The organism is uncultured Oscillibacter sp. (assembly GCF_900544955.1).
Classification (GTDB): domain Bacteria; phylum Bacillota; class Clostridia; order Oscillospirales; family Oscillospiraceae; genus Oscillibacter.
On record NZ_UQXD01000019.1, the window covers coordinates 1 to 42266 of the forward strand.

The 42266-nt window shown below is 65.8% G+C and carries 45 protein-coding genes, 1 tRNA gene, 1 pseudogene, 2 riboswitches and 1 other annotated feature; of the genes and pseudogenes, 36 read left to right on the top strand and 11 right to left on the bottom strand.

Translation table 11 applies throughout. The features are described 5' to 3' along the window. Positions 1-212: pseudogene (locus tag QZS21_RS06095) on the top strand (ECF transporter S component); the annotation flags it as partial. A gap of 52 nt (positions 213-264) precedes the next feature. Here the strand turns inward: QZS21_RS06095 and QZS21_RS06100 are convergent. Next, the gene (locus QZS21_RS06100; RefSeq protein ID WP_295581358.1) at positions 265-1086 is read right to left on the bottom strand and encodes a DUF975 family protein; all 822 of its coding nucleotides are present in this window, start codon (positions 1084-1086) and stop codon (positions 265-267) included. Between the two features lie 332 nt (positions 1087-1418). On the opposite strand from QZS21_RS06100, the gene rsxC reads away from it, so the two are divergent. The 15 genes from rsxC to QZS21_RS06175 all read left to right on the top strand — a co-directional run bounded on the left by rsxC (position 1419) and on the right by QZS21_RS06175 (position 16066). Continuing rightward, positions 1419-2792 (top strand): electron transport complex subunit RsxC, encoded by a 1374-nt coding sequence (gene rsxC, locus QZS21_RS06105; RefSeq protein WP_295581360.1) that lies wholly within the window; start codon positions 1419-1421, stop codon positions 2790-2792. After that, a complete protein-coding gene (locus tag QZS21_RS06110; protein ID WP_295581362.1) occupies positions 2789-3805 on the top strand; it encodes an RnfABCDGE type electron transport complex subunit D in 1017 nt (338 codons plus the stop codon). The genes rsxC and QZS21_RS06110 overlap by 4 nt, the downstream gene beginning before the upstream one ends. Further along, complete coding sequence (locus QZS21_RS06115) at positions 3802-4422, top strand: FMN-binding protein (RefSeq protein ID WP_295581364.1); 621 nt, start codon at positions 3802-3804, stop codon at positions 4420-4422. The genes QZS21_RS06110 and QZS21_RS06115 overlap by 4 nt, the downstream gene beginning before the upstream one ends. 20 nt (positions 4423-4442) lie before the next feature. Then, entirely contained in the window at positions 4443-5081 is a 639-nt protein-coding gene (locus QZS21_RS06120; RefSeq protein ID WP_295581366.1) for an electron transport complex subunit RsxE, read from the top strand. Between the two features lie 8 nt (positions 5082-5089). Then, positions 5090-5671 (top strand): electron transport complex subunit RsxA, encoded by a 582-nt coding sequence (rsxA, locus tag QZS21_RS06125; protein ID WP_366557576.1) that lies wholly within the window; start codon positions 5090-5092, stop codon positions 5669-5671. 13 nt (positions 5672-5684) lie between these two features. Continuing rightward, positions 5685-6578, top strand: coding sequence for an RnfABCDGE type electron transport complex subunit B (locus tag QZS21_RS06130; protein ID WP_295581370.1), 894 nt, complete (start codon positions 5685-5687; stop codon positions 6576-6578). Positions 6579-6668: 90 nt separating this feature from the next. Next, positions 6669-6772, top strand: a riboswitch (THF riboswitch). Positions 6773-6852: 80 nt separating this feature from the next. Then, positions 6853-7389: an ECF transporter S component gene (locus QZS21_RS06135; protein ID WP_295581373.1), complete on the top strand. Its 537-nt coding sequence runs from the start codon at positions 6853-6855 to the stop codon at positions 7387-7389. A 4-nt stretch (positions 7390-7393) separates the two neighbouring features. Further along, positions 7394-8662, top strand: coding sequence for a folylpolyglutamate synthase/dihydrofolate synthase family protein (locus QZS21_RS06140; protein WP_295581375.1), 1269 nt, complete (start codon positions 7394-7396; stop codon positions 8660-8662). Positions 8663-8857: 195 nt separating this feature from the next. After that, positions 8858-9910: a heat-inducible transcriptional repressor HrcA gene (gene hrcA / locus QZS21_RS06145; protein WP_295581377.1), complete on the top strand. Its 1053-nt coding sequence runs from the start codon at positions 8858-8860 to the stop codon at positions 9908-9910. Continuing rightward, positions 9907-10512 carry a nucleotide exchange factor GrpE gene (gene grpE, locus QZS21_RS06150; protein ID WP_295581379.1) on the top strand — a complete coding sequence of 202 codons (606 nt, stop codon included), beginning with the start codon at positions 9907-9909 and terminating at the stop codon, positions 10510-10512. The genes hrcA and grpE overlap by 4 nt, the downstream gene beginning before the upstream one ends. A 98-nt stretch (positions 10513-10610) precedes the next feature. Then, positions 10611-12455: a molecular chaperone DnaK gene (gene dnaK, locus QZS21_RS06155; RefSeq protein ID WP_295581381.1), complete on the top strand. Its 1845-nt coding sequence runs from the start codon at positions 10611-10613 to the stop codon at positions 12453-12455. A gap of 135 nt (positions 12456-12590) precedes the next feature. Continuing rightward, positions 12591-13721 (top strand): molecular chaperone DnaJ, encoded by a 1131-nt coding sequence (dnaJ, locus tag QZS21_RS06160; RefSeq protein WP_295581383.1) that lies wholly within the window; start codon positions 12591-12593, stop codon positions 13719-13721. Positions 13722-13730: 9 nt separating this feature from the next. Continuing rightward, complete coding sequence (locus QZS21_RS06165) at positions 13731-14540, top strand: histidinol-phosphatase HisJ family protein (protein ID WP_295581385.1); 810 nt, start codon at positions 13731-13733, stop codon at positions 14538-14540. 25 nt (positions 14541-14565) lie between these two features. Next, complete coding sequence (rpiB, locus tag QZS21_RS06170) at positions 14566-15012, top strand: ribose 5-phosphate isomerase B (RefSeq protein ID WP_295581387.1); 447 nt, start codon at positions 14566-14568, stop codon at positions 15010-15012. Positions 15013-15043: 31 nt separating this feature from the next. Continuing rightward, positions 15044-16066, top strand: a complete 1023-nt coding sequence (locus QZS21_RS06175) for a putative glycoside hydrolase (RefSeq protein ID WP_295581389.1) — start codon at positions 15044-15046, stop codon at positions 16064-16066. A gap of 463 nt (positions 16067-16529) precedes the next feature. On the opposite strand, the gene QZS21_RS06180 is transcribed toward QZS21_RS06175, so the two are convergent. Genes QZS21_RS06180 through QZS21_RS06205 form a run of 6 tightly spaced genes read right to left on the bottom strand, consistent with a single transcriptional unit; the run spans position 16530 to position 18983 of the window. Beyond that, positions 16530-17240: an MBL fold metallo-hydrolase gene (locus QZS21_RS06180; protein ID WP_295581391.1), complete on the bottom strand. Its 711-nt coding sequence runs from the start codon at positions 17238-17240 to the stop codon at positions 16530-16532. Further along, the gene (locus QZS21_RS06185) at positions 17237-17548 is read right to left on the bottom strand and encodes a YbjQ family protein (RefSeq protein ID WP_295581394.1); all 312 of its coding nucleotides are present in this window, start codon (positions 17546-17548) and stop codon (positions 17237-17239) included. The genes QZS21_RS06180 and QZS21_RS06185 overlap by 4 nt, the downstream gene beginning before the upstream one ends. Then, on the bottom strand, positions 17529-17789 hold the full coding sequence (locus QZS21_RS06190; protein ID WP_295581396.1) for a hypothetical protein: 261 nt from the start codon (positions 17787-17789) through the stop codon (positions 17529-17531). Before QZS21_RS06190 ends, QZS21_RS06185 begins: the two co-directional genes overlap by 20 nt. Further along, entirely contained in the window at positions 17773-18039 is a 267-nt protein-coding gene (locus tag QZS21_RS06195) for a hypothetical protein (RefSeq protein ID WP_295581398.1), read from the bottom strand. Before QZS21_RS06195 ends, QZS21_RS06190 begins: the two co-directional genes overlap by 17 nt. A gap of 43 nt (positions 18040-18082) precedes the next feature. Further along, on the bottom strand, positions 18083-18349 hold the full coding sequence (locus QZS21_RS06200; protein WP_295581400.1) for a hypothetical protein: 267 nt from the start codon (positions 18347-18349) through the stop codon (positions 18083-18085). Continuing rightward, positions 18333-18983: a MerR family transcriptional regulator gene (locus tag QZS21_RS06205; protein ID WP_295581402.1), complete on the bottom strand. Its 651-nt coding sequence runs from the start codon at positions 18981-18983 to the stop codon at positions 18333-18335. Before QZS21_RS06205 ends, QZS21_RS06200 begins: the two co-directional genes overlap by 17 nt. Positions 18984-19118: 135 nt before the next feature. On the opposite strand from QZS21_RS06205, the gene mutY reads away from it, so the two are divergent. The 6 genes from mutY to QZS21_RS06235 are packed head-to-tail and all read left to right on the top strand — an operon-like array spanning position 19119 to position 22589. Continuing rightward, a complete protein-coding gene (gene mutY / locus QZS21_RS06210; RefSeq protein ID WP_295581404.1) occupies positions 19119-20183 on the top strand; it encodes an A/G-specific adenine glycosylase in 1065 nt (354 codons plus the stop codon). 33 nt (positions 20184-20216) lie between these two features. Continuing rightward, on the top strand, positions 20217-20459 hold the full coding sequence (locus QZS21_RS06215; RefSeq protein ID WP_295581406.1) for a hypothetical protein: 243 nt from the start codon (positions 20217-20219) through the stop codon (positions 20457-20459). Next, positions 20456-20641, top strand: a complete 186-nt coding sequence (locus QZS21_RS06220; protein WP_295581408.1) for a hypothetical protein — start codon at positions 20456-20458, stop codon at positions 20639-20641. Before QZS21_RS06215 ends, QZS21_RS06220 begins: the two co-directional genes overlap by 4 nt. Positions 20642-20643: 2 nt before the next feature. Next, positions 20644-21114 carry a PF20097 family protein gene (locus tag QZS21_RS06225; RefSeq protein WP_295581411.1) on the top strand — a complete coding sequence of 157 codons (471 nt, stop codon included), beginning with the start codon at positions 20644-20646 and terminating at the stop codon, positions 21112-21114. Between the two features lie 18 nt (positions 21115-21132). Further along, entirely contained in the window at positions 21133-21720 is a 588-nt protein-coding gene (locus tag QZS21_RS06230; RefSeq protein ID WP_295581413.1) for a thymidine kinase, read from the top strand. Next, a complete protein-coding gene (locus QZS21_RS06235) occupies positions 21717-22589 on the top strand; it encodes a radical SAM protein (RefSeq protein ID WP_295581415.1) in 873 nt (290 codons plus the stop codon). The genes QZS21_RS06230 and QZS21_RS06235 overlap by 4 nt, the downstream gene beginning before the upstream one ends. Before the next feature lie 51 nt (positions 22590-22640). Here the strand turns inward: QZS21_RS06235 and QZS21_RS06240 are convergent, their stop codons facing one another. Together QZS21_RS06240 and hemW are read right to left on the bottom strand one after the other, a co-directional pair. Further along, the gene (locus QZS21_RS06240) at positions 22641-23681 is read right to left on the bottom strand and encodes a putative ABC transporter permease (RefSeq protein WP_295581417.1); all 1041 of its coding nucleotides are present in this window, start codon (positions 23679-23681) and stop codon (positions 22641-22643) included. Positions 23682-23697: 16 nt separating this feature from the next. Next, entirely contained in the window at positions 23698-24909 is a 1212-nt protein-coding gene (hemW, locus tag QZS21_RS06245) for a radical SAM family heme chaperone HemW (RefSeq protein ID WP_295581419.1), read from the bottom strand. 122 nt (positions 24910-25031) lie between these two features. Here hemW and spoVAC point away from each other — a divergent pair, with 122 nt between their 5' ends. From spoVAC to QZS21_RS06260, 3 genes are all read left to right on the top strand, one after another. Next, positions 25032-25469, top strand: a complete 438-nt coding sequence (spoVAC, locus tag QZS21_RS06250; protein WP_295581421.1) for a stage V sporulation protein AC — start codon at positions 25032-25034, stop codon at positions 25467-25469. Between the two features lie 127 nt (positions 25470-25596). Beyond that, positions 25597-26118 (top strand): HNH endonuclease, encoded by a 522-nt coding sequence (locus QZS21_RS06255; RefSeq protein ID WP_295581424.1) that lies wholly within the window; start codon positions 25597-25599, stop codon positions 26116-26118. Positions 26119-26128: 10 nt separating this feature from the next. Beyond that, on the top strand, positions 26129-27250 hold the full coding sequence (locus tag QZS21_RS06260) for a DGQHR domain-containing protein (RefSeq protein WP_295581426.1): 1122 nt from the start codon (positions 26129-26131) through the stop codon (positions 27248-27250). 31 nt (positions 27251-27281) lie between these two features. Here QZS21_RS06260 and QZS21_RS06265 read toward each other — a convergent pair whose 3' ends face one another. Together QZS21_RS06265 and QZS21_RS06270 are read right to left on the bottom strand one after the other, a co-directional pair. Then, a complete protein-coding gene (locus QZS21_RS06265) occupies positions 27282-28481 on the bottom strand; it encodes a cation:proton antiporter (protein WP_295581428.1) in 1200 nt (399 codons plus the stop codon). A gap of 43 nt (positions 28482-28524) precedes the next feature. After that, positions 28525-28597: riboswitch (Fluoride riboswitch) on the bottom strand. A 25-nt stretch (positions 28598-28622) separates the two neighbouring features. Next, positions 28623-29345: a helix-turn-helix transcriptional regulator gene (locus QZS21_RS06270; protein WP_295581431.1), complete on the bottom strand. Its 723-nt coding sequence runs from the start codon at positions 29343-29345 to the stop codon at positions 28623-28625. A 366-nt stretch (positions 29346-29711) separates the two neighbouring features. Here QZS21_RS06270 and QZS21_RS06275 point away from each other — a divergent pair, with 366 nt between their 5' ends. The 11 genes from QZS21_RS06275 (at position 29712) to QZS21_RS06325 (ending at position 42220) form a co-directional block, all read left to right on the top strand. After that, positions 29712-31706, top strand: a complete 1995-nt coding sequence (locus QZS21_RS06275; protein ID WP_295581433.1) for a type IIA DNA topoisomerase subunit B — start codon at positions 29712-29714, stop codon at positions 31704-31706. A gap of 82 nt (positions 31707-31788) precedes the next feature. After that, positions 31789-33549, top strand: coding sequence for a DUF1266 domain-containing protein (locus QZS21_RS06280; RefSeq protein ID WP_295581435.1), 1761 nt, complete (start codon positions 31789-31791; stop codon positions 33547-33549). A 16-nt stretch (positions 33550-33565) separates the two neighbouring features. Next, positions 33566-33961, top strand: a complete 396-nt coding sequence (locus QZS21_RS06285) for a hypothetical protein (RefSeq protein WP_295581437.1) — start codon at positions 33566-33568, stop codon at positions 33959-33961. A gap of 13 nt (positions 33962-33974) precedes the next feature. Beyond that, on the top strand, positions 33975-36227 hold the full coding sequence (locus QZS21_RS06290) for a DNA topoisomerase (ATP-hydrolyzing) subunit A (protein WP_295581439.1): 2253 nt from the start codon (positions 33975-33977) through the stop codon (positions 36225-36227). Next, complete coding sequence (locus QZS21_RS06295; protein WP_295581441.1) at positions 36224-37081, top strand: YitT family protein; 858 nt, start codon at positions 36224-36226, stop codon at positions 37079-37081. The genes QZS21_RS06290 and QZS21_RS06295 overlap by 4 nt, the downstream gene beginning before the upstream one ends. 1 nt (position 37082) lies before the next feature. After that, entirely contained in the window at positions 37083-37673 is a 591-nt protein-coding gene (locus QZS21_RS06300; RefSeq protein WP_295581444.1) for a lactate utilization protein, read from the top strand. Positions 37674-37693: 20 nt separating this feature from the next. Further along, positions 37694-38461, top strand: coding sequence for a hypothetical protein (locus tag QZS21_RS06305; protein WP_295581446.1), 768 nt, complete (start codon positions 37694-37696; stop codon positions 38459-38461). A 68-nt stretch (positions 38462-38529) separates the two neighbouring features. Next, positions 38530-38605: transfer RNA gene (locus QZS21_RS06310), tRNA-Gly, on the top strand. 391 nt (positions 38606-38996) lie between these two features. Next, positions 38997-39242 (top strand) — a binding site (T-box leader). Between the two features lie 152 nt (positions 39243-39394). Further along, the gene (locus QZS21_RS06315) at positions 39395-40414 is read left to right on the top strand and encodes an ABC transporter substrate-binding protein (protein ID WP_295581448.1); all 1020 of its coding nucleotides are present in this window, start codon (positions 39395-39397) and stop codon (positions 40412-40414) included. Positions 40415-40524: 110 nt separating this feature from the next. Then, on the top strand, positions 40525-41463 hold the full coding sequence (locus QZS21_RS06320) for an ABC transporter permease (protein ID WP_295581450.1): 939 nt from the start codon (positions 40525-40527) through the stop codon (positions 41461-41463). Further along, entirely contained in the window at positions 41456-42220 is a 765-nt protein-coding gene (locus tag QZS21_RS06325) for an ABC transporter ATP-binding protein (RefSeq protein ID WP_295581452.1), read from the top strand. The genes QZS21_RS06320 and QZS21_RS06325 overlap by 8 nt, the downstream gene beginning before the upstream one ends. Positions 42221-42266 lie beyond the last annotated feature (46 nt).

Here is a 42266-nt window from a genome sequence, read left to right on the forward strand (position 1 = left end):
GGGCGCTGGCGCTGTGCGGCGCGGCGGCGGAGTGCGTCATGGTGGCGGGCTACTGCCTTTACGACGCCGCATTGGCGGGGAGCCTGGCCGGCGGGCTGGCGGGCATCCCCAGCAATCTGGTGCAGGCGGCCTTCGGCGTGGCGGCCTCCACGCTGCTGGCCCTGGCCCTGCGGCGCAGCGAGTACGTCCGCCGGGCCTTCCCCACTCTGTGAGATGCGAAAAAGACCGCTCCGTGACGGTTCGTCACGGAGCGGTCTTTTTCTTTTACAGCCCGCCCAGGCCGTCGGGGGCGGGGGGCGTCACCCCGGCGCCCACGCCGGAGGTGGCCTTGGCGGTCTCAAAGTAGCTCAGCTCCACGCAGCGGCGCTGGGCCAGGAAGAACACCGCTACCGCCAGCATCCACCCTCCCGTAATCAGGGTCCAGGCCCAGCCGGGGAGAATCAGGATGCCGGCCGTGTCCAGCACGGGCAGGGGGCGGGAGGGGTCCTGCATGTAAACGGAGAGGACCCGGGCCATCTCCCGGTAAAGCAGGAAGTTCTGGATCAGGGAGGGGACGGAGGCCAGCAGCGTCCAGCCCAGGTAGCTCAGGTCCAGCAAAAACAGCTGGCCCTTGTAGCCGGCGGTCTGCCGGCGGCTCATTTCCATGGCCCCCAGAATACCCACGTCCGGATTCTCATAGAGATTGAAGGGCGCGAAGCGGTAGCGGTAGGCGGCCACGATGCCGGGGACAATGAACAGCATGGACCACAGGCCGATGAAGAGGTCCATCAGCAGGCACAGCCCGATGAGGCGGCCCACGAAGGAGAACCCGTCGAACAGCGTCAGGTATTCCGCCCGCTCCCCCCGGCGCAGGGCCATGCAGTAGAGGATGAACCCGGCGCCCAGCACCGTGCCCATCAGCGAGGTGAGGATGGAGACGAAGGTGGAGAGGATGCCCCGCCCGCCGCTGAACACGCTCACCAGGTCCAGCACCAGCAGCACCAGGACGTACAGGGCCGTCATGCCCACGGGGGAGACCCGGGCGCCCGCCAGGAGCCCGCGGGCCTCCTGTTTCCGGGCTTTTCGGTCGATCAATTGTGGTGTCATAGGGGAAACCCTTTCTGAAAGAAGACTTTCGCCGGAAAAGCGATGAGACCAATATAGCATGTTTTGGCGGAAATGACAAGGGAGGCCGGCGGAAGGGGGGCGGATTTTTGCAAATCAGGTTAAAATGACCAAAAGCATAAAAAATGCGACAAAAAAAGGGGTTATTTCCATAAAAACTGCTGTTCACAGACTGGACATTTTTCAAAATAGGGTGTAGAATGATCCGCAGTATGTGGTAGTCTCGCCAGAGCAAACATGCCCCGTCCAGCCGGTGGATGGGGCACTTGTCGGCGCCTGGCCCAGCTATCAGGAGTAAAAATGAGGTGAAGACAATGGCACAAGCTTTCTTTGGCGGCGTTCATCCCAATGACATGAAAGCCGCGACCAATGAAAAGGCCATCGAGCAGCTGGCTCCGCCGGCAGAGGTGGTCATCCCCATGTCGATGCACTTTGGCGCACCCTGTACACCCCTGGTGAAGGCCGGGGACCTTGTCAAGGTGGGTCAGAAAATCGGCGAGTTCCACGGTCTGGGAGCTCCCATCCACGCCAGCGTTTCCGGTAAGGTGAAGGCAGTGGAGCCCCGGCCCTATTCCATGGGCGGCAACATGATGTCCGTGGTCATCGAGAACGACTTCCAGGATACCCTCAGCGAAGAGGTCCAGGCCCCCGCGGACCCGGACGCCCTGACGGTGGAGGAGATGGTGGAGGCCGTCAAGAACGCCGGCATCGTCGGCATGGGCGGCGCGACCTTCCCCACCCACGTGAAGATCTCCGGCGGTATCGGCAAGGTGGACACCGTCATCATCAACGGTGCCGAGTGCGAGCCCTACATCACCGGCGACCACCGCACCATGCTGGAGCGCCCCGAGGAGATCATCGGGGGCGCTACATATCTGGCCAAGATGTTTGGCGTGGACAAGGTTGTGATCGGCGTCGAGGACAACAAGCAAAACGGCATCGACGCGATGAACAAGGTCATCGCCGAGAAGAAGGCCCCCGTGGTGGTGGAGGCGCTGCACTGCCGCTACCCCCAGGGTGGTGAAAAACAGCTGTGCCAGGCCATCACCGGCAAGCAGGTGCCCCCCGGCGGCCTGCCGTCCAACATCGGCTGCGCCGTGTTCAACATCAACACCACCTGTGCCATTTTCCGTGCCATCACCTTGGGCATGCCCGTGGTGAGCAAGATCGTCACCGTGTCCGGCTCCGGCGTGGTGGAGCCCAAGAACCTGGAGTGCCCCATCGGCACCCCCGTCTCCTGCCTGTTCGATGCCTGCGGCGGCCTGAACGAGAAGACCTACAAGCTGATCTCCGGCGGCCCCATGATGGGCATGGCCCAGTACACCGCGGACGTTCCCGTGGGCAAGGGCACCGGCGCCATGCTGGCCTTCTGCGCCAACGAGGAGCAGACGGTGGAGGCCCCCCAGTGCATCCGCTGCGGCAAGTGCGTCTCCGCCTGCCCCATGCACCTGGAGCCCCTGTTCATGTACCAGTACGCCGCCAAGGGCATGGCCGATGAGCTGAACGACGCCCACATCATGGACTGCATGGAGTGCGGCGCCTGCGCGTACGCCTGCCCGGCCCGGATGCATCTGACCCATATGTTCAAGTATGGCAAGCAGATCGTTAAGGACAAGATGGCCGCCGACAAGGCTGCGGCCGAGGCCAAAAAGGCTGCAGAAGAGAAGAAGGAGGCCGTGAACAAATGACGGACTACAAGAATCTGAAACTGATTGCCACTTCTTCCCCCCATATCCGCGGCAATGAGACCACCCGGAGCATCATGCTGGACGTCATCATCGCCATGGTGCCCGCCCTGGTGTGGGCCGTGATCTGCTTCGGGCTGAAGGCCCTGACGCTGACCGCCGTCTCCGTGGTGGGCTGCATGTTCTGGGAGTGGCTGTACCGCACGCTGCTGAAAAAGCCCCAGTCCATCGGCGATTTCAGCGCCGTGGTCACGGGTATGCTGCTGGCCTTCGTCAGCCCCGTCACCACCCCCTACTGGATGATCCTCATCGGTGATTTCTTCGCCATCATTGTGGTCAAGCAGCTCTTCGGCGGCATCGGCAAGAACTTTGTCAACCCCGCCCTGGCCGGCCGCGCGTTCCTGCTGGGCAGCTACGCCGGCGTCATGACCACCTGGATCGCCCCCGGTGAGAGCGCCCCCCTGTTCGGCTCCACCGCCGACATCATCACCGCCGCCACCCCCATGGCCTATCTGAAGACCGGGGATATGGAGACGCTGAGAGGCACCTACACCGTGGTGGACATGTTCCTGGGCAAGACCGGCGGTTCCCTGGGCGAGATTTCCGCCCTGCTGCTGCTGGTGGGCGGCGCCTATCTGATCTTCCGCAAGGTCATCAACTGGCAGACCCCCGTGGCCTACATCGCCACCGTGGCGGTTCTCAGCTTCCTGTTCCCCAAGAGCGGCAGCGGCCTGGAGTGGATGCTGTACAGCATCTTCGGCGGCGGCTTGATGCTGGGCGCCTTCTTCATGGCCACCGACTACGCCACCTCTCCCGTAACCAAGAAGGGCCAGCTGATCTTCGGCATCGGCTGCGGCCTCTTCACGGTGCTGATCCGTTATTTTGGCTCCTATAACGAGGGCGTCTGCTACTCCATCATGGTGATGAACCTGTGCGTGGCACTGATCGACAAGTATACCAAGCCCACTCGTTTTGGCGTCGTGAAATCCGATAAGAAGGAGGCGGCTGCGAAATGAGTACCGAAGTGAAGACTCAGGAAAAAGCCAACATGGACCCCCAATACATCATTAAGCTGACCGTGACGTTGTTTGTGACCTGCGTGATCGTGGCGGGATTGCTGGGCCTGGTGAACATGGTGACCAAGGACCGGATCGCCGCCATCAACTGGGAGAACACCCAGACCGCCATGAGGGCCGTGGTGGCCGACCCCGACAACGCCGCCTTCTCCGAGGAGGCGCTGGAGAACACCGAGGCCATGAGCGCCGCGGCCTCCGCCGCCGGCGGCACCCTGGACTCCGTGTATGAGGTGCTGATGGGCGGCGAACACGCCGGCTACGCCATCAAGGTGGTGGCCAGCGGCTCCCAGGGCAGCATCGAGATGATGGTGGGCGTGGACGCTGAAAACGTGGTCACCGGCGTCGCCATCGTGGACAACGCCGAGACCGCGGGCATCGGCTCCAAGGTCATGGAAAACCAGAACGGCGTTCTGGACCAGTTCCAGGGCAAGAGTGCTGCCGACGGCACGCTGTCGGTGGGCTCCAACGTGGTGGCCATCTCCGGCGCCACCGTCTCCACCAAGGGCGTCACCACCGGCGTCAACGCCGCCATTGCCGTGGCCGGCGCCATCGGTTGAGAAGGGAGGAGCTGAATCGTATGAATCTGAAAAGACAGTTTATGGACGGTCTGGTGAGCCAGAACCCGGTTCTGGTGCAGATGCTGGGCCTGTGCTCCACGCTGGCCATCACCACGTCGTTTTTCAACGGACTGGGCATGGGCGTGGCCGTGCTCATCATCCTGACGTTGTCCAACATCATCATCTCCGCGATCCGCAAGATCGTCCCCGATAAAATCCGCATCGCCATGTTCATCGTGGTCATCGCGGGCTTCGTCACCATGGTGGACCTGCTGATCCAGGCGTTTTTGCCGGATCTGGCCAAGTCCCTGGGCGTGTTCATCCCCCTGATCGTGGTGAACTGCATCATCCTGGGCCGGGCCGAGTCCTTCTCCTATAAGAACGGCATCGGCGCGTCGCTGTTCGACGGCATCTTCCAGGGCGTGGGCTATACCCTGGTGCTGCTGGCCATGTGCGTCATCCGCGAGCTGCTGGGCGCCGGCACCTTCGGCGGCGGCATCCTGGGCCCCGACGGAAAGGGCATCCAGATCCTCCCCTCCCAGTTCCCCGCCGGTATGCTGACCCTGCCCGTGGGCGGCTTCCTGGTGCTGGGCTGCCTGATCGCCGCCATGCAGTGGGCGCTGGCACGGCCCAAGAAGAATAAGGAGGAGAGCAAATAATGGATCAGATCTTTGAACTCCTGGCGATTACGCTGGGCGCCATTCTGGCAAACAACTTTATCTTCTCCCAATTCCTGGGCATCTGCCCCTTCCTGGGCGTGTCCAAGAAGGTGGACACCGCCGTGGGCATGGGCTTCGCCGTGACCTTCGTCATGGGCCTGGCCTCCGCCATCACCTGGCTGGTCAACACCTTCATCCTGATCCCCTTCGACCTGATGTACATGCAGACCGTGGCCTTCATTCTGGTCATCGCGTCCCTGGTGCAGTTCATCGAGATGTTTTTGCAGAAGTCCATGCCCTCCCTGTATACCGCGCTGGGCGTGTACCTGCCGCTGATCACCACCAACTGCGCCGTGCTGGGCGTCGCCCTGCTGAACATCCAGAACAACTACAACTTCATCTCCTCTGTGGTGTACGGCATCACCGGCGGCCTGGGCTTCCTGCTGGCCATCGTGCTGTTTGCCAGCATCCGGGAGCGGCTGGTGTTCGCTGAGTATCCCAAGGCGTTTGAGGGCTTCCCCATCGCCCTGGTCACCGCTGGTCTGATGGCCCTGGCATTCATGGGCTTCTCCGGCCTGAAGATCTGGTAAGGAGGCACATACTATGAATATTGTTGCTGCAATCGCAGTGCTGGGCGTGCTGGGCGCCGTGTTCGGCCTGGTCCTGGCGGTCGCCTCCAAGGTCTTCGAGGTGAAGAAGGACCCCCGGGAGGAGGCCATCCTGAGCCATCTGGCCGGCGCCAACTGCGGCGGCTGCGGCTATCCCGGCTGCGCCGGCTGCGCCGCCGCCATGCTGAGTGGTGAGGCCCCCGTCAACGCCTGCGCCCCCGCCGGCGCCGAGAACGCCGCCGCCATCGCCGCCATTCTGGGCCAGGAGGCCCCCTCCGGGGAGCGCCAGGTAGCCTTCGTCCGCTGCAACGGCGGTACCAACGCCAAGAAGCGCTTCGCCTACGTGGGCGTGAAGGACTGCATGGCCGCCACCAAGGTGGCCGCCGGCCCTCTGGACTGCTCCTTCGGCTGCCTGGGCTTCGGCTCCTGCGTGTCCGCCTGCCAGTTCGACGCCATGTCCATCGGCCCCAACGGCACCGCCGTGGTGGACCCGGACAAGTGCACCGCCTGCATGGCCTGCGCCAAGGCCTGCCCCCGGAAGCTGATCGTCTCCGTCCCCGCCTCCAAGAAGGTCCACGTGGCCTGCGCCAACCAGGACAAGGGCAAGGCCGCCATGAGCGTGTGCGCCAGCTCCTGCATCGGCTGCGGCCTGTGCGAGAAGGAGTGCCGGAAGGACGCCATCCACGTGGTGAACGGCGTGGCCATGATCGATTACGACAAGTGCATCAACTGCAAGCTGTGCACCAAGGTCTGCCCGAGAGACGCCATCCTCCCCATCGCCACCGCGGAGGAGAAGGAGAAGTACAAGGCCGTCAAGAAGGCCCAGGCCGAAAAGGCCAAGGCCGCCGCGGAGGCCAAAGCCGCCGCTGCCGCCGGTACCCCTCAGTAAATCCGCTGGAAAAAAGTTCCCCAAATCGTCAGATTTGGGGAACTTTTCTATTGCGTTTTCGGCCCAAATGGCCTATCATGACAACCAACAGGCAGAGTAGGAACACATGTGTGAAATAGTGCCGGGAAAACGGGGAGTTGTTTTCCGGACGAAAGGGCGAATGCCTTGCAGTGTGTGTTCCGCATCCCGCTGCCGCATCAGGGAACTGCGACGGCCTTCCTCTGTGCGGCGCTCCGGTATCGGACTGCCGAATTGACAGAAGGAAGGTATTTTTATGTCCAAATTCAACGCGAAGACCATTTGCCGCATCGGCGTGCTGGCGGCGCTGTACGTGCTGCTGAACATGGTGTCCATCAAGGCGGGGAACCTGCGCATCACCTTCGCCTCGCTGCCGGTGGTGGCAACGGCCCTGCTGTTCGGGCCGCTGGAGTCGGTGCTGGTGGCCCTGTTCGGAGAGTTCTTGAACCAGCTGTTGGGGGGCTACGGCATCACCGCCACCACCGCCCTGTGGCTGCTGCCCCCCGCCATCCGGGGGCTGATTGTGGGCGCCGCCGCCTCGGTGCTGCGGCCCCTGGAGAGCCGCCCGGCGGCCTGCTACGGCGTGTGCGTGCTGGCGGCGCTGGCGACCACCGCGGCCAACACCGCCGTCATCGCCGTGGATGCCCTGCTCTACGGGTATTTCACCCCGGCACTGGTGGTGGGGGACCTGGCGTGGCGGCTGGTGTCCGGCATGGTGATTGCCGTGGTGATCGCCACGGTGGCCATGCCTCTGGCGGGCCTGCTGCGCCGTCAGGGCCTGGCCCGGAGCTGAGGCCATGACGGGAGAAGAGGCCATCGCCTATATCCACAGCTTCCAGTGGCAGGGGCACGCCCCGGGGCTGGAGCGCATCCGCCGCCTGCTCCGCGCCCTGGGGGACCCCCAGCGGGCGCTGCGCTTCGTCCACGTGGCGGGCACCAACGGCAAGGGGAGCACCTGCGCCTGCATCGCCGCCATTCTCCAGGCGGCGGGCTACCGGGTGGGGCTGAACACCTCCCCCTATCTGACGGTGTTCCACGAGCGCATCCGGGTGAACGGCGCCATGATCTCCGACGGGGACCTGGCAGCGCTGACGGAGCGGGTCCGCCCTGCCGCCGAGGCCATGGGGGAGCACCCCACGGAGTTCGAGCTCATCACCGCCATCGCCCTGCTGTACTTCCGGGAGCAGGGCTGCGACATCGTGGTGCTGGAGGTGGGGCTGGGGGGCGCCCTGGATGCCTCCAACGTCATCGACACCCCGGAGGCGGCGGTGCTCACCGCCATGGGTATGGACCACATGGCCCAGCTGGGCCCCACCCTGGCGGACATCGCCGCCGCCAAGGCGGGCATCATCAAGCCCGGCGGCGCCGTGGTCAGCTACGGCGGCTGCCCGGAGGCGGACGCTGTGTTCCGCAGCACCTGCCGGGAGCGGGGGGCGGCGCTGCGGGAGGTGGACTTCTCCCGCCTGGGGGACTGCCGCCTGGCCCTCTCCGGCGGCGCCTTTACGCTGGCCCCCTACGGGGAGTTGCGCATCCCCCTGGCCGGGGCCTACCAGGTCAAAAACGCCGTCACCGCCGTCACGGCGGCGGAGGTGCTGGCGGAGCGGGGGTGGGCCATCTCGCCGGAGGACATCCGCCGGGGGCTGGCCGCTGTCTGCTGGCCGGGGCGGTTCGAGGTGCTGCGCCGCCGCCCGGCGGTGCTGCTGGACGGCGCCCACAACGCCCACGGCATGGCCGCCGCAGCGGAGAGCCTGGGGATGCTGTTTCCCGGGCGGCGGGTGACGGTGGTGCTGGGGGTGCTGGCGGACAAGGACGTGGGGGAGATGCTGGATTGTCTGGCCCCCCTGGCGGAGCAGGTCTTCGCCGTCCGGCCCGACAGCCCCCGGGCCCTGGAGGCGGAGGCGCTGTGCCGCCTGCTGGCGGAGCGGGGCGTGGCGGCCCGGCCCTGCCGGACGGTGGGGGAGGCCGTGGCCGCCGCCATCCGCACCGCCGGGCCGGAGGGCGTGGTGTGCGCCCTGGGGTCGCTGTATTTCTCCGGCGCAGTGCGCCGGGCGGTGGAGGAGTCCTGAGCGAGAGGCTCGGGACTCCCTTTTTGGAAAAACCGCCCTGGAAAACATTGTTCAAACATCCGTCTCCCTTTGTTTACAATTTGTTTATATCCATCCATTGACAAGCGTTTGCGGTGGTGGTAAACTCGCTTTAGCACTCAAGAGAAGAGAGTGCTAAAGTTATGCAACCCTATTGCAAAGGAGCGTCACAGAGGTGTGAGCGTGGAACTGACGGAGCGAAAACGGCAGATATTGAAGGTTGTGGTGGAGGATTACATCCAGACCGCGGAGCCCGTGGGCTCCAAGGCCATCGCCGTCCAGATGGGCGGCAGCGTCAGCTCCGCCACCATCCGCAACGAGCTGGCGGATCTGGTGGACCTGGGCTATCTGGAACAGCCCCACACCTCCGCCGGGCGGGTTCCCTCTCCCAAGGGCTACCGGCTGTACGTCAACGAACTGATGCGCCGCCAGGAGCTCTCCCTGGCGGAGACGGAGAAGATCAACCGCTCCCTCCAGATCAAGATGGAGGAGCTGGACCACCTCCTCTCCCAGGCGGGAAGGGCGGTCAGCGCCTTTGTGAACTACCCCGCCTATGTGGCCGCCGCCGGGCGCAAAGAGGTGACCGCCCGCCGGTTCGACCTGCTGGCGGTGGATGAGCGCAGCTGCATCGTGGTGATGATGATGGGCGACAACCGGGTGAAAAGCCAGTTGCTGAAGCTGCAACTGAAGGTGGACCCGGAGCAGATGCCCACTCTGGTGAATCTGCTGAACGGCCACTTCACCGGCATCTCCACCGAGGAGATGAACCAGCGCCTCATGAGCGTGGCGGAGCAGGTGGCGCCCCAGATGTTCCTTCTGCTCTCCCAGACCATCGCCTACGCGGTGGACGTTTTGGAGGAGGCGGGCCAGCGGGAGATCGTCACCGCCGGCGCCAGCCAGATTTTGAAGCTGCCGGAGTTCCGGGATGCCGCCAAGGCCCACGAGCTGATGAGCTTCCTCACCGACGGGAAGGAGAACCTCCCCATGCCGGAGGAGGGGCCCATGAAAATCCTCATCGGGCCGGAGAACGTGGCGGGCGCGCTGCAGGACACCAGCGTGGTGGTGGCCAGCTACGACATCGGCGACGATATGCGGGGCCTCATCGGCGTGGTGGGCCCCACCCGCATGGACTATGCGACAGTGGCCGCGCGGCTCTCCGGCTTTGCCGACGGGCTGACCCGGCTGTTTGGAAAACAGGAATTACCCCCGAAGGAGGAACCAAAGAAATGAGCGAGGAACAAAAGCAGCCCCTCGAGGAGGAGATCCCGGAGACCCAGGCCGCCCAGGAGGAGGCGCCCCAGGCGGACGCCGCCGGGGAGGAGAAGGCGGAGAAGGCCGGAAAGGCCAGGAAGAAAAAGGAAAAGAGCTTTACCTTTACCCGGGAGCAGGTGGAGCAGATGGAGCTGGCGGCCAAGCAGCTGGAGGCTGTGAAGGAGCAGTTCGTCCGCCTCACCGCCGAGTACGACAACTACCGCAAGCGCACCGCCAAGGAGAAGGACGGCCTGTACCAAGACGCCAAGGCGGATACCATCAAGGCGTTTTTGGCGGTGTACGACAATCTGGAGCGGGCCGCCTCCAGCGAGGGCGGGGAGGACTCCCCTCACAAGAAGGGTCTGGAGATGATTTTCACCCAGTACAAGGAGATCTTGAAAAAGCTGGGGGTGGAGGAGATCGAGGCCCTGGGCCGTCCCTTTGACCCGGAGAAGCACAACGCCGTCATGCACATCGACGACGAGAGCCTGGGGGAGAGCGTGGTGGCCCAGGTGTTTCAGGCGGGCTTCTCCATGGGCGACAAGGTGATCCGCCACGCCATCGTGCAGGTGGCGAACTGAGCGGAGCCATCCGTCCCGGCCCGCCGCCGCGCAGACGGCGGTTCTGGAATCCTTTGGAAATCATATGAATTTTTCGATAGAATGTGGAGGCAACAGATATGTCTAAAGTCATTGGTATTGATTTGGGTACCACCAACTCCTGCGTGGCCGTCATGGAGGGCGGCGAGGCAGTCGTCATCCCCAACGCCGAGGGCAACCGCACCACCCCCTCCGTCGTGGCCTTCTCCAAGACCGGCGAGCGGATGGTGGGCCAGGTGGCCAAGCGCCAGGCCATCACCAACCCTGACCGGACCGTGATCTCCATCAAGCGGGAGATGGGCTCCGACTACAAGGTGAACGTGGACGGCAAGGCCTACACCCCCCAGGAGATCAGCGCCATGATTCTCCAGAAGCTGAAGGCGGACGCCGAGGCCTATCTGGGCGCCCCCGTCACCGAGGTGGTCATCACCGTGCCCGCCTACTTCACCGACTCCCAGCGCCAGGCCACCAAGGACGCCGGCAAAATCGCCGGCTTGGACGTCAAGCGCATCATCAACGAGCCCACCGCCGCGGCCCTGGCCTACGGCATGGATAAGGAGCAGACCCAGAAGATCATGGTCTACGACCTGGGCGGCGGCACCTTCGACGTCTCCGTGCTGGAGATCGACGACGGCGTGATCGAGGTGCTGGCCACCGCCGGCAACAACCGCCTGGGCGGCGACGACTTCGACGAGTGCGTGATGAAGTACCTGGTGGCCGAGTTCAAACGCAGCGACGGCGTGGACCTCTCCGGCGACAAGGTGGCCATGCAGCGGCTGAAGGAGGCCGCCGAGAAGGCCAAGATCGAGCTCTCCGGCGTCACCACCTCCAACATCAACCTGCCCTATATCACCGCCGACGCCACCGGCCCCAAGCACCTGGACGTCACCCTCACCCGGGCCAAGTTCAACGAGCTCACCGCCCATCTGGTGGACGCCACCATGGGCCCCGTGCGCCAGGCCATGTCCGACGCCGGGCTGAAGCCCAGCGATCTTTCCAAGGTGCTGCTGGTGGGCGGCTCCAGCCGGATTCCCGCCGTCCAGGAGGCGGTGAAGAACTTCACCGGCAGCGAGCCCTTCAAGGGCATCAACCCCGACGAGTGCGTGGCCATGGGCGCCGCCCTCCAGGCGGGCGTCCTCACCGGCGACGTGAAGGGCCTGCTGCTGCTGGACGTCACCCCGCTGTCCCTGGGCATTGAGACCATGGGCGGCGTGTGCACCAAGCTCATCGACCGCAACACCACCATCCCCGTGAAGAAGAGCCAGATCTTCTCCACCGCCGCCGACAACCAGACCAGCGTGGAGGTCAACGTCCTCCAGGGCGAGCGGGAGATGGCCGCCGCCAACAAGTCCCTGGGCCGCTTCCACCTGGACGGCATCGCCCCGGCCCGCCGCGGCGTGCCCCAGATCGAGGTGACCTTCGACATCGACGCCAACGGCATCGTCAACGTCTCCGCCAAGGACCTGGGCACTGGCAAGGAGCAGCATATCACCATCACCTCCTCCTCCAACATGGGCAAGGAGGACATCGAGAAGGCCGTGCGGGAGGCGGAGCAGTACGCCGCCCAGGACAAGAAGATGAAGGAAGAGGTGGAAGTCCGCAACCAGGCCGACCAGATGGTTTACCAGAGCGAGAAGACCCTCTCCGAGATGGGCGACAAGATCCCCGAGGGCGACAAGAGCAAGGTCCAAAGCGGCATCGACAAGCTGAAGGAGGTCCTGAAGGGCACGGACACCGCCGCCATCAAGGCCGCCACCGAGGAGCTGACCCAGTCCTTCTACGCCGTCAGCGAGAAGCTGTACCAGCAGGCCAATCCCCAGGGCGCCCAGGGTGCCCAGCCCGGCCCCGGCGCCGGCGCTCAGGACGGCCAGTATTACGACGCCGACTACAAGGTGGTCGACGAGGACGACCAGAACAAACAGTGAGACACACGGACCGATGGGACGGGGAGCATCTCCCCGCCCCATTCGGACCGTTTTGCGTGAATGGAGCGGGTGTCCGGCGGAGGAGTCTCCGGCCGCCCGGTCCGGACGCCTGATTCCTGACGAGGGAGAACGAACATGGCAGAACAGAAAAGAGACTATTACGAGGTCCTGGGCATCTCCAAGGGCGCCTCGGAGGACGAGATCAAAAAGGCCTATAAGAAGATGGCCCGGCAGTACCACCCGGACTTGAACCCCGACGATCACACGGCGGAGGAGCGGTTCAAGGAGGTCAACGAGGCCTACGAGGTGCTGTCCGACAGCGACAAGCGGGCCCGGTACGATCAGTACGGCCACGCCGGCGTGGACCCCAACTTCGGCGGCGGCGCCGGGTTTGACGGCGGCTTCGACTTCGGGGACCTGGGGGACATCTTCGGCAGCTTCTTCGGCGGGGGCTTCGGCGGCGGGCGGCGCACCAATCCCAACGCCCCCCAGCGGGGGGAGAGCATCCGCATGTCCCTGGCCATCAGCTTTGAGGAGGCGGCCTTTGGCTGCGAAAAGGCCGTCACCGTGGATAGAATGGAGCCCTGCGACACCTGCCACGGCAACGGCAGCGCCCCCGGCACCACGCCGGAGGTCTGCCCGGACTGCCACGGCACCGGCCAGGTCCAGGTCCGGCGGCAGACCCCCATGGGGGTGTTCGCCACCAGTGCCCCCTGCACCAGGTGCGGCGGCAAGGGGAAGATCATCCACCAGCCCTGCAAGGACTGCCACGGCGCCGGGGCAGTCCGCCGGCGCAAGACCATCCAGGCCAGCATCCCCGCGGGCATCGACAACGGCCAGACCATCTCCATCCGGGGCCAGGGCCACGCCGGAAAGAACGGCGGCCCGGCGGGGGACCTGCTCATCACCATCACCGTCCGGCCCCACGAGCTGTTCCGGCGGGAGGGCACCTCCGTTTTGTGCGAGGCGCCCATCACCTTCGCCCAGGCGGTGCTGGGGGCGGAGCTGGAGATCCCCACCATTGACGGCAAGGTGAAGTACGAGCTGCCGGAGGGCACCCAGAGCGGCACCACCTTCCGCCTCAAGGGCAAGGGCATTCCCTCCATCAACGGCCGGGGCCGGGGAGACCAGTATGTGACGGTCTACATCGAGACCCCCCGCAACCTGAACAAGGAGCAGAAAGAGGCCCTGAAAAAGTTTGCCGAGAGCGTGGGGGACAACAACTACGAGGAACGGAAGAAGTTCTTCAAGAAGTTCAAGAAGTGAGGCGCGGGCATGTATCTGGCTGACTTTCACACCCATTCCAGCCTCTCGCCGGACGCCCGCTGCTCCATGACGGAGATGGCCCTGGCGGCTGTCGCCGCGGGGCTTGATGAGCTGTGCTTCACGGACCACCTGGAGCCGGTGCGGTGGGACACCCAGGAGCTGTGTCCCCCCTACGACTGGGCCGCCCTGGCGGCGGCCTTCGCGGAGGCCCGGGCGGCGGTGGGGGACCGCCTCCGGCTGCGCCTTGGCATCGAACTGGGGGACGCCCCCCGGGACATTGCCCACACCGAGGCGCTGATGGCGCCGGCTCCGGCACTGGACTTCATCATCGGCTCGGAGCACATGCTCTCCAGCCGGTACGGCTGCCGCGACCTCTCCGCGTTCGACCCCGCCGACGAGGCGGAGGCCCGGGCGGGCATCGCGGACTATCTGGAGCAGGTGCGGCTGCTGGCGGAATGGGGCCGCTTCTCCGTCCTGGGCCATTTGACGCTGCCGCTGCGGTATCTGAACGAGAAGCGGGGTTTCTGCCTGACCTTCGACGGGTTTGAGGCGGAGGTGGAGGACATCCTCCGCACCCTGATTCAAAAGGGCTGCGGCATTGAGCTGAACACCAACCGGGGCGGGGAGCCCCTGCCCGCGGAGAAGTGGCTGCGGATGTACCGGCGCCTGGGGGGCGAGATCGTCACCCTGGGCAGCGACGCCCACGACACCCGGTATGTGGGCTGCGCCATCCGGGAGCGGCAGGCGCTGCTGCGCGCATGCGGCTTCACCCGGTTTTGCACCTTTGAACACCTACAGCCCGTCTGGCACGCGCTGTGAGGAGGAACGAACAGGAGGACACACCATGAACATCGCATTGGGCTGCGACCACGGCGGCTACGCCCTGAAGCAGGACATCATCCGGCTTCTGGAAAAGCTGGGCCATACCTATGAGGACTTCGGCTGCGACTCCACGGACAGCTGCGACTATCCCGACTTCGGCGCGGCGGCGGCCCGGGCCGTGGCCGACGGGCGCTGTGAGCGGGGCATCGTGCTCTGCACCACCGGCATCGGCATCTCCATCTCCGCCAACAAGATCCGGGGCATCCGCTGCGCCCACTGCGCGGACTGCCTGGAGGCGGAGATGACCCGCCGCCACAACGACGCCAACATGCTGGCCATCGGTGCCGGGTTCACCGGCAGAAGCATGGCGGAGCGCATGGTGGAGGTCTTTTTGTCCACGGAGTTTGAGGGAGGGCGCCACGCCCGCCGGGTGGAGAAGATGATGGCCCTGGAGAACGGGGCCGGCTGACCCCCGTTTTTCGGAGAGGAGTGGACGGAACATGGCAGGCTCCAGAGGATATCGCAACTACCGGGGACGGACCCCCAAATGGAAAACCGCCCTGGCGGCGGTGCTGGTGCTGGTCATTCTGGCCGCGGCGGGCTTCATCGTTTTGCAGGAGCATCTGGTCTATGACGAGGCGGGCATCCCCCACCTGCGCCTGCCCAAGAGCCCGGAGGCGGAGACGCCGCCGGAGGAGGGGGAGGACGTGGAGCTGACCATCCAGCCGCCGGAGGGGCCCGCCGCCGTCCTGGTGCGGGACCTGGGGGAGACGCCGCTGACCCAGGCGGGCCTTGCGGCGGCCCTGGCCGCCGGGGAGGCGGACGATGCCTGGGCCGTCACGCTGAAGGACGGTGACGGCGGGGTGTATTTCGACTCCTCCGCCGCCGTGTCCGGCTCCGCCTCCGTGGCGGAGGACACCGCCGCCGCCCTGAAGACCCTGAACGGCGGGGAGGGGCGGTACACCGTGGCCCGGATCGGCTGCTTCCACGACCCCCGGGCCGCCAACAGCGACGTGGAGGCCATGGGGCTGCAAAACACCGGCGGCTTCATTTTCTACGACGGCAGCAACAGCCAGTGGCTGGACCCCGCCAAGCCCGCCGCCCGGGCGTATCTCCGGGAGCTGGTCCGGGAGGCGGCGGAGCTGGGCTTCGACGAGATTCTCCTCACCGGCGTCTCCTACCCCACGGAGGGCAAGCTGGACAAGATCGCCTACGGCGAGGGGGACCGGTTCGCCCACCTGACGGCCTTCCTGAAGGAGGTCCGGGAGACGCTGGAGCCCTACGGCGCGGCGCTGTCCATTGAGCTGCCGGAGGCGGTGGTAAGCTCCGGCAGCGACGAGGCCGCCGGGCTGTCCCTGGCGGAGATCGCCCCCCTGGTGGACCGCGTCTATGTCCCGGCGGAGCCGGCGGGGCTGGAGGCCCTGGCTGACCGGATCACCGCCGCAGGCGGCGCCGACTTTGTACCGGAGCTGACGGCGGAGGCCGGGGACTGGACCGGCAGCCGGTTGCTTTTGGCGGCGTAAACCGAAAGAAAGACCGCCCGTGCCACGCGTGGCACGGGCGGTCTTTCTTTGTGCGGTCCAAATGCCTGCGGTACTTTTGGGAAAAGGTTGCTGTGGGGCGGGAGGGATATGCCGCGCACTTGCGGGCCGGGGGGCCGGTACCGCCGCGTATATGCCGCGGCAAAACCGAAGGATCTGCTTTCACCGCCCCGTGGCAAACTGGTATGACCGGTGAAAGAGACTGCCCGCGCCATATATGGCGCGGGCAGTCTCTCTGTGCGGTCAATATATCCGCGGCACTTTTGGGAAAAGACCGCTGAGGGGCGGGAGGATATGCCGCGCACTTGCGGGCCGGGCAGCCGGTTCTGCCGCGTACACGCCGCGGCAAAACCGAAGTTTACCAGCTTTCGTCGCCCCCGCGGTTAAACGGCTTGACCGGTGAAAGAGAATTGCCCGCGCCATGTGTGGCACGGACAATCTCTTTTTACCAGTCCAGGGGGAAGACCTGGCCGTTTTCCCGGACGGCCAGGGTCTTTTCCCCGGCGGCGGGACAGGCGGCCAGGAAGGCGCCGGTGAAGCCGAAGTCCTCCCACTGGTGCATGGGGAGGAGCAGGCGGATGTCCGCTGTCTCCAGGAAATACCGGGGGCCCCGGAATCCGTCCTCCCCCAGCCGGGGGTCCAGGGGCAGCATGGCCAGGTCCAGGCGGCGGTTGCGCAGGGGCTCCGCGTACCGCTTGAAGTCCGCCTCCATGTTCCGGTTCCAGGCGGGGTCTTCTCCCGCCCAGTGCCACCAGTTCAAGTCCCCCGCGTGGAAGAGGGTCTTCCCCTCCGCCGTCACCAGGAAGGCCACCCCCTCGTCGGTGGAGGGCAGGGTCTCCACGGTGACGCCGGGCAGCGCCTCCAGGGTCTCCCCGCCGCCGAGGGTGCGGCACTGGGCGGCGGTCTCCGGGGAGAGGCCCCATTTCTCCCGGTTCCGCTCCGTCAGGCGGATGCCCTTCCCCAGGAGGAAGCCGTCGGCGTCCAGGGAGAAGAGGGCGGGGTTGAAGTGGTCCGGGTGGCGGTGACTGGCGAAGACCAGCAGCGGCACCCCCTGCCGCCGGGGCGGCAGGGGGCCCTTCCACCAGTCGAACAGCAGCGTCACCGTGGGCAGCTCCACCCAAAAACCGCTGTGGGCCAGAAAAGTGACGGTGCTCACAGGTACTTGACCGCCGTTCCGTAGGCGATGACCTCCGCCGCCCCCTGCATGACGGCAGAGGAGCCGTAGCGGATGTTGATGATGGCGTCGGCCCCCAGGGCGATGGCCTCATCCACCATGCGCTTGGTGGCGATCTGGCGGGCTTCGTTCAGCATCTCCGTGTAGCCCACGATCTCACCGCCCACCAGGGTCTTCATCCCCGCCATGAAATCCTTGCCGAAGTTTTTGGACTGGACCACCGTGCCTTTTACAAGGCCCAGGGCCTCCAGGTCCTTTCCGGGAATATGGTCAATAGTCAGCAGCAGCATCTTCTTCTCCTCCTTGAATTTCTTTCATTCGTTGTTGGTATACGATCCAGATGGGGAATAAAGTCCCCAAATCCAGTAAGGCTATCCCCAGCAGCACCGGGGAGAGGGGGCTGCCCGGCGGCAGGCGGCCCCGGACCCACAGCAGCGCCGCCAGGGCGATCAGCCGGGTCAGCACGGCGGTGCAGGCGCCCCGGCGGGCGTCCCGCCGACGCCGGAGGGCGCGGTCAGTGTGATTCGGCATCGTCGTTCCCGCCTCTCTTGAGCTCCCGCAGCCGCCGGCGCAGCACCGCCAGGATGCCCGCCGTCACAAAACCGGCGCCTCCGCCGCAGACCAGCAGGAGAAGGCGGTCCCGCGGGCTGACGCCCTGCTGGAAAAACGCCAGGGCCGCCGCCACCGTCCCCGCCGCCAGCGGTGCCGCATAGAGCAGCAGCACGACCGCTGAGGCGATGGCGCCCAGGCGCTTTCCTCTGCGGGTGAAATGTTTCGGCATGGGTTCCCCTCCTTTCGCTCTCCTGCGTCCGCCGGAGGCGCGGTCAGTACTGGCTGGCGTCGTCCTCCTCGCCGCCCTGGATCTCCCGCAGCCGCTGGCGCAGCACCGCCAGGATGCCCACCGCCACAGCGCCGCCGATCACGCCGTAGATCAGCAGGAAGAGGAGGCCCACGGCCCCGTCACCCTGCCGGAAAAGCCCCAGGGCCGCCGCCACCGCGCCCACCGCCAGCGGCACGGCGTAGAGCAGCACCACCGCCGCCGAGGCGATGGCACCCAGGCGCTTTCCTCTGCGCTTAGAACTGTCTGGCATCGTCGATCTCCCTCCTTCCAATCTCCCGGATCCGCTGGACCAGGGCCAGCAGGACGCCCGCCGCCACCACCAGGGGCAGCGCCCCCAGAATCACCGCCAGGGCCAGCGGCGGCGCGCTGGCGGGGTCCGCGGCGTAGCCCCAGACCATCAATCCCGTGAGGCTGCCCATCAGCACCACCATCAAAAGCGCCACGGCCACCGGCGCCACATATCGGAAGCGGATGTCCAGCCGCTGTTTGTCCTGGAAGGTGGTGCCGCTGCGCTCCATCTGCTCCATCCGCTCCAGCAGGGCCTGGGCGTCCAGGGACTCCAGCTTCTCCGAACAGTCCCGCAGCCCTTCGCACAGCCGGGCGGCGGCCTCCAGATTCTCCCGCTCCCGCTCCAGCGTGACCAGGTGGCGGCGCATCCCGTCCCCCACGGTGTGGGCGCCGCTCTGCATCTGTCGGATTTCCTCCAGGGGCAGGCCCAGCTTCCGCAGCAGCTTCACCTGCCGCAGCACGGCGATGTCCGCCTCCCCGTAGTCCCGGTAGCCGTTTTCGCTGTTGCGCCGGGGAGTCAGCAGGCCCTCCGCCTCGTAAAAGCGGATATTCTTTTTGGTGATGCCCACCAGGGCTTCCACTTCGTTGATTTTCACGGGCTTCCCTCGCTTTCTGAGCCTATGGTACACCTTCCAGAGGGGGGAAGGTCAAGGGGGATTTAAAAAAAATCCGGTGGAGGGGTGGGAACGGGCGGCGGAATATGGTACAATCATACCATGTGCAGACAGGATATGACAACAAAACGCGTATTGGAACAGCTGCCGGAGCCGCTGTTGGCCTGGTTCCGGACCCACGCCAGGGACCTGCCCTGGCGGCGGACGGAGGACCCGTACCCCATCTGGGTGTCGGAGATCATGCTCCAGCAGACCCGGGTGGCGGCGGTTCTGGGCTATTATGCCCGGTTTTTGGAGGCCTTCCCCTCGGTGGAGGCCCTGGCCGCCGCGCCGGAGCAGCGGCTGATGAAGCTGTGGGAGGGCCTGGGATATTACAGCCGGGCCCGGAATCTCCAGCGGGCGGCCCGGCTGGTGGCGGAGCGGGGCGGCTTTCCGGACTCCTACCGGGGTCTGCTGGAGCTGCCGGGGGTGGGGGAGTACACCGCCGGGGCCATCGCCTCGGCGGCCTTCGGCCTCCGGGAGGCGGCGGTGGACGGCAACGTGCTCCGGGTGGTGGCCCGCCTCACCGACTGCAGCGGCGACATTCTGGACCCCAGGGTGAAGCGGGCGGTCCGGGAGCAGGTGCAGGCGGTGATGCCTTGGCGTCCGGCGGACATCCGCATCTTCAACCAGGCCACCATGGAGCTGGGGGCCACCGTGTGCGTGCCCAACGGCCCGCCCCGGTGCGGGGAGTGTCCCGCCCGGGCGCTGTGCCTGGGCCGCCTCCGGGGCACGGCGGAGGCGCTGCCGGTGAAGCGGGCGAAAAAGGCCCGGCGGCAGGAGGAGAAGACCGTGTTTCTCCTGCTGCGGGATGGGAGAGCGGCCCTGCGCCGCCGGCCGGACACGGGACTGCTGGCAGGGCTGTGGGAGTTTCCCAATGTGGAGGGCGCCCTGGACGAGGCGGCCGCCCCCGGGGCGGTGGCGGCCTGGGGCCTGGAGCCCCGGGCCTGGAAGAGCAAGCTCACGGCCAGGCACATCTTCACCCATGTGGAGTGGCGGATGACCGGCTATACGCTGGAGGTCTCCGGGCCCGGCCCGGCGGATTTCCTCTGGGTGGACCGGGAGGGCCTGGCGGCCCACGCGGTGCCCTCGGCCTTTGCCCGGTATTATGAGGCGGCGGAGGCGGCACTGGAGGAGGCGTGACGGCCCGCCGCGAGGCGGAGAAAGGAGCGGACCATGGGATGGCTGGTGGGATTGCCGCTGGGCATCTTCCGGCTGTTGGCTGGATGTTTCATGCTGGCGCTGCGGCTGGCGGTGCCGATTTTGGTGATCGCGGTGGTGATCTTCCTGCTGCGGCGGGCCCGGCGGCGGGACGGCGGCGGGGCGGAGCCGCCCCGGGAGCCGGAGTTCCGGGGCCCGGTGTACACGGTGGACTATGAGGACGTGGAGGACGGGCCGGAGAACGGAGCGGCAAAATGAGGGCGGTGGAGGGCCTGCTGGCGCTGGCGCTGGTGTTGCTGGTGCGGAAGCTGTGCTGGTGCCTGCGGTGGCTGTGGTGCTATTCCCGCGGGCGGCCGGTTCCGCCGCCCATTTCCTGGCTGCCCCGGCGCAGCGGCACGCTGTTCCACGCCCACATGGGCCAGGACAACGAGGAGGAGTGAGCATGCCTTTCTGGAAAAAGAGCGACGATCCCTGGGACCGGCGGCCCGGCAGGCCCCCCGCCGCGCCGGAGGAGCCGGAGGCGGCGGAGGACGACCCTCTGGAGACCCTCCGGGGCCTGGGGGAGAAGCTGAAATCCGCCGTGGGAAGTTTCCGGGAGCCTAGGCCGGAGGAGCCGGAGCCCCCGCCGGAGCGGTGTCCCTGGTGCCAGGGCGCCATGGAGCGGGGCTATCTCCACGGCCAGGGATTCCTCTACTGGCAGCGGACCAAACCCAAGGCCCTCAGCCTCACCGGCCACGACGCCGACGCCCGGGTGCTCAACACCGAGGGCGGCATCGCCACCAGCTACCGCACCGCATGGGAGTGTCCGGCCTGCCGCAAGCTGGTCGTGGACGTCTCCGACCTGCCCCTTGCCGGGGAGCCGGTGTACCCCGGCCCCTTTTCGGAGGCGCCGGAGGAACGGGAAGAAGAATAAGGGAGAACGAGAATTCACATGGCACAGCTTTATTTCAAATACGGGGCCATGGGCTCCAGCAAGACCGCTAACGCCCTGATGGCCCGGTTCAACTACGAGGAGCGGGGGCAGAAGGCCCTGCTGGTCAAGCCCCGGATGGACGCGCGGGACGGGGACCACATGGTGGTCTCCCGCATCGGGCTTACCCACTCCTGCATCTACTTTGACGAGATGCGCTGCCTCACCATTATGGAGCTGCAGCAAAACGCCTGCATCATTGTGGACGAGGCCCAGTTCCTCACCCGGGAGGAGGTTTTGTACCTGGTTTACCTGGTGGACGACCTGGGGATTCCCGTGATGTGCTACGGGCTGCGGGCGGACTTCAAGGGGGATTTGTTCCCCGGCAGCGAGGCGCTGCTGGTGATGGCGGACAAGATCGAAGAGGTGAAAACCATCTGCTGGTGCGGCAAAAAGGCCACCTTCAACGCCCGGTTCGACCAGAACGGGAAGGTTTTGAAGGAGGGGGAGCAGGTGGTCCTGGGGGCCAACGACCAGTACATCGGCCTGTGCCGCCGCCACTGGATGGAGGGCAACCTGGGCCCGGACTTCGACGTGACGAAGGTATGATCTGTACGTTGTGTCCCCGGAACTGCGGGGCGGAGCGGACGGCGGAGCGGGCCGGCGGCGTCTGCGGCCAGCCCATGCTGCCGGTGGCGGCCCGGGCCATGCTCCACCTCTGGGAGGAGCCGTGCCTGGTGGGGGAGCACGGCGCCGGGACCGTGTTTTTCACCGGCTGCAACCTCCGCTGCTGCTTTTGCCAAAACCGGCCCATCTCCCGGGGGCAGGTGGGCCGTCCGGTGACGGCGGAGCGGCTGCGGGAAATTTTCCGGGAGCTGATCGCCGCGGGGGCGGCCTGCCTGGATCTGGTGACTCCCACCCACTTCACTCCCGTGATCCTGGAGGCCCTGGGGGACGAGGCGTGGCCGGTGCCGGTGGTGTGGAACTGCGGGGGATATGAGAAGCCCGATACGCTGCGGCTGCTGGAGGGCAGGGTCCAGGTGTACCTGCCGGATTTGAAGTACGCCCTGCCGGGGCCCGCCGGGCGGTACTCCGGGGCGGCGGACTACTTCCAGTGGGCCACGGCGGCCATTTTGGAGATGTTCCGCCAGACGGGGCCCTGCCGGATGGAGGGGGGACTGCTGAAGCAGGGGGTCCTCATCCGCCACCTGTTGCTGCCCGGGGAGCTGGAGAACACCCGGCAGGTGATCGACTGGGTGGCCGCCGCCTTCCGTCCGGGGGACGTGCTCTTCTCCCTCATGAGCCAGTACACCCCCCAGCCCGGGGCCCAGGGGACCCTGGCCCGCCACGTGACGGCGGCGGAGTACCGGGCGGCGGTGGAGTATCTGGGCAACTGCGGCATCACCGGCGGCTACACCCAGGAGCGGACCTCCGCCCGGGAGGAGTACACGCCGGACTTTGACCTGACGGGGCTGTGAGCCCTGTGCGAACGCCGCCCCGCGTCCTCTCGGACGCGGGGCGGCGGTTTCTCACTTCCGGTTGTCTTTGTCCAGGCTGCGCAGGGATTCCAGCGCCTCCCCGAACTCCTTGGCAATGGCGGAGGGGTTGCCCCGCAGCAGCCGCAGGGAGCGGCGGTAGGTCCCGGCGGTGCGGGCGCGGATGGCGCCGCGGCGCTCCCGGACCCGCTCCATGGCCTCGCTCAGCTCCGAGCGGTACTGGGCCAGGCGCTCCTCCGTCAGGTCCGCCGCATCCTCCAGACGGTCTCTGGCCCGGTCCAGCGCCTCGGAGATGGCGTCCAGAATGTCCAGCCGGGCCTGCTGGCTGTGCCGGAGCCGGAGCTCCTCGATCTCCCGGCGCCGCTGCCTCCGGGCGGTGCGGGCATCCTCCTCGGCCTGGCGCTCCGCCTCCACCCGCTCCTTCAGCAGCATGGCGTTCAGCTCCGTCCGGACCCGGAAGCGCCGCAGATCGTCCTCGGCAAAAGCGGCGGCCACCTCCGCCCGCTTGGCCAGGCGGCGCAGCTCCTCATTTTCCTCCGTCAGCCGGGTGAGCACCTCCCGCAGGTCCATGGCGGCCTGGAAGGACTGCACGGCGTCCGCGGTAAAGGCCGCCGTCAGCAGCAGGGCCAGGGGGTCCACCAAAAAGGCGGGCACCTCCCCCAGCAGCCGGGCCACCGGCGGGTGGAGAAACCGCACCAGGAGAATGGAGAAAAAGCCCCAGGCCACGGAGCTGGTGAGGCAGATGTAGCCGTGGAGGTTGCACCGCTGGTGGGAGTAGTCCCAGTAGCGGACCTTGAACAGATGCTCCATGGCGGCGCCGGTGGCGTATTCCAGCACCGTGGCCGCGGCCATGCCCAGCAGCCACACCAGCCCCGGGTGGGCGGCCACCGGCAGCGTGACGAACAGAATCAAAATGGCGCCGCAGCCGTAGATGGGCAGCAGGGGGCCGTTCAAAAAGCCCCGGTTCACCCACCGCCGCTGGCGGAGGGAGACGTAGCAGGACTCCCACACCCAGCCGCAAAAGCAGTAGAAGAAAAACAGCAGGGCCCACTGGCCCGTGGTGTAAATGTGCACGGCGCGTCTCCTTCCCTCAGTCCACTTCCACCCGGAAATCCCCCCGGGCGGCGGCCTCCGCCCGGCGGCGTTTGTCCTCCGCCAGGGCGTCCAGCATCCCGCCGATGATCTGGTTGGAGACCAGGAAGCCCCGGGGGGTCAGGTGCCACCGCCCCTCCTCGCACACGGCGTAGCCCGCCTGGGCGCAGCTCTCCAAAAAGGGGAGGAAGCAGCGGAACCGGCGGCGGAACCGGTTTTCAAACACCTTGGGGTCCAGGCCGCGGACGGTCCGCAGCCCCAGCATCACCCACTCCGTGTCCCGGTCCAGGGGCGGGATGCGCTCGCTCTCCGACAGCAGGGGGGTGCCCTCCCGGACGCTGCGAATGTAGCCCTCCAGATCCCGCTCGTAGGCGTAGCGCACCCCGCCGAAGTCCGAGTGGGCGCCGGGGCCGAAACCGGCGTACTCCCCCAGCGTCCAGTACTTCAGATTATGCCGGGACTCCCGGCCGGGCTTTGCAAAATTGGAGATCTCGTACTGGCGGTAGCCGTTTTGGGCCAGGTAGTCCACGGCGTACAGGTACAGCTCCGCCTGGGCCTCGTCCCCGGGCAGGTCCGCCTCCGCCTGCCGGGCGAAGAGAGGGGTGCCCTCCTCCACCTTCAGGCCGTAGCAGCTCAGGTGCTCCGGCTCCAGGGCCACCGCGGCGGCCAGGGTCTCCCGCCACTGCGCCGCCGTCTGGCGGGGCAGTCCGTAGATCAGGTCCAGAGAGAGATTGGACAGCTTCGCCCGCCGGGCGGCCTCCGCGGCGGCGGTGACCTGGGCCATGGTGTGAATCCGACCGATCTCCCGCAGCTCCTGGTCGCTGGCGGACTGCATCCCCAGGGACAGCCGGTTGAACCCCGCCCGGCGGAGGGCGCGGAGGGCCTTCCAGTCCCCGGCGGAGTCCGGATTGGCCTCCAGGGTGATCTCCGCGCCGCTGTCGACGCGGTACTTCTTCTGAACGGTTTTCAAAAGCTTTCCCAGCCGCTTTTCCCCGAGGAGGCTGGGCGTGCCGCCGCCGACATACACGCTGTCCACCGTGTGCCCGGCGGCAAAGGGGGCGATCTCCGCCAGGTGGGTGCACAGGGCGGCGGTGTAGTCGTCCATACGGTCCTCCCGGCCGGAGAGGGAGTAAAAGTCGCAGTAGGCGCATTTCTGCCTGCAAAAGGGGATGTGGATGTACAGCCCCAGGGGCTGCGGCGTGGTCTTCATAGGTGATCCTCCCAAATAGTATCGAGCATAGTCTACCTCTTTCCGCCGGGGTTTGCAAGGACGCATATTTTCCGCGCCACGGGCCACACTAGGAAAAACTTCCTGGAAAGAGGGGTTTCCCGATGGATATGTCTCCAAAAGAATACCAGCAGTACGTGCAGCAAAAGGCGCAGAAGTCCCCCATCGTGAAGAACACGGCGATGGCTTTTCTGGTGGGCGGGCTGATCTGCGTCCTGGGCCAGCTGATCCAAAACGGCTGGGGCGCGGCGGGGCTGAGCCGGGAGGACGCGGGCACCGCCACCTCCTGCTCGCTGGTGGCGCTGTCTGCCCTGCTGACGGGGCTGGGGCTGTACAGCCGCATGGCCCGCTTCGGCGGCGCCGGCACCCTGGTGCCCATCACGGGCTTTGCCAACGCCGTGGTCTCCCCGGCCATCGACTTTCGGAGCGAGGGCTTCGTCACCGGCATGGCCGCCAAGATGTTCACCGTGGCGGGGCCGGTCATCGTCTTCGGCACCCTGGCCAGCGTAATCTACGGGATTGTGCTGCTGCTCTGGCCCTAGGACTCACGTCCCCGGCGGATCACCGCCGGGGATTTTCTTGTTCTTTTTGAATTTAGATCTAAATACATAAAATTTTAATTGACAGAATTTAAGATCTGGAGTAGACTGTTGGTAAAGGAGGGAGCTTATGGAAGAATTGCAACAGATGCTGCTGAAAAACGGCTGTGAGATGGACGACTTTCTGCGGACCGCCCATTTGACCATGCTGCTCTTTCTGCTGGAACAGCTCTGCCGGGGCATGAAGCGGGACCCGGCGCTGCGGAGCCGGGTGCTGCGGATTTACCACCGGACCCGGGACAACGTCCAGGCGGCCCACGACATTGCGGACAAGCTCTGCGGCGTGGACCTACCCGAGGCGGACAGTGCCTGGCTGGACCGGTGCCTGCGGGCGCATTTTCAGAAACAGTCCCGGCGAAAGCCGGTGGCCGCCGGCGTCAGGGCGGCGCTGCTGCAAAAGCAGGCGGGGCGGTGCGCCTGCTGCGGCGAGGAGCTGGGGCCGGACAACCACTACGACCACATCATCCCCTGGGAATGGGTGGGGGATGAGCTGGCGGACAACGCCCAGCTGCTCTGCGGGCCGTGCAATGAGCACAAGAGCGGCTGCGTCTATTACATGCTGAAAAGCCAACTGCTGAAAAAAACCGTGTGAGGAGGAAGCTATGAGACCCATTGCCCTGATACCGGTCCGCCAGTTTGGGCGGACGTTCTACGCGGGAAAGCTGGACCCCCGGCTTCTCATCCGCCTGACCGACGACATTCAGGTGGGCGACATCCAGGACGCCCAGCGGCCGCTGGAGGAAAAGCATCTTCGGGAGATCTCTGCATATGTGGGGGAGGAGCACGGGATGCTGCCCGGAAGCGTGATGCTGTCCACCAAGCGGAATGAGGAGGGCCGGCTGTTGAAGGTGCAGTCCGAGCAGGTGGAGGTCCTCCTGGAGGACGGCACCCGCCGCCGGGAGGAGCGGTATTTTCTGGAGATTCCTGACCGGGAGGCGGAGTTTGAGGCGTACCAGGGAACGCTGGACGTCATCGACGGGCAGCACCGGATTTTTGCCTTCCGGGAGGATTTCCGCAGCCCCGATGTCAAGGACGATATCCCCTATGAGATCACATTCAGCCTGTTTGAGGTGCCCACCGTCCGGGAGCGGCAGATGCTGTTCATGGTCACCAATGAGAAGCAGAAGGCGGTCAGCGGCAACCTGCTGCTGTGGCTGCGCCAGAAGCTGGGACTGCTCTCGGAGAGGGAGCGGAAGTACTATCCCACCATCACGGAGCTGAACACGGAGCACTGTTCGCCGCTGAGGGGGCGTATCATCATGAGCGCGGAGCGGATTCCAAAGGGCTACAAGGCCAAGGAGCTGGTGAAGATTCTCGCCAAGACCTTTCCGGAGAATATGCTGGTGGACGCCTCCCCCGCCACGGAGGAGCAGAAGTTCGACGCCCTGTGCCGGTATCTCCGGGGGTGGGAGGCCTTCTACGGGCTGTCCTTCCAGGAGCCCGGGAAGGACACCATGACCAAGATCTCCGGCCTGCGGTACATCCTGTGGCTGTTCCCGCTCTTCTGGAAGCACGCGATTGAGGAGCAGAGGCCGCTGAACGACGAGTTTGTGGGGGAGATGATCCAGGCCCTCCAGGAGAGCACGGGGCAGGAGACGCTGTTTGAGAACTCCGCCGACTTCCGGGGGGAGGGCGCCACGGACAAGGCGGTGAAGGACCACAGCAGCTGCTGCGAGACGTTTTTGACGTTGCGCCGCCGCCGGACCTTCAACCCGCTGGCATAGAGAAAAGCCGCCGGAGCTCCGGCGGCTTTTTTTACGGCTCTTTTTCCAGCAGCCTTCCGGCGCCGGTGTCGATGCCCAGGGCTCCCAGGGGGGCGGTGAGGAGGATGGCCAGTACCGCCACCGACAGCACCAGGCTTCCGCAGGGCAGGCCCATGGCCAGGGGCACGGAGCCGATGGCCGCCTGAACGGTGGCCTTGGGCAGATAGGAGATCACGCAGAACAGCCGCTCCCGGCGGTTAAGGTCCGTGCCCCACAGGCTGGCCAGCACCCCCAGGGACCGGACCGCCAGCGCCAGGAGGATCATCGCCAGGGCGCCGGGACCGGCCTCCAGGGTGTAGCGGACATCCACCGCCGCGCCCACCAGGACGAACAGCAGCAGCTCCGCCGCCAGCCACAGCTTGCCGAACTTCTCCGCCAGCCGGGCGGAAACGGCGGGGACGGTCCGCATCCCCAGCGCGCAGGCCATGGCCACCACCGCCAGCAGCCCGGACAGGGGGACCAGCCCGGAAAGCCAGGTCTCCAGCGCCAGCAGCAAAAAGGCGGTGCCCAGGAGAATGATGACCTTCACGCTGCCCCGGACGGTGTGGGCCATGGCGTACCGGGTTTCAAAAAACCGGGCCAGGGCCGCTCCTGTCAAGGCGCCCGCGGCGATGCCCAGCACAATGGACACCGGGATGCCCGCCAGGTCTCCCGCCGCCGCGCCGCCGCCCTGGGCGATGCCGGTGAAGGTGGAGAAGAGGACGATGACGAACACGTCGTCCATGGAGGCGCCGGCCAGCAGCATCTGGGGGATGTGCTTGCCGGTGCCCCGGCGCTCCTCCATCAGCTGGACCATCCGGGGCACTACCACGGCGGGGGAGACGGCCGCCAGCACCGCCCCCATGACGGCGCCCTCCGCCCGGGTGAGCCCCAGCACCGCCGGCGCGAAGAGCACGTAGGCCAGAATCTCGGCGGAGGCGGGCAGGCAGCTCAGCAGCAGGGCGGGGCGGCCAACGGCCTTCAGGTCCCGCAGGTCCAGGGACAGCCCCGCCTTGATGAGGATGATGACCAGGGCCATCTTCCGCAGGTCCGCCGAGACCAGCAGGATGGAGCTGTCCAGCAGGTTCAGCGCGTAGGGGCCCAGGAGGATGCCGGTGAGCAGCATCCCGATGATGCGGGGGAGGCGGAGCCTCTGGCACAGGGCGGCCATGGCCAGCCCCGCCAGAAAGATCAAGGCGAGAGACGTCAGCATGTGGTGTGCCACCTTTCCAAAAAAAAGCTGATGAGTCCTGCGACGTATCGCAGAAGTCATCAGCCTTTCAGCGGTTTCGGGAGATCCCGGGGGAGAACTTCATTCCCTGGTTCCCCATGATAGCACGGCGAAGGGGCGGAGTCAAGGCGTTTCTTCCAGCGACGTCCAGCTGGCGCTGCCGTCGCTGAAGCTGAGGCCCCGGGCCACGGGAACGCTGCGGCTGGAGATGCCGTCGGTGGCGGTGACGGTGACGAGAAGGTCGTCGTAAGGGTCTGCGGCGGCGGAGCCGGCGCACACGCCGCCTACATTCTCCGCGTCAAAGACCGCGCTGGAACCGTCGGAGCCGGTAAAGACGATCTGGTAGGTGATCCCCTCCCCGGCGGCGCTAGGGACAAAGCGGTAGTTCACATAGCCGTCGTGGCCGTAGAAGCCCACGCCGGAGACGGTGAAGGCGTCCGGCAGGGCGCTCGCCACGGCCGTCTCCGCCGGCGCCACGTCCCGGCGGCTCCAGGCCCACAGCCCGCCGCAGAGCAGGCAGGCCGCCAGAAAGCCGCACAGGGCGGGGAGGAGCCGCGCCCCCCTCCGGCCCGCCGGGGAGGCGGGCGCCCCCGTCTCCGGCAGGGCCGCCTCCGGGACTGCCTTCTCTGGGGCTGCTGCCTCCGGCGCCGCCTCCCGGCCGCACAGGACGTCCAGGGGGAGCGCCAGGACCTCCGCCAGGGCCAGCAGCTTGGGCAGGTCCGGCATGGCGTCGCCGGTCTCCCATTTGCTCACCGCCTGGCGGGACACCTGGATGCGCCCCGCCAGGTCCTCCTGGCTCATGCCCCGGGCCTTCCGCTCCCGGGCCAAGCATTCGGAAAACTCCATCTCGCCACCTCCTTGTCTTTGGATGTATCATACCAGACGAGGCGGTTGCGCGCAACCAGGCGGGCGCGGCAGGGGCGCAACCAGTGGTTGCGGAAGGCGAATTTTTTGAAAGTTGAAAAGTTTACATAACGGTGTGGAAAACTCTGTGGAGAATGTGCAAAACCCTGATATATGAATGAATTGTGAAGGTGACGCTTTGGTTATGGGAATTGTTGCGCAATAACATTTTCTCGAAAAAGGCGGGTTCCCAGCGGGAAAAGGCGGGAAAGCGGCCCGCCTGCGGCGGGGCACTTGAACCGGGGGGCGGGTTGTGATACAATAGGAAAGCATTGAAATCAGGGCAGTTTCTGCCTTTTCGGAGGAACTATGGCGACAAAGAAGCAATCTTACGGCAACGACAGCATCTCATCCCTGAAGGGGGCGGACCGGGTCCGGAAGCGGCCGGGCGTCATCTTCGGCTCCGACGGCCTGGACGGCTGCCAGCACGCGGTGTTTGAGATTCTCTCCAACTCCATCGACGAGGCCCGGGAGGGCCACGGCCGGTCCATCACCGTCACCCGGTACGCGGACCATTCCGTAGAGGTGGAGGACGCGGGGCGGGGCTGCCCCGTGGACTGGAACGAGAAGGAGCAGCGCTGGAACTGGGAGCTGGTGTACTGCGAGCTGTACGCCGGCGGCAAGTACGACAACATGACCGGCGAGAGCTACGAGTACTCCCTGGGCCTCAACGGCCTGGGCGCCTGCTCCACCCAGTACGCCTCCCGTTACATGGACGTGACGGTGTGGCGGGACGGCTTTCAATACGCCCTGCACTTTGAGCGGGGCGAGCTGGTGGGGGAGCTGAGCAAAACCCCCCTGCCCAAGAGTCAGGCGAAAAAGACCGGCACCCGCACCCACTGGCTGCCGGATTTGGACGTGTTCACCGACATCGCCATCCCGGCGGCGTACTTTGCCGACGTGATGAAGCGCCAGGCGGTGGTGAACGCAGGCATCATCTTCCGCTTCCGCAATGAGACGGCGCCGGGGGCGTTTGAGGAGACGGAGTTCTTCTACGAAAACGGCATCGCCGACTATGTGGCGGAGCTGGCGGGGGAGGGGAGCCTCACCGCGCCGGTGTTCTGGCAGGCGGAGAAGAAGGGCCGGGACCGGGCGGACAAGCCGGAGTACAAGGTGAAGCTCAGCGTGTCCTTCTGTTTTTCCAACCGGGTCAGCATGATCGAGCACTACCACAACTCCAGCTGGCTGGAGCACGGCGGCAGCCCGGAGAAGGCGGCCAAGTCCGCCTTTGTCTCCGCCATCGACGCGTATCTGCGCCAGCAGGGCAAGTACCAGAAGAGCGAGAGCAAACTCACCTGGGCGGACGTGGAGGACTGCATCGTGCTGGTGAGCAACAACTTCTCCACCCAGACCAGCTATGAAAACCAGACGAAAAAGGCCATCACCAACAAGTTCGTCCAGGAGGCCATGACGGAGTTTCTCCGCAGCAACCTGGAGATCTACTTCATTGAAAACCGTTTCGACGCGGAGAAGATCGCCGAGCAGGTCCTCATCAACAAGCGCTCCCGGGAGAGCGCGGAGAAGGCCCGGCTGAACATCAAAAACAAGCTCTCCGCCAACATCAGCATCACCGACCGGGTACAGAAGTTTGTGGACTGCCGGTCCCGGGACGTAGCCCGGCGGGAGATCTATATCGTGGAGGGCGACTCCGCCCTGGGCAGCGTCAAGCTCAGCCGGGACGCGGAGTATCAGGGCATCATGCCCATCCGGGGCAAGATTCTCAACTGTCTGAAGGCGGATTACGCCCGCATTTTCAAAAGTGACGTCATTATGGATTTGATGCGGGTGCTGGGCTGCGGCGTGGAGGTGCAGAACCGCCACGTGAAGAACATGGCGGCCTTCGATCTGGGGAACTTCCGGTGGAACAAGGTGGTCATCTGCACCGATGGCGACGTGGACGGCTTCCAGATCCGGACACTGATCCTCACCATGCTCTACCGGCTGACCCCCACCCTCATCCGGGAGGGCTACGTCTATATCGCGGAGACCCCTCTCTTTGAGATCAACTGCGGGGAGAAGACCTGGTTTGCCTACTCCGACAAGGAGAAGAACGATATTTTGAAGGGCCTGGAGGGGAAGAAGTACAAAATCGACCGCTCCAAGGGCCTGGGCGAAAACGACCCGGACATGATGTGGCTGACCACCATGAACCCGGAGACCCGCCGCCTCATCCGGGTGATGCCGGAGGACGTGGAGCGGACGGCGGCCGTCTTCGACCTGCTGCTGGGGGACAACCTCCAGGGCCGGAAGGACCACATCGCGGAAAACGGCTACCGCTATCTGGAGATGGCGGACATCAGCTGAGGCGGGGCCGGTGGGCCGCCGGAGAGGGAGAAGCCGGGGCGCAGGCCCCGTTTTCAGAAATACCGGTAAGGAGGATACGGCGATGAAACGGCTGCTTTCCATGGTGCTCTCCCTGTGGGTGCTCCTGGCCCTGGCGCTCCCCGCCGCCTCGGCGGCAGAGGCGTCCCCCGCGCCCCCGGCGTGGGTGGACAAGGAGGAATACCTGGTGCTCCCCGGAGACAGCGCCTACGAGGGCGCGGACTGGGAGCGGATTCTGCGGCTGCGGGAGGACGCGGCGGCGGGCCATGTGGAGCCGCAGAAGGGGGAGGCGCTGTACGCGGACTGGGATGCGGGGGAGGCCCTGGGGTGCTCGGCCGCCATGCGGTACGAGCTGGGGCTCATCGGCATGAAGTATGCGGAAAACGCCCCCAGCCACCGGTGTGCCTCCAGGGCCCGGCGGTATTTCTCCCTGGCCCAGTCCTCCTATAAGCAGGGGGGCGGCGATGCCTCCGACCCCGCCTACTACCTGATGCAATTGTGGTATCTGCGGGCCCGGCTGCTGGAGTGCGCACCCACCACCAACCAGCGGTTCTCCGGAACCGCTCTGAACACCTTCCTTCAGAATTCCGGCTACACCATGGAGCAGTTCCTGGACTACCCCGCCCTGGCGGTGGTCTCCGACCAGGAGTGGGAGGAGATCTGGGCCGCGGTGGAGGCCTACGAAAACCGGGTGGAGGTCTGGGTGGACGGGCACGTGCTGACGGTGGACCGGACGGTGGCGGACGGCAAGGAGGTCTACCGGGACGCCGACCCGGAGATTGTAAACGGCACGATCATGGTCTCCCTCCGCTGGGTGGCGGAGCGGCTGGGGGCGGATGTTACCTGGGTGGCCGAGACCCAGGCGGCCCGCGTCTTCCGGGCCGGCGTGAACATGGATTTCCCCGTGGGCAAGACCACGGCCTACCGGGACGGCGTACCGGTGGAGCTGGGGGCGGCCACGTACACCTCCAAGGACCGGACCATGGTGCCGGTGCTGCGCCTGGCGGAGCTGATGGGGCAGCGCGCCTCCTGGGACGAGACCACCCGCCGGGTGGAGATTTGGGAGGACAAGACCGCGGCGGAGGGCTCCAACCTGGAGGCCTGGGCCCTGGCCATGGGCGCCGTGCGCATGGTGATGATGCCGAACCAGGACCCGGCGATGTTCGGCGGCATGGGCCGGGCGGAGAAGGCACCCTATGAAAACGCGCCCACGGTCTACGGCAGCAGTCTGCGCGCCGCCAAGGAGTACGGCCGGGCCGCCCTGCTCAATGAGTGGGGCATCTCCGACCGGGCGGGGCTGATCGAGTTGATCACCCGCATGACGGACCATGGGCACAACGACGACTTCCTGGCGGACGTGGCCTGGATTGCGGGGATGAAGAACAGCGAGTACCAGCAGATTCTCCGCAACGCCCAGGGCATGGACGTCTACATGTTCCCCTTTACCAAGCAGTTGGGGGAGAAGTGGGGGGAGACGGGCATCCTGGCCTGGGACCTCTCCCGCATGAGCAACCTGGCCCAGTACGGCTATACCGCCGGCTTTCTGACCTACGAGGAGGCGCTGGCCATCCTGGAGCCTGCGGCGAAGCGCTGCCGGGAGACCTTCTCCTCCTGGGAGACGTTTTATGAGAATTACCTGGACGGCTACAACTGGTGGGCCCGCAACGACGTGTTGGGGAAGGACCCCTGGACGGTGACCCGGGGGACCTTCTGCAAGGAGCTGTTGGAGCGGCACCGGGAGGTTCTGGACGACGGCCTGTTCAAAAGCGCCGTCCGGGGCGTGGACGGCTACACGGCGGAGGCCTTGCTGGCCTCCGTCCAGTGAGAGGAAGGGGGGCGTCATGAGCCTGAACAAATTGCTGGTGGCCTGTTCGGTCTTCACGTCGGCTCTGGTTCCGCTCTCCACGTGGTTTCACTGGCGGCCGGGACGGGTGCTGGTCTTGCTGCACGGGGAGATGACGCTCCTCGCCGTCCTGTTTGCCGCCGCCTGTTGGCGCGGAGCCCCCGCGCCCGCCTGGGACCGCTGGGGGCTGCCCGCCGCCGCCCAGAGGCGCCTCTCCCGCCTGCTGGGGGCGCTGTTCCTGGCGAACGCCGCCGTCTGGCCGGTGGGGGCGCTTGTTGGGCGGGTGGTGGAATTCGATATGGATTTCCTGCTGCTGGCCCAGATCATCGGCCTTCCGGTGATCGCCCTGCTGGGGGGGCTCCCGTTCCTTTTCAGGGGAAAACAATTCAAGTAAGGATTTTGTGGATATGCCAAAGAAAAAGCAGCCCGAGACGGGCAAGCCAAAAGTGAACAACCCCCATGTGATGGGCCTTCGGGCGGCGGTGGTGGAACAGCCCATCACCGACACCCTGGAGACCAATTACATGCCCTACGCCATGAGCGTCATCGTCTCCCGGGCCATCCCGGAGATCGACGGCTTCAAGCCCTCCCACCGCAAGCTCCTGTACACCATGTACAAAATGGGGCTTTTGACGGGGACGCGGACCAAGTCCGCCAACATCGTGGGCCAGACCATGCGCCTCAACCCCCACGGCGACGCCGCCATTTACGACACCATGGTGCGCCTCTCCCGGGGCTACGGCGCGCTGCTGACCCCCTTTGTGGACTCCAAGGGCAACTTCGGCAAGGCCTATTCTCGGGACATGGCCTGGGCCGCCCCCCGGTACACCGAGGCCAAGCTGACGGCCATCTGCGCGGAGCTGTTCCGGGACATCGATAACGACACCGTGGACTTCGTGGACAACTACGACAACACCATGAAGGAGCCGGCCCTGCTGCCCACCACCTTCCCCAACATCCTGGTCTCCGCCAACAGCGGCATCGCCGTGGGCATGGCCTCCCAGTTCTGCGGCTTCAACCTCAAGGAGGTCTGCGACACCACGGCGGCCTATCTGAAAAATCCAAACTGCGACCTGAGCGAGACGCTGCGGGGGCCGGACTTTCCAACCGGCGGCGAGCTGATCTGCGACGACACCGCCCTCCGGGAGATCTACAACACCGGCCGGGGCAGCGTCCGGGTGCGGGCCAAGTACCGGTATGTGAAGGCGGAGAACCTGATTGAGGTCTACGAGATTCCCTACTCCACCACCGTGGAGGCCATTTTGGACAAGGTGGCGGAGCTCATCAAGGCGGGAAAGGCCAAGGAGATCGCGGACATGCGGGACGAGACGGATCTCTCGGGCCTGAAACTGGCCATCGACCTCAAGCGGGGCACGGACCCGGACAAGCTGATGGCCAAGCTCTACCGCCAGACTCCCCTGGAGGACGCCTTCTCCTGCAACTTCAACGTGCTGATCGCCGGCATGCCCCGGGTGCTGGGGGTGCGGCAGATTCTGGAGGAGTGGACCGCCTGGCGCACGGACTCCGTGCGCCGCCGGGTGTACTTCGTGCTGAACAAGCGCAAGGACAAGCTCCACCTGCTCAAGGGCCTCAAGCGCATCCTGCTGGACATCGACAAGGCCATCCGCATCATCCGGGAGACGGAGGAGGAGGCCGAGGTCATCCCCAACCTGATGATCGGCTTCGGCATCGACCAGGTCCAGGCGGAATTTGTGGCGGAGATCCGGCTGCGCAACATCAACAAGGAGTATATTCTCAAGCGGGTCCGGGAGACCGACGACCTGGAGCAGGAGATCGAGGACCTGGAGGACATCCTGAACGACCCCCGCCGGGTAAAGCAGATCATCGTGGACGAGCTGGGCGAGGTGGCGAAGAAGTACGGCGAGCCCCGCCGCACCGCCATCGTCTACGGCCACGAGCTGCCGCCCTACGAGGAGGAGACGGCGGTGGAGGAGTACCCCGTCCACGTCTTCCTCTCCCGGGACGGCTATTTCAAAAAGATCACCCCCCTCAGCCTCCGCATGAGCGGGGAGCAGAAGCTCAAGGAGGGGGACGCCCTCCGCCAGACCTTCGAGACCACCAGCAACGCCGAGATCATGTTCTTCACCGACCGCTGCCAGGTGTACAAGACCCGGCTGGGGGAGTTTGAGGACACCAAGGCCAGCCTCCTGGGGGACTACCTGCCGGTGAAGTTGGGGATGGACGCCGGGGAGAACGTGCTCTACGCCGTCCTGCCCGGGGACTACACCGGGGCGCTGCTGTTCTTCTTTGAAAACGGCAAGGCCGCCCGGGTGGACATCGCCGCCTACAAGACCACCTCCAACCGCCGCAAGCTCACCGGCGCCTATTCCGACAAGGCGCCCCTGTGCTGCATCCGCCGCATCGACGGGGACTGCGAGCTGGCGGTATATTCCACGGAGCCCCGGTGCCTGATCTTCCACACGGCGCTGCTCTCGCCCAAGACCACCCGCACCACCCAGGGCGTGGCGGTGATGAACCTGAAGCCCAAGTACCGCCTGGAGGCGGTGAAGCCCCTGGAGGAGACGGCCATCACCGGCCAGAGCCGCTACCGGGTCCGGGCGGTGCCCGCCGCCGGCGCGCTGCTGCGGCAGGAGGACTCCGAGGAGCGGCAGCTGGGGCTGCTGGACGGTGCGGAATGAGGGCGCGGCTGAAGAGCTATGGGATCATCACCCTGGGGTCGGTGCTCTTCGCCCTGGGGTTCGACTGGTTCTTCGTCCCCAACCTGGTGGCCATGGGCGGCGTCACCGGCCTTGCCCAGGTGCTCAACGCCCTGGCGCCGGTGCTGCCGGTGGGCACGCTGACGATGCTGCTGAACATCCCGCTGTTTCTGGCGGGCTGGCGGTTCATCGGCTTCCACCTGCTGGCCTCCTCCCTCTTTTCCATGGCGGTGAGCGCCCTGGCCATCGACGGCATCGCCGCCGTCCACGCCTTCGCCCCGCTGGACCCCATGCTGGCCGCCCTGTGCGGCGGGGCGCTGCTGGGGGTGGGCTTCGGCCTGGTGTTCTCCCAGGGGGCCACCACCGGCGGCACGGATATCGTGGTCCGGCTGCTGAAGCTGAAATTTCCCTGGCTGCCCCTGGGCAAGCTGATGCTGGTGCCGGACGGCGTGGTGCTGGTGCTGGTGGCCCTGGCCTTCGGCCGGGTGGAGGCGGCGCTGTACGGCGCCGTGGCGCTGTTCGTCACCGCCCGGGTGATGGACGCCGTCCTCTACGGGATGGACACCTCCAAGGTGGCCTACATCATCTCCGACCGCTGGCGGGACATGGCCGGCGTGCTGCTGGAGGAGCAGGGGCGGGGCGTCACCCTTCTCCACGGGGAGGGGGCCTATACCCACCGGGAAAAGCAGGTTTTGATGGTGGCTTTCCGGCAGAGGGACATCGTACAGCTCAAGCGCACCGTCCGGGAGCTGGACCCGGCGGCGTTCCTCATTGTCTGCGACGCCCACGAGGTGCTGGGCGAGGGATTTGGAGATTATCAGAAGGAGGATCTTTGACATGGCGTTTGAAACGGTAAAAAAGTATCTGGAGGCCCGGGGCTTTGCGGTGAAGACCTTTGAGACCGGGGCCCAGGCCGCCGCCTATCTGGACGGCGCTCTGGACGGCACCACCATCGGCATCGGCGGCAGCGTGACGGTGCAGCAGCTGGGGCTGTATGACGCGCTGGCCGCCCACAACACGGTGTTCTGGCACTGGCAGAACGGGCCGGGGGAGCTGCCAAAGGCCATGGGGGCCCAGGTGTACCTCACCTCCGCCAACGGCTTGGCGGAGACCGGGGAGATCATCAACATCGACGGCAACGGCAACCGGACGGCCTCCATGCTGTACGGCCATAAGAAGGTGGTGTTCCTCATCGGGCGGAACAAGCTGGCCCCCACCTATGAGGAGGCCCTGTGGCGGGCCCGGAACATCGCTGCGCCGAAAAACGCCCAGCGCCTGAACCGGAAGACGCCCTGCGCCATCAATGGCGACCGCTGCTACGACTGCAAGAGCCCGGACCGCATCTGCCGGGGATTGGCGGTGCTGTGGGAGGCCATCTCCGGCGTGGAGATGGAGGTGCTGCTGATCGACGAGGACCTGGGGTACTGAGCATGGAGAGGAGGCGGCCCATGAAGCTGCGCCGGGCGCCGCTGCTGCTGGCGCTGTGCCTGCTGACGGGCTGCACGCCGCTGCTGGAGCGGACGTACAGCACCGTGGAGCCCCACAGCAGCAAATTCTGGGAGAGCGAGGCCGCCGGGACCCTCCGGGCGGAGAACCTCCAGGATATCGTCAACGACTTGCTGCTGCTCATCAGCCAGCGCACGGAAACCGCCACCCTGCGGCTCTACAACTTCAAGGACGACATGACCGTGGCGGAGACGCTGGACCAGGCCACCACGGAGATTTTGCAGGAGACGCCCATGGGCGCCTATGCCGTGGAGTACATCACCTCCGCCAGCCAGACCCAGCGCAGCTACTATGAGATCGCGGTGCAAATCAGCTACCGCCGGACGGCGGAGCAGATTCAGGCGGTGGTGAACGCCACCAGCACGGAGGCGCTGTACAGCCTGCTGGAGGCCGCGCTGGACGAGGAGAAGGCGGAGTTGGCGGTGCGCATCGGCTACTGGGACCAGGACGGCGCGGAGCGGGTGAGCGCAATGGTGGAGCGTATCCGGGAGGAGCGGGGACTGGCGGAGACCCCAGCCTGGGTGGTGAATTACTATCCCGCCGACGGGGCAGTGGGTCTGATCGAGTTCCTGCTGGAGCCGGGGGAGGACGCGGTGGCGGCGCTCTCCCCGGCGGCGGAGGGGGAGACCCCGCTGCCAGAGGGGGTGCCGGAGGGGGAGACCCCGCCGCCGGAGGAGATGCCGGAACCGCCCGATGGGTCTGCCGCGTAAAAAGACGGAAAAAACCGCGAAAAAATCTTGACAAGGAGAAAAACCTCTGGTAGAATACTCCTTGTTCCGCGGGCATAGCTCATCTGGTAGAGCGCCACCTTGCCAAGGTGGAGGTAGCGAGTTCGAGCCTCGTTGCCCGCTCCAGCTGAAACAGGACATCCGATTTGGATGTCTTGTTTTTTTGGTAAGCGGCGAACTCGCTACCTCCACCTAACGCGCGAAGCGCATTTAAAATCAGAGGTCCGGCAGGGTTCCTGCAAATGGCCGAAGTCCGTTTGCGGGATGCCGGTAGTGAGTTCGAGCCTCGTTGCCCGCTCCAGCTCAGAAAAAGTCCTAAGGCGATGAAAAAAGCCTTAGGGCTTTTTTTATGCGCTGGACGGACGTTTTCTTCGCTTTCCCTCCGGACCCGCTGCGTTGGGCTCCGGATGGAGTACGGGGAGTGTGCGGGGAAAGCGCGGGGCTGGGAATATCTTCTTTGTGCAAAATCACGGTTGACATCGGCGGTTGGGGTGCGTATAATGCAAAGCAATCAAACAGCAAACCGATGAGCAAGAGGAGTACCCGGTTAGGTCACCTTTCAGAGAGCCGTGGGTGGTGGGATCACGGCAGAGAACTTTCCGGCGAATGGACTTGCGAGGGCAGAGCGAACGGCCGTTTGGCCCAGTAGCGGCTGACGGGAACCGCACCCGTTACCATGGCGGCGCGTATGGATGTACGTGGAACGAGCGGGCGCTTTGCGCCAACTTGGGTGGTACCGCAGGATGGAAGTCTTGTCCCAATGATGGGGCAGGGCTTTTTTATTTTACCCTATTGGAGGTTGGAACCATGCAGCTGAAGACGAGACGATGGCGGGGGTGCACCGCAAGTTTCCCCGGCGCTTGACCGCCGTCCCAATCATCATTTGAATTTGAAAAGAGAAATGGAGATACAACCATGAAAAACTTCCGTAAACTGCTTTCCGCCGCTCTGGCGCTGACGCTGACCCTCTCCCTGGCCGCCTGCGGCGGCAAGACCGAGCCCCCCGCCCCCGGCGGCGACGGTCCCTCCCAGCCCGAGCCCGCCGGGAAATTCCTCATCGGCATCTCCCAGTACGGCGAGCACGCCTCCCTGGACAACTGCCGCATCGGCTTCCTCCAGGGCCTGGAACAGGCCGGACTGGTGGAGGGCACCGACTACGAGATCGACTACCAGAACGCCGGGTTTGACGACGCCATCGCCACCCAGATCGGCCAGAGCTTCTCCGCCGAGGACGCGGATTTGATGGTGGGTATCGCCACCCCCTCCGCCGTGGCCTGCTACGCCGCCGCCGAGGATAAGGACATCCCCGTGATCTTCACCGCCATCACCGATCCCGCCCAGGCCAAGCTGGACACCGGCAACGTCACCGGCACCTCCGACAAGCTGCCGGTGGAGGCCCAGCTGGACCTGATCCGCCAGATGCAGCCCAACGCCAAGACCATCGGCATCCTCTACACCACCAGCGAGCCCAACTCCGTCTCCGCCATCGCCGAGTACCAGGAGAAGGCCCCCGATTACGGCTTCACCGTGGAGGTCCTGGGCGTCACCGCCCAGTCTGAGGTCACCCAGGCCGCCGACACCCTGATCTCCCGCGGCGTGGACTGCTTCACCAACCTGACCGACAACACCGTGGTGGGCGTGCTGCCCGCCATTCTGGAGAAGACCAACGAGGCCGGCATCCCCGTCTACGGCTCCGAGGTGGAGCAGGTGAAGATCGGCTGCGTGGCCGCCGCCGGACTGGACTACGTGCAGCTGGGCATCCAGACCGGCCTGATGGCCGCCAAGATCCTCCGGGGGGAGGCCACCTGCCAGGACCTGCCCTATGAGACCATCTCCGAGTACGGTATCTACGTAAACGCCGAGTCCCTGGACGCCATGGGCATCGTCGTCCCCGCCGCCGTGGCGGAGCGGGCCGTGGAGGCCGGCCAGGCCTGAGCATCGACCGCATTTCGCCGCATCCCGCTGTCATCCGCCGCTCTCCGCCGCAACCGTGGCGGAGAGTTCCGGCGTCTTTGCAGCCCATTATCTTTTGAGGAGGGGTCTCCATGACGGACCTGCTGATCAGTACCCTGACCCAGGGCCTGGTCTACGCGCTGATCTCCTTCGGCGTGTATATCACCTATTCCATTCTGGACTTTCCCGACCTGGGGGTGGACGGCACCTTTCCCCTGGGCGCCGCCGTCACCGCCGTGCTGCTGACCAAGGGAGTCAACCCCTGGCTGACGCTGCCCATCGCCCTGCTGGTGGGGGGCCTGGCGGGACTGTTCACCGGGTTCATCCACGTGCGGCTGGGGGTGCGGAACCTGCTGGCGGGCATCATCACCATGACCGCCCTGTTCTCCGTGAACCTCCAGATCGCCGGGTCCAACCTGACGGTGGACCGGGGCACCGACACCATCTTCACCTCCGCCCCGGTGATGGCCCTGCTGGGGAACCTCACCTTGATGGAGCGGAAGCTGCTGGTGTCGCTGGTGCTGGTGGTGGCGGTGAAGGTGCTGATGGACCTGTATTTCAGGACCAAGTCCGGCCTGCTGCTGCGGGCGGTGGGGGACAACGCGGGGCTGGTGACCACCCTGGCCAAGGACCGGGGCACCGTGAAAATTCTGGGCCTGGTGCTGGCCAACGCCCTGGTGGCCCTGGCGGGCTGCGTGGCCTGCCACGAACAGCGCAGCTTCTCCGCTACCATGGGCACCGGCCAGCTGGTGTACGGCCTGGCGGCGGTCATCATCGGCGTGTCCGCCGTGGGCTTTTTCACCGGCTCCCCGGTGGCCCGGGGGATGCGGCGCCTGCCGGTGCTGAAATGGCTGGCCTCTCCCGCGGGCACCACCGCCGTCATCCTGGGCAGCATCCTCTACAAGCTGTGCATCCAGGTGGCGCTGAGCCTGGGCCTGCCCGCCAACATGATGAAGCTCATCACCGCCGTGCTGTTTTTGCTGGTGCTGGTGCTGTCCGGACGGAAGGGGGAGGAGATTATCCATGCTTGAGGTACGGGAGATCACGAAGATTTACAACCCCGGCACCGTTACGGAGCAGCGGCTCTTCGACCGCTTCTCCCTGACGGTGGAGGACGGCCAGTTTGTGGCCATCGTGGGCAGCAACGGCAGCGGCAAGACCTCCCTGCTCAACATCATCTGCGGCTCCATCCCCGTGGAGGGGGGAGACGTGCTGGTGGGCGGGGAGAGCATCGCCAAAAAGAAGGACTACCAGCGCTATGCCTCCATGGGCCGGGTGTACCAAAACCCGGCGGCGGGGACCTGCCCCAACCTCACCATGCTGGAGAACCTCTCCCTGGCGGACAACAAGGGCAAGCCCTTCGGGCTGACCCGGGGCGTGAACAGGGCCCGCCGGGCCTTTTACCAGGAGCAGCTGCAATCCCTGGGCCTGGGGCTGGAGGATAAGCTGGATGTGAAGATGGGGGCCCTCTCCGGCGGCCAGCGCCAGGCGGTGGCGCTGCTGATGGCCACCATGACGCCGCTGAAATTCCTGATTCTGGATGAGCACACGGCGGCGCTGGACCCCAAGACCGCGGAGGTCATCATGGAGCTGACGAACCAGGTGGTGCGGGAGAAACAGCTCACCGCCATGATGGTGACCCACAACCTCCGCTACGCCGTGGAGTACGGCGACCGGGTGCTGATGATGAGCCAGGGCCGGGTGGTGCTGGACCGGGCCGGGGCGGAGAAGGCCGCCACTTCCATCGACGATATCCTGGGCATGTTCAACCGGATTTCCATGGAGTGAGCGGGGCCGGACAGAGCGAAAAAGCGGGCCTGCCGCATGTGCGGCA

What these genes read in the sequence shown, in the direction of transcription:
- QZS21_RS06100 (WP_295581358.1), bottom strand. Translation starts at nt 1,086, where the DNA reads ATGACACCACAATTGATCGACCGAAAAGCCCGGAAACAGGAGGCCCGC.
- rsxC (WP_295581360.1), top strand. Translation starts at nt 1,419, where the DNA reads ATGGCACAAGCTTTCTTTGGCGGCGTTCATCCCAATGACATGAAAGCC.
- QZS21_RS06110 (WP_295581362.1), top strand. Translation starts at nt 2,789, where the DNA reads ATGACGGACTACAAGAATCTGAAACTGATTGCCACTTCTTCCCCCCAT.
- QZS21_RS06115 (WP_295581364.1), top strand. Translation starts at nt 3,802, where the DNA reads ATGAGTACCGAAGTGAAGACTCAGGAAAAAGCCAACATGGACCCCCAA.
- QZS21_RS06120 (WP_295581366.1), top strand. Translation starts at nt 4,443, where the DNA reads ATGAATCTGAAAAGACAGTTTATGGACGGTCTGGTGAGCCAGAACCCG.
- QZS21_RS06130 (WP_295581370.1), top strand. Translation starts at nt 5,685, where the DNA reads ATGAATATTGTTGCTGCAATCGCAGTGCTGGGCGTGCTGGGCGCCGTG.
- QZS21_RS06135 (WP_295581373.1), top strand. Translation starts at nt 6,853, where the DNA reads ATGTCCAAATTCAACGCGAAGACCATTTGCCGCATCGGCGTGCTGGCG.
- QZS21_RS06140 (WP_295581375.1), top strand. Translation starts at nt 7,394, where the DNA reads ATGACGGGAGAAGAGGCCATCGCCTATATCCACAGCTTCCAGTGGCAG.
- grpE (WP_295581379.1), top strand. Translation starts at nt 9,907, where the DNA reads ATGAGCGAGGAACAAAAGCAGCCCCTCGAGGAGGAGATCCCGGAGACC.
- dnaK (WP_295581381.1), top strand. Translation starts at nt 10,611, where the DNA reads ATGTCTAAAGTCATTGGTATTGATTTGGGTACCACCAACTCCTGCGTG.
- dnaJ (WP_295581383.1), top strand. Translation starts at nt 12,591, where the DNA reads ATGGCAGAACAGAAAAGAGACTATTACGAGGTCCTGGGCATCTCCAAG.
- QZS21_RS06165 (WP_295581385.1), top strand. Translation starts at nt 13,731, where the DNA reads ATGTATCTGGCTGACTTTCACACCCATTCCAGCCTCTCGCCGGACGCC.
- rpiB (WP_295581387.1), top strand. Translation starts at nt 14,566, where the DNA reads ATGAACATCGCATTGGGCTGCGACCACGGCGGCTACGCCCTGAAGCAG.
- QZS21_RS06175 (WP_295581389.1), top strand. Translation starts at nt 15,044, where the DNA reads ATGGCAGGCTCCAGAGGATATCGCAACTACCGGGGACGGACCCCCAAA.
- QZS21_RS06185 (WP_295581394.1), bottom strand. Translation starts at nt 17,548, where the DNA reads ATGCTGCTGCTGACTATTGACCATATTCCCGGAAAGGACCTGGAGGCC.
- QZS21_RS06190 (WP_295581396.1), bottom strand. Translation starts at nt 17,789, where the DNA reads ATGCCGAATCACACTGACCGCGCCCTCCGGCGTCGGCGGGACGCCCGC.
- QZS21_RS06195 (WP_295581398.1), bottom strand. Translation starts at nt 18,039, where the DNA reads ATGCCGAAACATTTCACCCGCAGAGGAAAGCGCCTGGGCGCCATCGCC.
- QZS21_RS06200 (WP_295581400.1), bottom strand. Translation starts at nt 18,349, where the DNA reads ATGCCAGACAGTTCTAAGCGCAGAGGAAAGCGCCTGGGTGCCATCGCC.
- mutY (WP_295581404.1), top strand. Translation starts at nt 19,119, where the DNA reads ATGACAACAAAACGCGTATTGGAACAGCTGCCGGAGCCGCTGTTGGCC.
- QZS21_RS06215 (WP_295581406.1), top strand. Translation starts at nt 20,217, where the DNA reads ATGGGATGGCTGGTGGGATTGCCGCTGGGCATCTTCCGGCTGTTGGCT.
- QZS21_RS06220 (WP_295581408.1), top strand. Translation starts at nt 20,456, where the DNA reads ATGAGGGCGGTGGAGGGCCTGCTGGCGCTGGCGCTGGTGTTGCTGGTG.
- QZS21_RS06225 (WP_295581411.1), top strand. Translation starts at nt 20,644, where the DNA reads ATGCCTTTCTGGAAAAAGAGCGACGATCCCTGGGACCGGCGGCCCGGC.
- QZS21_RS06230 (WP_295581413.1), top strand. Translation starts at nt 21,133, where the DNA reads ATGGCACAGCTTTATTTCAAATACGGGGCCATGGGCTCCAGCAAGACC.
- QZS21_RS06235 (WP_295581415.1), top strand. Translation starts at nt 21,717, where the DNA reads ATGATCTGTACGTTGTGTCCCCGGAACTGCGGGGCGGAGCGGACGGCG.
- hemW (WP_295581419.1), bottom strand. Translation starts at nt 24,909, where the DNA reads ATGAAGACCACGCCGCAGCCCCTGGGGCTGTACATCCACATCCCCTTT.
- spoVAC (WP_295581421.1), top strand. Translation starts at nt 25,032, where the DNA reads ATGGATATGTCTCCAAAAGAATACCAGCAGTACGTGCAGCAAAAGGCG.
- QZS21_RS06255 (WP_295581424.1), top strand. Translation starts at nt 25,597, where the DNA reads ATGGAAGAATTGCAACAGATGCTGCTGAAAAACGGCTGTGAGATGGAC.
- QZS21_RS06260 (WP_295581426.1), top strand. Translation starts at nt 26,129, where the DNA reads ATGAGACCCATTGCCCTGATACCGGTCCGCCAGTTTGGGCGGACGTTC.
- QZS21_RS06265 (WP_295581428.1), bottom strand. Translation starts at nt 28,481, where the DNA reads ATGCTGACGTCTCTCGCCTTGATCTTTCTGGCGGGGCTGGCCATGGCC.
- QZS21_RS06270 (WP_295581431.1), bottom strand. Translation starts at nt 29,345, where the DNA reads ATGGAGTTTTCCGAATGCTTGGCCCGGGAGCGGAAGGCCCGGGGCATG.
- QZS21_RS06275 (WP_295581433.1), top strand. Translation starts at nt 29,712, where the DNA reads ATGGCGACAAAGAAGCAATCTTACGGCAACGACAGCATCTCATCCCTG.
- QZS21_RS06280 (WP_295581435.1), top strand. Translation starts at nt 31,789, where the DNA reads ATGAAACGGCTGCTTTCCATGGTGCTCTCCCTGTGGGTGCTCCTGGCC.
- QZS21_RS06285 (WP_295581437.1), top strand. Translation starts at nt 33,566, where the DNA reads ATGAGCCTGAACAAATTGCTGGTGGCCTGTTCGGTCTTCACGTCGGCT.
- QZS21_RS06290 (WP_295581439.1), top strand. Translation starts at nt 33,975, where the DNA reads ATGCCAAAGAAAAAGCAGCCCGAGACGGGCAAGCCAAAAGTGAACAAC.
- QZS21_RS06295 (WP_295581441.1), top strand. Translation starts at nt 36,224, where the DNA reads ATGAGGGCGCGGCTGAAGAGCTATGGGATCATCACCCTGGGGTCGGTG.
- QZS21_RS06300 (WP_295581444.1), top strand. Translation starts at nt 37,083, where the DNA reads ATGGCGTTTGAAACGGTAAAAAAGTATCTGGAGGCCCGGGGCTTTGCG.
- QZS21_RS06305 (WP_295581446.1), top strand. Translation starts at nt 37,694, where the DNA reads ATGAAGCTGCGCCGGGCGCCGCTGCTGCTGGCGCTGTGCCTGCTGACG.
- QZS21_RS06315 (WP_295581448.1), top strand. Translation starts at nt 39,395, where the DNA reads ATGAAAAACTTCCGTAAACTGCTTTCCGCCGCTCTGGCGCTGACGCTG.
- QZS21_RS06320 (WP_295581450.1), top strand. Translation starts at nt 40,525, where the DNA reads ATGACGGACCTGCTGATCAGTACCCTGACCCAGGGCCTGGTCTACGCG.
- QZS21_RS06325 (WP_295581452.1), top strand. Translation starts at nt 41,456, where the DNA reads ATGCTTGAGGTACGGGAGATCACGAAGATTTACAACCCCGGCACCGTT.